Below are 57,671 nucleotides of genomic sequence, written 5' to 3' on the forward strand. Positions count from 1 at the left end.
CATTTTGCCTCGGGCTTCCTTCAGATTCGCAGTCACCCGCGACACCCTTGCCTCTGGCTAACACTTCCCCTTGCCGGGTGTGTAGAGGACTTTCACCTCCAAGTCACCAGCGTGGCCACCACAGCCAGACTGGTTGCGCTTACGCGCAACGCGCCATGCCTGGCGCACCCACAAAGAGGCCGCCAGGAAGGCGGCCTACGGGATCCACTGTATTTATTCACCACGACTCAATAGCTTGGTGACATGTCGTCTTTCTTCATCGTGTCCTTGCCCATGGAATCATTGGACATAGTGCCTTTTTTCATCGTGTCCTTCTTCATCGAGTCTTTAGACATAGTGCCTTTTTTCATTGTGTCCTTGCCCATGGAGTCATTGGACATGGTGCCTTTTTTCATCGTGTCCTTCTTCATGGCGTCTTTGGACATGGTGTCCTTGCTCATGCTGTCGTTGTACAGGGTATCGGCGGCATACACGCTGGCTGCGCCAAGTGCCAGACACATGGAGAGTACGGCAGTCGTTAACTTTTTCATGATGTGACTCCTTGAAGCACAGATTGCGAATGAACGCAGCCAGGGCTGCGCGGTTAGGTTTGTCAGGAATTATGTAGGCCTACACATCCCTAAATCCTCACGTAAAGTTAAATTAAACGTGATAACTCGTTTGCTCAGAGATACTGCAAATGACTCCCGGAATCTGTCCGATATACGATCAATGTACCAACGTGCAGCATTCACGCTGCTGCTGGATCGGCGGACACTTCACCGAGCCGAACGAACAGAACACACAGCAGTCGCCCGCGTTAGGGCGCAACAGCGTCTTGCAGTTGCTGCATTCATAGTAAAACTGACAAGCGTTCGTAGGCATGGTTTCCAGCTTCGCAAAACCGCATTGCGGGCAGGTCAGCACAGACTCAAGAACGACGGTTTTCATTAAAACCTCACTTATGGACGGTCGAGGGATAACCTGCGTTCGTGGTTGCCTCTGTCAGGGCTTCGGGCTGGGACTGGTCAGCGTCATACATGACGGTGGCTGTCTTCTTGTCGAAATCGACCTTGATCGCGCTCACTCCGGGGACTTTTTCCAGCGCCTTTTTTACCGTGATCGGGCACAGCTCACACGTCATGTTCTGTACGTCGAGCGTGACCGCCTGGGGAGTCGCAGCCAGCACTGTGAAGGGAATGGCGGTAAGCATGGCCATGAGTAATTTGCGCATGGGGGACTCCTACTAGTAGAACAGTGGGGCCACTGACGGTACGGCGAGTAGACCGAGCAACAGTGTGGCTATGATCCAGAACGTGAGCCGCTGCCGCTTGATGGTTCGAGCGTCGGCGCAGGGCGTACCCGGTGCGCAGACTTGTGGCGCCACATAGAGCTTGCGCAAGGCCAGGCCAAGGAACAGCAGCGTCAGCCCAATAAATAGGGGCCGGTAGGGTTCCATTGCTGTCAGGTTTCCTACCCACGCTCCGCCGATGCCGAGTGCTAGCAATATGAGGGGGCCAACACAGCACACCGACGCGCCGATAGCCGCTAGTACGCCCGCGATCAACGAGCCTTTCCCGGTGAGTTGCATCCTATTCACGCCTTAAATCTGATTGCCCATCTATCATTCTAGATCCTGTACTTAGGTACGGAGTCAAGGAGCGGTAAACGGCTTATAGACGGCGGGTGATAAATTTCGCCAACGTCAGCTTCGGCCAATAGTCTTTCCCGGTAATCCGTGAAGAACCAAAAAAAAGGCCGCTCCCTGCCAAAGGAACGGCCCAGAAAAACGCAGATATTTTATCGGTCGGTCAACGCGTCGCCGAAGCCCCCTGCCCTCCTGCCGGAAGTCCTCTTACTTCGCCGTAATCACCGACAACCTGGTAATCCCCGCCCGTTCGATCGAGGCCATAGCCCGGGCCACTTCGCCATAATTCACCCCGTTGTCGGCCTGCAGTTGCACGCGCACGTCGGGGGTTTTCGCCTTGGCGGCTTGCAGGTTGAATTCAAGCAGATCCGGCTGAATCTCGTTTTTATTGATGAACACTTTGCCTTGACCATCGATGCTCACCACCAGGGGATCTTTCTGTTCCACTGGCGCCACCGATTCGGTCTTCGGCAGGTTGATCGCAATCGCGTTAGTCAGCAGCGGCGCGGTGACGATGAACACCACCAGCAGCACCAACATGACGTCCACCAATGGCGTAACGTTGATCTCGCTGAGCACTTCATCGCTGTCTTGTGTGGAAAATGCCATCTCAGGACGCCTCCTTGACTTTCTGTCCGGCGACGGTGGCGCCGGACTTGCTCAGCACCGGGTGCAGAAGCACGCGGAACGAATGCTTCTGCGCCAGGCTGTAGAAGTCGTGGGCGAAGTCTTCCAGGTCGGCGGCGGTCAGTTTCAGTCTACGCAGGAAGTAGTTGTAAACCAGCACGGCAGGCACCGCGACGGCGATCCCGACACCGGTTGCGACCAGCGCGGCACCGATCGGCCCGGCCACGGTTTCCAGGCTCGCCGAGCCCGCCGCACTGATGCCTTTCAAGGCCGACATGATCCCCCAAACGGTCCCAAAAAGACCAATGAAGGGCGAGGTGCTGCCAATGCTCGCGAGGATGGCCAGGCCGGTTTCCAGCGAGCGACGTTCACGCACAATCTGCTGACGCAAGGCGCGCTCGAGACGGTCCTGATGGTTGATCGACTGGCTGAGGTCGGTGCTCTGATGGTCAGCGACCTGAATGGCCGCATAACCGGCGAGCGCGACGCGGGCTGCTGCGCCGGGTTGGCTGTTGGCGAATTCGGCGGCCGAGTCGAGGCTTGAGGCGGCCCAGAACTGTTTATGGAATGTGCGATCCTGGGTCTTGAGCCGGGTGAACTGCACACCCTTCAGCAACGCCAAGCCCCAGGTTGCAACGGAGAAAAGGATCAACAGCCAGATGACGGTGTGTTCGATGGATTCGAAGGGGGATGCGATCAGGTTCATGGTCAGGCTCTCCAACAAGGCATTAGATCGGTTGTAGCGATGCGCCTTTTGTCAGGTGGCCCGCGGTGTATATCGATAAGGTTGAGTTACTTGATTTTGAAGTCGATGGGCACGCTGACCCAACCGTCCTGGGCGACATCGCCCTGCTTGGCCGGCACGAAACTCCACCGTTTGACCGCGGCCAGTGCCGCGTCGTCGAGTTGATCGCGTCCACTGCTTTTCTGGATCTGGATGTCACTCGGTTTACCGCTGGCCAAGACATGCACCCGTAACAACACCGTGCCTTCCCAGCCGCGACGCATCGCCAACGATGGGTATTGCGGTGCCGGGTTATGCAAGTAGCCGGCGCTGGCAGAAGCAGGTGTCACCGGTTTCGGTGCGGGCGGTGCCGCAGGAGCTGGCGAGGCGACCGGTTGTGGTGGCGCGGGTGGCGCCGGTGCCTGCTCCACGGGCTTGGCGACGGGTTTTGGAACCGGTTTAGCCACGGGCTTTGGCTTGGGCAGAGGTTTGGGGGGTGGTGGCTTCACGGCCAGCTCATCTTCAACCGGCGGTGGCGGTTCGACCACTGGCTGTGGAATCGGCTCGGGCGGTGGGGGTTCCACTACGGGTGGCGCTGGTTGCGAGAACTCGATGGTCATCGGCGGGATCTCCGGTGGTACCACTGGCAGTGCCGGCGGCGGTGTCTGGTTGACCCAGACAATCACCGCTCCGTGCAGCACCAGCGCGAACACCCCCAGCAAGATCACTTCGCGACGACTCAAGACACGCTTGGGCGTGCGGTGCAGACGCGACAGTGCCAAGGGCTCACGAAAGGCCCGGCCAAGGTCGAGCAGCTCGCCGTGGGGTACCGGGTGCCGGAACACCTCTCGGGCACTTGCGGCGCTCTGGACATTGCCCATTGATTGACTCCTGTAACTGTTCAGATTTATGTCGAGGTTCAGGCCGAATTACTGCGCAGGCTTCGATTGAGTCAACGTCAACGGCGTCAGGGAAAACACTTGCGTATCAGTCAGTTTTTCGACATCGATTCGATGGGGAAAAATCTTCTTTTCCACGAACAAGTCATCGACTTGCTGCAACGCCTGGACATCCCGCGGCTCGACCGGCAGCAGCGACTCATCGCCCCAACTGCGCAGTCGCTCTGAGACTTCAAGCGGAATATCGTTGACCTTGGCAAAGACCCGAGCGTACTCGTCGGGATGTTGCCGGGCCCACTCGAACGCCTTGGCGAAGCGCTGCAACACGTCGTTGACCGCCTTGCGCTTGAGCGGATCGGTGAGGACTTCGTCAGAGGCGGTGATGAACGTCAGCCCGGTGTTGATGCCCTCGCCGCTGATCAGAACCCGCGCGCCCTTCTGCTCGGCGAATGCCTGATACACGCCGAACGTCGCCCAGGCTTCGATCTTGCCGGCGTTGAATGCCGGCAAGGCATCGGTGGGCAGCACAAAACCGACCTTGACCTCCTTCTCATCGACCCCGGCATTGGCCAGCGCGCGAATCAGCAGGTACTGCGAAATGCTGCCGCGGGCGGAAGACACCACCACATTGCGTCCTTTCAAATCAGCGACGCTCTGAATATCCGAATCCTTCGGCACCAGAATGGCGATGCCACGAGCGCCACTGCGCCGCACGGCGACGATCCGCAAAGGTGTGCCTCCGGTCGCCGCCGCGAGCACCGGAGTATCTCCGGCCGGCCCCAGATCGACCGCACCGGCGCGCAGCGCTTCAAACAACGGCGCAGCACCCTGAAAATTCGCCCACTCGACCTTATAGCCAATGCCCTCGAAGGCCTTCGCCGCCTCGACCACCGTGCGCAAACCCTTGGCTTGATCACCCAGCACCAGCGTGACGCTGGACACGTCCGCCTTGGCTCTGGGCAGAGCGTTCGACTCGACAGAATCACCGCAACCACTGAGCATCAGCGCGGTGCCAGACAACAGCAGGATCGTACGTTTCCAGGCGCGAATCGGCATATCGGAACATCCCTGTATCAGAAGAATCGGAACTGGCATCAGCCGTGGGCAAAACGCCGGACATTACTGTTTGAGGTGTCTCGTGCAGCCCCGACTACCCGGGCATCGGTTTCCACTTCAACACCCAACAGGCTCAGCAAGCGTGCACGGATGGCCTGAAAACCTTCCTGACCGGTGTCTCGAGCGCGTGGCAGGTCGATAGACAATTGTTCGGCGATTTTGCCGTTGGCCAGCACGATGACCCGATCGGCCAACAGGACGGCTTCATCGACGTCATGGGTGACCAAGAGCACAGCCGGATTGTGTTTGCGCCATAACTCGATGATCAGCCGATGCATACGAATCCGTGTCAACGCATCCAGAGCGGCAAACGGTTCGTCGAGCAGCAACAGCTTGGGCTCGCGCACCAGGCCGCGGGCCAGTGCCACCCGCTGCGCTTCGCCGCCGGAGAGCGTGGCCGGGTAGGCTTCAAGCCGATGGGCCAGCCCCACTTCGGTGAGGGCCTGGACCGCGCGCGCTTTGGCGTCGGGGATGTGCAAGCCGAGAATCACATTCTTCCAGGCACGCTTCCAGGGCATCAGCCGTGGCTCCTGAAACACCGCGGCCCGCGCCTTGGGCACCAGAAGCTGGCCACTGTCGATGCTGTCCAGTCCGGCCAGGCTGCGCAGTAACGTAGTCTTACCCGAACCACTGGCCCCGAGCAGCGCGACGAACTCACCCGGTGCGATGTCCAGATCCAGGCCGTCGATGACTCGCTGTTGACCGAACTGACGCACGACATTACGAAGTTGCACGGGCGCAGATGAGTGCAGGGTTTTCGGCGCTTCTAAAAGGTCGATGTTCGACATGTCAGTTCCTCACAAAAGATGGGCGCCAGGCCAGGGCATAACGCTCCAGCGTGCGGATCAGTCCGTCGATCAATAGGCCCAGGACGCTGTAAATCAGCAGGCAGATAACGATCACGTCGGTGCGCATGAAGTCCCGGGCATCACTGGCCAGATAGCCAATGCCCGCAGTGGTGTTGATTTGCTCGACGAACACCAGTGCCAGCCAGGAAATCCCCAGCGAGTAACGCAAGCCGACAAAGAACGAGGGCAAGGAGCCCGGCAAGATCACATGCCAGATCAACTCGCGACGATTCAGGCCCAGGGTGTTGGCGGCCTCGATCAATTTTGGGTCGATATTGCGAATCCCGGAAAACAGGTTCAGGTACACCGGGAAGGTCGTACCGGTCACGATCAGCGCGATCTTGGTGAACTCGCCGATGCCGAACCAAAGGATGAACAACGGCACCAGCGCCAATGAAGGAATGGTTCGCAGCATCTGCATCGGCGAATCGAGTATCACCTCGCCGCGCTTCGACAGGCCGGTGATCAGTGCTGCGACCACACCGACGCTGACGCCGATACTCAAGCCCAACAGTGCTCGCTGGAGTGACACCAGCAAATGCTTGCCCAGCTCCCCGGAAGCGATCATCGCCCACAGCGTGCCGCCAATCTGCGACGGTGCAGCGATGATCCGTTGCGGGATAAACCCTAGTTGGGAAGCCAATTCCCACAGCAGCAACAGTGCGATGGGACTGAGCAACCGCAGCAGCACCTCAGGCGTGCGCCAATTGCGCAACCCGTCGGGGATCAACCTCGACGCACCGTGCACATTACCTGTGAGGCGAGCGGCCTTATCGACGGAAAACGAGCTTGCGGCGCCCTGCGTATCGAAAGTCTTTTCGGTCATTAGGCATCCTTCCTCATAAAGAACATGGCCGGAGGTGCCATGCGTCAGCTTAGATTTCATGCTATTCGCATAAAAAACGTCAGTGAAATTCTTTTTTGGAATAACCTAATATGAATAAAAAATTACTACATTGATTGATAAAATAAATTATTTGCATAATAAACTTAGAACAAAACGGCATTTCACAGGCCCCGCCTATCCGCCTACTTTCGACACACCAGACCGACCCCATGCCAGGTGGAGGCTTGAATTGCGCCTACCTCAAACCTGAAAAGGAACTCGTCATGAGCATTGAATTCATCGGTTATATCGGCGGCCACCCTGCCTCGGAGATCCACCCTCGCAGCGGCCCGGTCTTGCAACCCGAGTACGTCGAAAAAGTCGCCCGGGCTCACGATGAGGCGGGTTTCGACCGAGCGTTGGTGGCCTTCCACTCCAACAGCCCGGACAGCACGTTGATTGCCTCACATGCCGCCAGCGTGACAAAAAATCTGAAATTCCTCATCGCCCACCGACCGGGCTTCGCCGCGCCGACGTTGGCCGCACGCCAGTTCGCCACCCTCGATGTGTTCAACGGTGGACGCACGGCGGTGCACATCATTACCGGCGGCGATGACCGGGAACTGCGCGCCGACGGCAGTTACATCGGCAAGGACGAGCGCTATGCCCGTACCGACGAATACCTCGATGTGCTGCGCCAGGAATGGACCAGCGAAAAACCCTTCGACTATCAGGGCAAGTATTACCAGGTCGAGGGTGCGCACTCGGCGGTGAAATCCCCGCAACAGCCGCAGATCCCGTTGTACTTTGGCGGCTCATCAAAGGCGGCCATCGAAGTGGCCGGCAAGCATGCGGATGTCTATGCGCTGTGGGGCGAAACCTACGAGCAAGTGCGCGAAGTGGTGAATCAGGTACGCGCCGAGGCGGCCAAGCATGGCCGCAGCATTCGCTTCAGCCTGTCGCTGCGGCCGATTCTGGGGGACACCGAAGAACACGCCTGGGCCCGTGCCGAGAGCATTCTGCAGCAGGCCACTGCCCTCGCCGAGCAGAACGGCTTCATCCGCCGCGAACCACCGAACGAAGGTTCTCGGCGTCTATTGGCGGCGGCAGCCCAAGGCTCACGTCTGGATAAACGACTGTGGACCGGCATCGCCGGTTTGCTGGGCGCGCAAGGCAACTCGACCTCGCTGGTCGGCACCCCGGAACAAGTGGCCGAAGCCCTCCTCGACTATTACGACCTGGGCATCACCACCTTCCTGATTCGCGGCTTCGACCCACTGGAAGACGCCATCGACTACGGCAAACGCCTGATCCCGTTGACGCGGGAATTGGTGGCCGAACGCGAACGGCAAGCGGCGGAAAAAGTGGCGTGACGGATAAGAGGGAATAGTTTTAATGATCGTTCCCACGCTCCCGCGTGGGAATGCAGCCCGTGACGCTCCGCGTCACTGCCGAAGCGGACGCGGAGCGTCCAGTGAGGCGTTCCCACGCAGAGCGTGGGAACGATCAATAAGGGGGGCGAACCTGTTTGGTACGCCCCCCTTATAAAATAGTTCTGGTAGGTGTTGGCCTGCTTCAATTATATGAATATATGGATCCATATATTTTTTTGCCTTGTCTCTCTAATCTTCCGCTCTGAATATGTTTAAACGAGGCAAACAACAGTGCCCGGAAGAACATCTCAATTCATCGGCAAACTAAAACCATAGATCAGCAGATCCTTGACAGCCGTCGAGAGCAGAATTACCGTCGGACACTTGAAACCTCAACAAACGCTGGGCTTTGAATGAGCTAACCGCCTGATATTGAAGGCCATATGCCCTCATCCATGGCAGACTTCAACTGGCTTACCGCAGCAGTTTCAATAGGTAAATAAGTAATAAACTACGCCCTGCTTATTATCTAACACCACTCAAAAGACAGGACAACATTCCTGCGCACCTGACAAAAACTTTCAAACCATCGCTGGGTCAGAGTCATTATCGCCCACCGAACGAACGGCGATTTCAACTTGAGTTCCACCTGCCTTTTGCCCTGTACCGTCATGGGTTCTATTACCTGACAACCGGGTCGGACCGGCCACGTGCCGAACTAAATCATTGCTCTTTCAAGGAGTGTTGAACGATGGCTGAGACTCGCATAAAGCGCTTTTCACTTTCCCTCCTGCCGCGACTGGTTGGATTCGGCGTCCTGGTATTCATTATCTGGCTGCTGTTTTCGACCCTGTTCATGCCCTTGATATCTTCATCCGCGACGCGGGCCGTGTTGAACGCGCCAGTGATTTTGTTGACGACGCCGATCGATGGTGTGGTCAGTTCGCTCACGGTCGAACCCGGAGCCAGCTTTGCCACAGGGCAAAAAATCGCCACCATCGAAAATCCGCGGGCCAACCAAGAGGCTTTGCTGACCTTGCAAACGCGCCGCTTGTCCCTGGAGCAGCAACTGTCTTCAGCGGCCAGCCAGGAGGAGCACGATCAGCAATTTCTCGACGCGCTGGAGAAAACCAGTCAGCAATATCAATCGGCATTCCATACCCGACAGCTCTATGCCCAGAAAGCCCTGAAAGCCGAAAACAGTGCCGCCAGTGTGCGCCTGGAAGACGCCCAGGAGACGGTCGATCGTAACCTCGAGCTGTTTCGCCAAGGCGCCATCAGCCAGGCCGCAGTGGCCTCCTCCAAGGCACAACTGGCATCACTGCAAGGCGCTGCCCAGTCAGTCAAGTCGCAACTGCAGATCAATGATGGTGACCTCAGCGCTGCCAGCAAAGAGGTGTATCTGGACCCTGAGCAGCTGCGCCTGTTCGAACTCAAGGCGCAAATAACCACCTTGCACTTGAGCCTGGCCAATCAGGCCAAGAATCGGGCGACACAACAACAGGAACTGGACAACCTCAATAACCTGATTGCCACCGAGCAAGACCGGATAAAGCTGATGACCGGGTACGACGTCATCGCCTATTCACCCGGCACCGTCCAGGAATTGGTGGCACCGCAAGGGACGCAGGTACGTGCGGGTGCGACATTGCTGCGCGCCACCAACTGCAATGAGAGTTCCGTGATTGCCGTGTTCCCGGAGCGACTGGCGAGCAAGATCGAACGCGATAGCGTTCTGCAGGTGAGTATCCGCGGCTTAAGCCACCCCCTGACCGCCAAGGTCGTGCAACTGCTGTCCAGCCCCTCGGACATTCAGGTCAGTAGCTATAGCGTTCCCTTTCCCTATGCCGAGCAGAACTCGGTCTACGTGGTCGGCGCCTTCGACAGCACTCTCACGAAAAGTCAGCGAGCAGCGGTCTGCAATCCTGGGCATTGGGTCACTGCCGAGGTCTCACGCTTATGATGACTTCCAGCTATGCCGGCAAGCGTTGGGTGCTGACACTCGGGTTCCTGGCAGCCGCTCATGGTGCGAGCCCGGCGCTGGCTGCGGACCCGATGCCACGCCTGGCCGAGACGACCTGCACAGTGCTCGACCAGGCGGTACAGGCACAAGCGGCAGGCCCGCTGTTATTGGCCAGCTATCCGCCACTGGCCGGTCAGCAGCCTGAAATCCTGGCCTTGCGCGGGGTCGCGTTCACTTACGATAACGCCTTGGCCAGCATCGCCCTGTTCGCCTGCGGCAAAGCGCAATCGGCACGCCGGATCGCGGATGCGCTGGCATACGCGACCGTGCACGACCCTGAATATCAGGACGGACGATTGCGCAACGCCTACGCTGCCGGCCCCCTCAAAAGCGGGCCAATCCCCCTGCCCGGCTACTGGAGCACACAACGCAACGCCTGGAATCAGGATGCGTACCAGATCAGTAGCGCCACCGGTAACCAAGCCTGGGGGGCACTGGCGTTATTGGAGGCCTATCGCCAAACCCGCGAGGCGCCTTATCTGGAGGCGGCCCGAAGGGTTCTGCGCTGGACCGAACAGAACACCTACGACAGTCAGCCTCCCGAAGGATTCATCGGCGGGTATTACGGCTATCCCCCGCAGCAAACCCGGCAGGGCTGGAAGTCCACCGAACACAATGCCGATCTGGCGGCTGCCTGGACGGCGCTTGATCAGCTGGTGCCGGATGAACATTCGGCGCGCCAGGCGAAGATTGCCCGCCAGTTCGTCTTCAGTCAGTGGGATGCCCGCGAAGGCCGCTTTCTGATCGGCACCCTGGACGACGGGAGAACACCCGAACGCGTGCGCTCAGGGCTGGACGCGCAGATCTGGCCGTTGATTGCCCTGCAGGATCCTCCCGCTGATTGGCAGCGGGTATTCAGCTTCATCGATCAGGCCCATCGTGCCGGGAGCGGCTACGGCTTCAAGCGCAATCCGGACGGTCTGTGGACCGAGGGAACGGCGCAGACCGCTGCGGTTGCTCGCCTCAGAGGATCCCCGGAAAAAGCGCAGCCGCTGTGGCCGGTTCTGGCCGCGCAGCAAGCCGCTGACGGCTGGCTGTTTGCGACACCCGAGGCACGCATCAGTACCGGACTGGCCATAGGTCCGGACTCCGTCATCGATGATTTTTTCTACTACCACCTGCCTCATTTGGGCGCCACTGCCTGGGCGGCGATCGCCGCAATCGGCATCAACCCTTTCACAGGTTCTCAAGAGGCGAACTGACATGCCTGCATTGGACTCGCTGCAACTGCTGCACATCAACGTCTGGACGCTGGCCATGGTCATCCTGTTCGGTTGCCTGACCCATCGCGACCAATGGGCGGCGCGGACCGCGTTTGGCGCGATGACCGGATTGCTGCTGATCAACTATGCCATCTGGCGGATCCACGACACCCTGCCTGACCCCCATGCCGGTTTTGCCGCGGTCTGGTCATACAGTTTTCTGTTCTTTGAATTGCTGGCGATCATTTACACGTTGTTTTCAATCATCGTGATGCTATGCCGCTCCGATCACCACGCCAGCGCCGATGCCGGGGAGCGCCGCCTGCGAGCGGCGGGTCAGCATGTGCCGGCGGTGGATGTGTTCATCGTGACCTATAACGAGGGACTCACTATCCTGGAAAAAACCATCGCCGCCGCACAAGCCATCGACTACCCCAATTTCGCTATCTGGGTGCTGGACGATACCCGGCGTGACTGGTTGCGCGACTATTGCACCGAAGTCGGTGTGCATTACGCACGTCGCGGGGACAATTCCCACGCCAAGGCAGGGAATCTCAATAATGGTTTACGGCAATCGGCGGCCAGGACCAATGCACCCTACATTCTGGTGCTGGACGCTGACTTCGCACCGCAGCAATCCATTCTGTTACGCACCTTGGGTCTGTTCGACGACCCTCGAGTCGGGTTGGTGCAGACACCGCAGTTTTACTACAACCCCGATCCAATCCAGCACAACCTCGGTTCCGCGACCTGCTGGGTGGACGAGCAGCGGGTATTCTTCGACGTCTACCAACCGGCGAAGGACAGCTGGGATTCCGCGTTCTGCGTCGGTACGTCGTTCGTCATCCGCCGTGACCTCATCACCGCGTTCGGCGGGTTTCCCACCGAGTCGATTTGCGAAGACATCAACACCACTTACCGATTGCTGCAACACGGCTATGTCACCCGCTGGTTGAACGAACGCTTGTCCATCGGTCTGTCGGCCGAGGGCTTGACCGAGTACATCAATCAGCGCGGGCGATGGTGCCTGGGTACGATTCAGGTCGCACTGCTCAAGGACGGTCCGTTGCGTGGCGAGGGCTATACGCTCAACGATCGTCTGCACTTTATGCACGGCCTGATGCACTGGGCCTCCAAGCCATTCATTTTGATGCTGCTGATTTCGCCGGTGCTGTATTGGTACTTCGGTATCGCCGGGTTTTATGCCACCCCTGTCGACTTTCTCGCCTATGGGATGCCCGCGCTGATTGCCTTCTGGGGTTACAGCACCTGGGTCACCGACCGGCGAACACTTCCGATTTTTACCGAAGTCACCCAGATCGTGGCATCGCTGGCGGTGACTGCGACCCTCATCAGCGCCATGATCCGCCCCTTCGGCCGGCCGTTCAAAGTGACGGCTAAAGGACTCGATCGCTCCAAGACTGTCGTTCACTGGAAGTTGTTCGGGTTCTTCTGTGCGCTGACAGTGCTTTCACAGATCGGCGCCTATACCGCCATCGCGACCGCAGCCTCGTTCGACGGCAACATGCTGTTCAATCTGTGCTGGACCGTGGTCGCATTGGTCTACAACCTCGCGACCCTGGTGGCCTGCGTCGACCGTCCCCGCCTGCACGGCGAAGAGCGATTCCCCTTCGACCACCCCGCCGGTTTGCGTATCGCCGGGGTGACCTTGCCGGGCCGATTGGTCAATCTTTCCATTAGCGGGGCCGCTTTCTCCTGCACGTTATCGAAGTCGATAAAACAGGGATTGCGCGGTGAGCTATGGGTCAACAAGGTGGGCTGGCTCGGGGTGGAAGTCATGCGCCACCCGCGCATTGACCAGTTGGGACTGCAATTCATCGACCTGAGCGATGCACGTCGTCATCGACTCATCACACGGCTGTTCAGCGATGCAACACCCAATATCGCCGGCAAGGCCAGGCCGTTGATGGCGTTCAATAGCCTGTTGCGCCGCTCGTTGCTGGGTGAAAAGGCAGCCAGACCGGTAGTGCCACAACGCGCCAGACAACCTTCCAGGCAGTCCATGCCTCGATTCAAACCCGCTAATGGCAGTTCGATAAAAAAGCCTGTGCCGCAAGTGTCCGGCCCTAACGGATCCGGCAGCAGGGGCAGCTTATTGTCACTCCTTTTATCCCAGCTGCGAGCATTGCTCAGCCAACGCCTGTAGGAGAGCCATCATGAACAAGTCCTTATCCACGACCTGCCTGGCATCCCTGCTCATGCTGAGCGGCTGCTCCATGGAGCCGACTTATGAACGGCCGGACGCCCCCATCGACCAACAATGGCCGCAATCCGCGTCAGCCGATTGTTGCAGCGCCAAGCAGGCATTCGAACAGGATTGGCGGGGCTTCATTCTTGACAACCGGCTCCGGCAATTGATCGAACTGGCCTTGAATAACAACCGCGGTTTGCGTCAGTTCGCGGCCAGCATGGAAGAAGCCAGAGCCGGTTATGCGGGAGCCCAAGCCAAGCTGTTTCCCGCTATTGGCATCGACACCTATGCCGGACGCAGCAAGATGCCATCAACGGTCAGGACGCCCACCGGAGGCGACAGCTCAGGCAGCGTGGCCAACACCTTTCAGGCCACCGCCGGTTTCACTTCATACGAGCTGGATCTGTTCGGCCGTATCCGCAGCGAAAAAAATTCGGCGAAGGCCCGTTTCGAAGCCTCCGAGGCGGACTACCAGACGGCCAGACTGGCGTTGATCGGTGAAGTCGCCAGTACCTGGCTGAGCCTGAAAGCCAACCAGAATCTGTTGGCGTTGGCACAAAGTACCTATGACTCGCAAAATCACTACGGACAGTTGTTGCGCACCAGTTACAACTATGGCTCTACCGCACGGATCGATGTCCACCAGGCCGATGCCCAAACCAACACCGCTGCGGTGCAGATCAACACCTATCGCATGCAGGTGGCGCAGGATATGAATGCGTTACGCGTGTTGGTGGGTCAACCCGTGCCCGCCCAACTGCTGCCGGAAGGCGAACTGGGCAAAAACCTTGCGACCGCCGATGTACCTGCAGGGCTACCCTCCTCGCTGATCGAGCGCAGGCCCGACATCATCGCGGCCGAAGCCCTGTTGCGAGCCGCCAACGCCGATATAGGCGCCGCGCGTAGCGCCTATTTCCCCAGACTGTCACTCACCTCTGCGCTGGGGAGTTTGTCTGGAGAGTTTGCCAATCTGATGAGCGGCCCGGCCGGATTATGGTCAGTCGCGGTAGCCGGCTCTTTGACGGTGTTCGATGGCGGAGCTCGACGCGCACAGGTGGATGCCAGCCATGCCCGTTACGATGGACAAACCGCCGCTTACGAAGGGACCGTGCAGAATGCCTTTCGCGAAGCGGCCAACGCCCTTAATGCGCGTCAGGAGATGCTGTCCCAGGTCGACAGTCAGAAACGCCTGGTCGTTGACTATCAAGAAGCCTGGCGCCAGTCTCGCCTTCGCTTCGAAGCGGGTCTGGACAGCTACTTCTCCACCATGGACGCCCAACGCTCGTTATTCACCGCGCAACAACAGTTGCTGGAAATGGAACTGGCGAGAGAAGTCAATCAGGTGAACCTGTACAAGGCCCTGGGTGGCGGTTGGAAGCCACCGTTGAAAGTCGCCATGTAAACAATCACTCTTTATAAGCCGTATCGCTGCGCTCCAGCTGTCGGATGAGTGCGTCCCAATGCCGTACAACGCCCGGCCCGTCGCCACTTTTGAAGACTTCTGCCTGTTTCTCGACCTTGGCCACGACGTCTGCCGGCGGGAAAATCAGCTCAGCGTTACCGCCGGCTTGTGCCGCAATCTGGATGTTGCAGGCGCGTTCCAGTCCATGCAGTTGCTGGAACGCGTGCTCGACACTGATACCCGCCGTCAGCAGTCCATGATTGCGCAGGATCAACACACTCTTGTCACCCAGGTCGGCGACCAGACGTTCACGCTCGTCCAGATCCAGGGCGACCCCTTCGTAGCCGTGGTACGCCACTCGACCCGAGAAGCCGATGGAGTGCTGGGAAATTGGCAAGAGTCCATCACGCTGGGCTGACACGGCAATGCCATCGCGGGTATGGGTATGCAATACCGCCTGCAGGTCGGGACGTGCGCCGTGGATCGCGCTGTGAATCACATAACCGGCGTAGTTGATACCGAGGCCCGTGGGGTCGTCGACAATGGTCCCGTCGATGTCCACTTTGACCAGATTGGAGGCGGTGATTTCATCGAACAGCAGGCCAAAGGCATTAATCAGAAAGTGTTCATGGGGCCCAGGCACTCGCGCGGAAAAATGCGTGTAGATGTGATCGGTCCATTTGAACAGAGCCGCCAGCCGATAGGCCGCGGCCAGTTTCACGCGTACTTCCCACTCTTCGGGGCTGACACGCTGGCGAACGTTTTTGGAGGGGCTGGATAACGGACTGACAGTGCTCACGGCAAAACTCCCTGGATGGCCTTAAAGATCTCCAGCAAGCCTATGCGAAGCAAAAAATTATTAAAAAGCACATTTTAATATAAGCTAATTATTAATTTTTTTTATCATGAGCAGCACCCGTCATCCGTTGATTTCTGCCCTGCATCCCTCAATCAAGCAGCGTTCTTGATCTTCTTCAACGAGCCCGCCACCAGTTTGCCAAAGGCGTCGACCGGGCCTTGCAGATTGCCGAGGAAATGCGGATAGATCAGCCACAGGTCCATCACCGGTTTGAAATCCTTGAGTGGCATGACGGCCAATTGATCGCGGTGAGCGCTACGCTCCAACAAGGGACGCGGCACCAGTCCAAGGCCCAGCCCGTCGGCTACCAGGCCCAACTGCAACTCGGTGCCGAAGGTTTCCAGATTGACTCGCAAGGCCAGCCCCTGGTCCGACAAGGTTCGCTGCAGCCCGGCACGGAAGCCACAGCCGTCAGGGTTTAGAATCCAGCCACTCTGGTAGCAGTCGGCGAGTTTGCAAGGGCGCTTGGGCAATTGGTCCTTGGCGCAGACCACGACCAACTCCATCTTGCCGATGGACTCACCGACGATGTTATCCGGGAAAATCTTGCCCGCCGGAAACAGCGCTGCCGCCGCATCCAGCTCACCTCGTTCGATTTTGCCGACCAATTGGCTGCCCCAGCCTGTCGCAACTTGTGCACGCAGTTCAGGGTATTCATTGCGCAGATGCTTGAGCGCATCGAGCAGCACCACATCGCCGATGGTTTGCGGGACGCCCAGGCGCAGCACGCCGGTGGGCGCAGCGTCTGTGGCCACCAATTCACGCAACGCATCCATTTCACGCAGGATCAAACGGCACTGTTCGTACACTCGCGTACCGATCACCGTCGGTTTGAGCGGCTTGGTATTGCGGTCGAACAGCTCGACTCCCAATGCCTGTTCAAAGTTTTGTACGCGCCGCGTAATCGCCGGCTGGGTCAACTGCAACGACTCGGCGGCATGGCTGATCGACTGGCAACGAATCACCTCTACAAAGGCATCGATATCATCAATTTTCATTTGGCCCTCACATAGAGAACAGTAATTAATATGTCTGAAAAGCATAGTTCCATTAAAGAGCGCTGGATAGTCCTGCACCACGAGGCGCGCTCTGCGCTGCACGCTAATAGCTTCTTTACTTGGCAGATCCGCCTATAAATTCCTTTCAGCTATATGCTAATAATTAAAAAATAGCATATTACAAAAAAACATTATGCTTAAATCAGGACATCACTTCCCAAAACGAACAACGGAAACGCCATGACCCAGGTCCGACACCCGGAGAGACTCAGAGCATTCATAGGCGCCCTGGCGGAACTGATCGACAGTAACCCGCGCGAGGGCGATCTGCTGCATCGTGGCGGCAAGCTGCTTGCACAGTTGGTCAGCCACGACGACTGGCTACCCGATGATTTTGCCCAACCCGACCCGCAACGCTATCAACAGTACCTGCTGCATGCCGATTCACGGCAACGCTTCAGCGTCGTCAGTTTTGTCTGGGGCCCGGGCCAAAGCACGCCGATCCATGACCATCGAATCTGGGGGTTGATTGGCATGCTGCGCGGGGCGGAGTACTCCCAGGGATTCGAGCGCAGCGCGGACGGCCAGTTAGTCCCGAACAGTCAAAAGGTGCGGTTGGAGCCGGGCCGGGTTGAAGCGGTTTCACCGCGCATCGGCGACATTCATCAGGTCAGTAACGCTTTTGATGATCAGGTCTCCATCAGCATCCATGTGTATGGCGCCAACATCGGTGCCGTGCGCCGCGCGGTGTACCAGACCGATGGCAGCGAGAAACTGTTTATTTCCGGTTATTCCAACGCCTTTCTCCCGAACATCTGGGATTTGTCCAAAGAGAGCCAAGACCTATGAGCACCCTACCGACGCGTTCCTTCGCTGACATTCGCCGGGCGCTGCTGGCCCATGAAGAACTGGCGCTGATCGATGTACGCGAAGAAGCGCCCTTCGCCGAAGCGCATCCGCTGTTCGCCGCCAACATCCCGCTGTCCAGGCTTGAGCTGGAGGTGTATTCACGTATCCCTCGGCGCGATACCGCCGTGACCATCTATGACAATGGCGAAGGCCTGGCGAGCATCGCCGCACACCGTTTGCAGACGCTGGGCTACGTCAATGTCAGCGTGCTGGAAGACGGTCTGAACGGTTGGCGCAAGGCCGGGGGTGAACTGTTCATCGACGTTAACGTACCGAGCAAAGCCTTCGGCGAGCTGGTGGAAAGCCAGCGCCATACCCCGTCGCTGGCTGCCGAGGAGGTCCAGGCGTTGCTCGATAGCGAAGCCGATGTGGTGGTGCTCGACGCACGACGTTTCGACGAATACCAGACCATGAGCATCCCCACCAGCATCAGCGTGCCGGGAGCAGAACTGGTGCTGCGTGCCCGTGAACTGGCACCGGACGCTAATACCCGAATCATCGTCAATTGCGCCGGGCGTACCCGCAGCATCATCGGCACCCAGTCGCTGATCAATGCCGGTATCGCCAATCCCGTTTCGGCCCTGCGCAACGGCACGATCGGCTGGACCCTGGCCGGTCAAACCCTGCAGCACGGTCAGGCACGTCGTTTCGCGCCGACCAGCGAACAGCATCGCGAGATCGCTGCCCGCGACGCTCGCCGGGTGGCCGACAAAGCTTTAGTGGGGCGCGCGACGCTGGCTGATCTGTTGCGCTGGCAGCAAGAGCCTGCGCGCAGTACTTACCTGTTCGACGTACGGACTCCGGAAGAATTCGAAGCCGGCCACCTGCCCACTGCACGTTCGACGCCGGGCGGACAACTGGTGCAGGAAACCGACCATTTCGCCAGCGTGCGCGGTGCCCGTCTGGTACTGGTCGACGACGATGGCGTACGCGCCAACATGTCGGCCTCCTGGCTCGCGCAACTGGGTTGGGAGGTGCACGTACTCGACGATCTGCAACCGGCGAACTTCAGCGAAAAAGGTACCTGGCAGGCTCCAGTCCCCGCGCCGCAGCAGGCCGAGGAAATCAGCCCCGAGACCCTGGCCGAATGGCTGACCCATGGCGACAGCGCGGTACTGGATTTCACCAGCAGCGCCAACTACGTCAAACGCCATATCCCCGGCGCATGGTGGGCGCTGCGTGGGCAACTGCGTGAGGCCTTGGCCAACGTACCCACTGCGCAACGCTATGTGCTGACGTGTGGCAGCAGTCAGTTGGCCCGGTTGGCCGTTGCCGACGTCGAAGCCCTGACCGGCAAACCGGTGTTCCTGCTCAAGGGCGGCACGGCCAGCTGGATTGCCGCGCACCTGCCGCTGGAAGAAGGCGAAAGCCATCTGGCCTCACCGCGTATCGACCGCTATCGCCGACCTTATGAAGGCACCGATAACCCGCGCGAAGCGATGCAAGCCTATCTGGATTGGGAGTTCGGGCTGGTGGACCAGCTTGCCCGCGACGGCACCCATGGCTTTTTCGTGATTTGAGCAACAAATAACTTCAAACACAGACCGACCCCTTCTCCAGGCGGAGGTACCACGAAGCACAAGAACCCGCCTGGAGTTTCCCATGTCACGAAAACGCCTGCTGTTGAGCCTCTTTTGCACCCTGGGCCTCGCTGCATCCAGCCAGGCTGCCGACCTGCAACCGCTACTGGTGGCTAATCAAAAGTCCACGATCAAAGTGCTGCTCCAGGTCTCTGGCGAGCTTGCGAACGTGCCCTACGAGATTCAGTTCTCCGAGTTTCCCGCTGCCGCGCCGTTGGGCGAAGCACTGAATGCCGGTGCAGTGGATATCGGCGCCTTGGGCGATGCGCCCTACGTGTTCGCCCTCGGGGCCGGCGCGCCGATCAAAGTCGTCAGCATCGTGCATGCCCAAGGCCGCTACACCACGGCCATCCTCGCGCCCAAGGATTCGGCACTGAACAGCGCCAGCGACCTGAAGGGCAAGCGGATCGTCACCACTCGCGGCTCCATCGGACACTTTCTGGCGATCAAGGCCTTGCGCAGCGTCGGCCTGAGCACCCACGACGTGCAGTTCATCTACCTGCTGCCCAGCGAGTCGCGAATTCTGCTGGATAACGGCAGCGCCGACGCCTGGTCGACCTGGGATCCCTATACCACCATTTCCACCACCCAGAGTCAGGCCAAGGTGCTGATCAGCGGTGACACCTTGCTGACCAACCATTTGTACCTGGCCGCCACAAGCCAGGCCATCGCCGGCAAACGCCAACAACTCGAAGATTTCATCGCCCGGGTCGACCGCGCCTACCGCTGGACCAACAGCCATCCCGAGGAGTATGCCGCCGCCCAGGCGCAAGTCACGGGCTTGCCGCTGGCCGTGCACGTCGCGGTGGCCAAAGGCACGCAAATGCAGCCCGTGGAGATTGACGACAAGGTGATCAGCGGCCTGCAAACCACCGCCGACATCTATCAAGAGGAAGGCATTCTCAGCAAACACATCGACGTATCCCAAGGCTTCGACAAGAGTTTCAACGCCAAGCGCGCCCAACTTAACCAAGCATCCCGATAACGATGGGACTGATTCAGGAGTAGCACCATGAGCAAACAACGCCAACTGAAACTCGGGGCGATGGTCCATGGCGTCGGCCATGGCTGGGGCGAATGGCGCCACCCGCAGGCGCTGGCCAATGCCAGCGTGAACTTCGACTTTTATCAGCAGCAGGCACACTTGGCCGAGGCCGCGAAGTTCGACTTTGTGTTTATCGCCGACAGCCTGCATATCCATGAGAAATCCAGCCCGCACTACCTCAACCGCTTCGAACCACTGACCATCCTCTCGGCCCTGGCCGCGACCACCCGACACATTGGTCTGGTGGCGACCGTCACCGTCAGCTACACCGAACCCTTCCAGGTCGCCCGCCAGTTCGCTTCGCTGGACCATATCAGCGGTGGTCGCGCCGGGTGGAACGTGGTGACTTCCTGGCTCAGCGGCACAGCCGACAACTTCGGCAAGAGCGAACACCCACCCCACGCCGTGCGTTACCGCATCGCCAAGGAGCATGTGAAGGTGGTCAAGGGCTTGTGGGATTCCTGGGAAGACGACGCCTTTGCCTATGACAAGCAACGCGGGGAGTTTTTCACCCCCGGTAAATTGCACGCCCTGGAGCACAAGGGTGAATTCTTCTCGGTGAAAGGTCCGCTCAATATCGCCCGTTCGCAGCAGGGTCAACCGGTGATCTTTCAAGCGGGCACCTCGGAGGACGGGCGTAACTTTGCCGCCGAAAACTCTGATGCCATTTTCGTCAGCCCCGAGACCTTCGACGAAGCGCGCGCCTACTATCAGGACCTGAAAAACCGCGCCAGCGGGTTTGGTCGGGATGCGCAAAACCTGTCGATCCTGCCGGGCATCCGGCCGATCGTCGGGCGCGATGAGGCCGAGGTTGAAAGCCGGTATCAGCAAGCCGTCGAGTTGGTGACCATCGAGGATGCGATTGTCGCCCTGGGTCGTCCGTTCAATGACCACGACTTCAGTCAGCACCCACTGGATGCACCGTTCCCCGAGCTGGGCGATCTGGGTTCCAATAGTCAGAAAGGCGGGTCGGACCGGATCAAGCAACTGGCCAAAGACGAAGCTTTGACCTTGCGTGAAGTCGCCCTGCGTTTCTCCCGGCCACGGCGCGATTTCGTCGGCACACCCGAGCAGGTCGCCGATGCCATTCAGACGTGGTTCGAGGAAGGCGCCGCTGACGGTTTCATCATCAATTCATTGTTGCCGGACGGCCTGCAGTATTTCACCGAGCTCGTGGTGCCAGTCCTGCAACAGCGCGGCCTGTTTCGCAACGAGTACAGCGGCACTACCTTGCGCGACAACCTCGGCCTGGAAGTACCGGCCAATCGCTACGCGCACACGGCTAACAACACTCAAGAAAAAAGCGAGGCACTGGCATGAGCGAATCCCTCAACCGCTTGCTGGCGGACTTGCATGCAGAACGCCTGGCGACCTGGGAGCCTGTGGCCTTGCAGGTCAACATCGATCAGCGCCAACGTCTGGTGAATGAAGCCAAGGTCGACGACTTCGTCAAAGCCGGTGACACCCTTGAGCCCTTTACCCTGCTCAAGGTCGAAGGAGGCAGCCTGAGCCGCGACGCGCTGCTCGCTGACGGCCCGGCGGTGCTGATTTTCTTCCGCTTCGCCGGTTGCCCGGCCTGCAACATCGCCCTGCCCTATTACCAGCGCCGGCTCTATGCGCAGCTGCATGCCCTGGGTGTGCCGCTGGTGGCGGTGAGCCCGCAGGTGCCGGAACGTCTGGTGGAGATCAAGACTCGCCACAACCTTGAACTGCAAGTGGCCAGCGACCCGGACAATCGCCTCGGTCGGCGACTGGGCATTCTCTACAGCTTCGATGAAGCCTCACGCAAGGCCGCGCTGGCCAAGGGCAATGGCATCGGTGAAACCACCGGCACCGGTACCTGGGAGTTGCCGCAACCGACCGTGGTGGTGATTGCCAAAGACGGCACGGTGGCCTTCGCCGACGTCAGCCCTGACTGGCTGGTGCGCACCGAAGCCGAGCCGGTATTGCGTGTTGTCGAACAGCTGCTGGGGCAAACACCCTTGCAAGTCGCCATCTGACAAGAGCCTGACCATGATGAAAAAAAACCTGCCGGGATCGTTCAATCGTCGCGACTTCCTGACGGCCAGTTCGGTCGCGCTCGGGGTGTTGGGTTTGTCCTCTCTGGGCTTGAGCTCTCGGGCCTTTGCCCTGGAAAAAAACCTGTCCGACCTGACCCTTGGCGTCGCCACCTACAAGGGCCAGGACTCGTATTTCACCGACGAAGCCGGCACCTCCAGTCGCCCTTACAAAGTCGACTATGCGGAATTCGCCGGTGGCAATCTGATCGTCGAAGCACTGGCCTCGGGGAGCCTGGACATTGGTTCAATGAGCGAGATTCCACCGATTTTCTCGATCCAGAGTCATCGCCAGCCACGGCTCATCGCGGTGTTGCAAGGTGACGTGAACAATCAGGTGTTCCTGATTCCCAAGGACTCGAAAGTCGAGTCGGTCGAGCAATTGCGCGGCAAACGGGTCGGTTATGTGCGCTCCACCACCTCGCATTACTTTCTGATCAAGGCGCTGAAGGAACAGGGCCTGACCATGAACGACATTACGGCGGTGGCGCTCACACCCCAGGACGGCTTCAGTGCCTTCCAGAGCGGTCAGCTCGATGCGTGGGTGATTTATGGCGTGTTTATCCAGCTGGCGAAATTCCGCAGTGGCGCCCGCGTGCTGAAAACCGCGCAGGGGTACTTGTCCGGCAACTACCTGATGGCCGCGCGACCTGCCGCACTGGAGGATCCGCTGCGCAAGCAGGCGATCCAGGACTACCTGCAACGGCAAACCCGCACGCTGCAATGGATCAACGACAACCCCGAGCCCTGGGCAACCAAATCGGCGCAGTTGCTGGGCGTCGACAAAGCGGTGTTTCTCGACGTGTACAACAGCCGCAGCCAACCCTACAAGGTCATCGAAGTCAACGATCAGGCCATCGCCTCTCAGCAGGAAGTCGCTGATGTGTTCTTCGATGCCGGGGTGTTGAGCGAGCGGCTCGATGTCAGCCCATTGTGGGACAAAAGCTTTCGGCTGCTGCCGGTGTGAGGCAGACGCATATCGATATGGACCAGGTTTTCCCTAATTCCGGTCGAGCGCAAAACCTGTGGGAGCGGGCTTGCCCGCGAAGCGACCACCGCGGTTTTTCAGGCACTGCGCGTAATCGTTCTTCGCGGGCAAGCCCGCTCCCACGGAGTCTGCACCTTAACTGGCAGGTATTAAGGCAAGCCCCCCTTGCCACAATTGATCGTCAAAACATCGACTCTCACCTTTTTTATCGAGTGAATTCCCCATGAGTCTTTCTTCTCAACATCCCCCCCTGCTGCGATCGGTCGAGGCGGCCCATTTCGAGGCATTGCTCGAACGCATCAGCGAACAACTGGCCGCCAATGCACACGTGTATGACGAGAACGGCGCGTTCCCGTGGGACAATTTCACGTTGCTGCAGGAGCACGGTCTGGTCGCACTGACAGTGCCCAAGGCGCTTGGCGGTGGCGGCGCGAACCTGGTGCAAGCGCGCAAGGCCATCAGTGCAATAGCCAAAGGTGAACCTTCAACGGCATTGATTCTGGTCATGCAGTACATCCAGCATGCACGCCTGCAAGACAGTCGCAGCTGGCCCGAGGCGTTGCGTTTGCAGATTGCTCAAGACGCCGTCCAACACGGTGCATTGATCAACGCCTTGCGGGTCGAGCCCGATCTTGGCACGCCAGCTCGCGGCGGCCTGCCGGGAACCGTGGCACAGCGCACCGCCGAGGGTTGGCGGATCAGCGGCAGAAAAATCTACTCCACCGGTAGCCACGGCCTGAGCTGGTTCAGTGTCTGGGCGCGCAGCGACGACGAAGACCCGTTGGTCGGTGCCTGGCTGGTGCACAAGGACACCCCCGGCATCAGCATCATCGAGGATTGGGACCATCTCGGCATGCGCGCCACCTGCAGCCATGAGGTGGTTTTCCACGACGTACTGGTGCCGCTGGAACATGCGGTCAGCGTCAGCCCCTGGAGCGCTCCGCAACCCGAACTCGATGGTGATGGCTATCTGTGGATGTCGGTGTTGCTGTCTTCGGTCTACGACGGGGTTGCTCAAGCTGCTCGTGACTGGCTGGTGGGCTGGCTGGAACAGCGCAAGCCGTCCAACCTCGGTGCGTCGCTATCAACCCTGCCGCGCTTTCAGGAAGCCGTCGGGCACATCGACACCCTGCTGTTCGCCAACCGCAGCCTGCTCGACGCCGCCGCTGAGGGGCACACGCCAGCGAGTAACGCGGCGCAACTGAAATTCCTGGTGACCGGCAACGCCATCCGCGCCGTCGAGCTGGCCATCGAGGCTAGCGGCAATCCCGGCCTGTCACGCAAAAATCCACTGCAACGGCACTACCGCGATGTGCTCTGCAGTCGCGTTCACACGCCCCAGAACGATGCCGTTCTGCAAGGTGTCGGCAAAGCCGTCTTCGCCCAACGTCAGCAAGGAGCACGCCATTGAGCCAGCCAAGAAATCAGCCACTGCGTCAGATAATAATCGCCAGTCAGCTGGATGAAGACTTCAATGAGGTTATCCGCCAGCGCCTTGCGCAAACGCACCCTGAGGCCCGGGTGCTCAGCGTACCGGCTGGCGTCCCCAGCGACTTACCGGCTGAAGTCGGCATTCTGTTGGCGCGGCCGATCAACGTCCGTGGCTATCAGGCCCCGGACACGCCACCGCCGGGCTGGCCCTATGGTTTGAAGTGGATTCAAGTGGTGTCCTCGGGCATCGACTTCTACCCACAGTGGCTGTTCGACGGCCCGCCGGTGAGCACCTCTCGCGGCAGCGCCGCCGAAAACATCGCCGAGTTCGCCCTGGCGGCCATCTTCGCCGCCGCCAAGCGGCTACCGGACATTTGGGTGCATGACGCGCAATGGAACTTCAGCGCGCTGACGCCGCTCAAGGGCACCACCCTGGGGATTCTTGGCTTTGGTGCCATTGGCCGCAGTCTGGCGACCAAAGCCCACGCCCTGGGTATCAATGTGCTGGCGCTGCGTCAGAGTCAGACGCCGTTCGAGGTTGAAGGCGTTGAAGCGGCACGGGATATTCACCAACTGTTCGCTCAGTCCGATCACCTGGTGCTGGCCGCGCCATTGACCCGCGACACCCGGCATATCGTCGACAGTGCCGTGCTCGCCAGCGCCAAACCCGGTCTGCACCTGATCAACATCGCCCGTGGTGGTCTGCTCGACCATGGGGCCTTGCTTGAGGCGCTGGAGACCGGAAGTATCGGCCTGGCCTCGCTGGACGTCACCGAGCCCGAACCACTGCCGGACGGACACCCCCTCTATTCCCATCCACGGGTACGCCTGTCGCCGCATACCTCGGCGATCTCCAGCAACAGCCGCCATGAGATTGCCGACAGTTTCCTGGCCAATCTCGAGCGCTTTCTCAACGGCCTGACACCCGAGAATCTGGCGGACGTACAGCGCGGGTATTAGGACAACCCAACGCCCCCACCCCCGAGTGATCGTTCCCACGCTCCGCGTGGTAACGCCTCCCTGGACGCTCTGCGTCCGCTCTGAATGTGACGCAGAGCGTCACGGGCTGCATTCCCACGCAGAGCGTGGGAACGATCAACAGACAAACCCCTCCCCCGCGTAGCGCCCTTCCTCAGAGCCACAAACAAAATCAGCTTTACGCATTTAATTTTAAAACTAAATGCCATTTTTTAATAATTACCTTATAACTATTCAGACTTTTACAGCGCCCGCTTATACAAATATTGTTACAACCATCACCGACCCCTGACCAGGTGGAGGCCCACGGAACTGCACGTTTTTCCGGCCGACACCACTCCACGGTCAACAGCAACACCCAAACCCAAAACAGGCTCAAGCCGCCACTGCCATGGCTTTAAAACCATGGCCCCGGCAACGCTTTGCCCAAAAAAATAACGACGCCAATGCAGCACTTACACACCTGGGGTTCACCATGCACAACACCTTCCATCACTCCCCGTTAAACCGTCTGACGCTGGCCGTGGTGCTGGCGGTTTCCGGGTTGTCGGCCCACGCCGAAGAAAACACCAAGGATGGTGCCCTGCCTGTTGTTACCGTCACCGCCGAACACCATTCCGAAGACCTGCAGAAGACGCCACTGGCGATTTCCGCATTCGACGAAAAGGCCCTTGAAGACAAGCAGATCAAAAGCATTCGCGACCTCTCCGGGCAGGTGCCAAACCTGACCCTGAGCCGCCAGTCGATCTCCTACAGCGCCCAGACCTATGGGATTCGCGGTATCGGTGAGACCGATCCGATCCAGGAGTCGGCGGTCGCGGTCTACGCCGACGATCTGTACATCCCGCGGGCCATTTCTTCGATGCTCGACTTCAACGACGTCGAGCGCGTCGAGGTCCTGCGCGGCCCGCAAGGCACCCTCTACGGACGCAACAGCAGCGCCGGCGCGATCCGCGTGATCACCCGCGATCCCACCCAGGAAACCCGTGGTTTCTTCGAGCTGGGCGCCGGTAACTACAACGCCCAGAACGGGCGGCTGCTGATCAGCGGCCCGCTGGTGGACAACGCACTGTTCGGCAGTTTCTCGGCGATTCGCCTGACCCGTGACGGCACCGTCTCCGACCCCACCCGCGACACCGATGTGAACAACATTGATATCCAGTCCTATCGCGGCAAGCTGCGCTACAAGCCCGACGATTCGCCGTGGGATGTACAACTGACGGTCGCGGGCACCTTCGACCGTGGCGACACCACCAGCTACACGCCCTTCGACGCCGACGGCCACTTCGACAAGTTCAAGAGTTACAGCAGCCTCAACCCGAAGAACCGCCTCGATCAGGGCAGCTCGGTGTTGCGCGCGATTTATGCCATCGACGATCACCTGAACTTCAAATCGGTGACCGCCTATTCGGCGTTCCATCAGCCCGTGGACTATGACAACTCAGGTCAGGCGGCGCTGATCCAGAACAACCTGATCCTCTACAAACAAAACTACGCCACCCAAGAGTTCCAGCTCAACGGCGACTACGACGACTTCAGTTTCAGCACCGGCCTGTACCTGTACCGCGAGAAGTTCGACGCCGACCGCGACAACCTCACCTTTTCCATCGCCCGCAACCGGGTCATCGGCCAGGGCCAGGACAGCACCACCACTACTGAAAGCTACGCGCTCTATGGTCAGGGCAGTTACAAGCTCACGCAGCAGTTGTCGCTGATCGCCGGGCTGCGCTTTACCCGCGAGCACAAGAACTTCGACTACACCAACTTTGCGATCAACACCAACCGGCAGATCACCGGCGTCAACTTCACCGCCGAATCGAGCAAATCCTGGCAGTCCACCAGCCCGAAAATCGGCTTCGAATACGCCTGGACACCGCATCTAAATCAGTACGCCTACGTGGCCAAGGGGTTCAAGGCCGGGGGCTACGACAACCGTGCTCCGACCCGCGCCGCCGCCGAGCAGGCGTTCTCTCCGGAAGACGTGACCACCTGGGAAACCGGCTTCAAAGGTGACTTCTTCGACCGCCGTCTGCGCGCCAACCTCGCGCTGTTCTACAACGACTACAAGGACCTGCAGACCAACGCCTACGACCCGGCGCTGGGTGTCAGCCTGCGGACCAACGTCGGCCGGGCGCACACCTACGGTGCCGAGCTGGAAACCCTCACGGCACTGACCAACGACCTGCAACTGACCGCCAACCTAGGCTACCTGCAAAGCCAGTACGACGACTTCCAAAACGCCGGTGGTGCAGGTGTCGACGCCAATGGCAAGCAGTTGGTGTTTTCACCGCGCTGGAACGCCAGCCTGGGCCTGAATTACACCATCCCTGCCGGATTGCCCGGCACCTGGCTGGCCGGCACCGATGCCCAGTTCCAGACCAAGTCCTTCGCCAACGCGCTGAACGACGACATCCAGGAAATCCCCCAGCAGACCTTCTGGAACGCCAACACCCGCTACATCTCCGGCGACGGTCACTGGACCACCACGCTCGCGGTGAAAAACCTGCTCGATCGTGCGTATCCGCAATCGGTCGGCTTCGTGCCCTCCAGTGGTGCCCGCTTCTACGCCATCAACGATCCGCGAACCCTTTTGTTGTCCGTGCGCTACGACCTCTAACCCCTCACAGACAAGCACTCCAAGGAGCAACACTATGGCTTTCACCCGTAGGGAACTGATATCCCGCATTGCCGCCGTCGGTGGCTATTCCGCTGCCGTCGGTGCACTCAGCGCTCTGGGGCTCACACCTCAGGCCGTGGCTGCAAGCTTCACCCCGCTGCAACTGGGCAGCAGTGGCAAAGGCAAGCATGTGGTGGTGGTCGGCGCCGGCATCTCAGGACTGGTCAGTGCCTATGAGCTGCGCAAAGCCGGCTTTAGCGTGACCATTCTTGAAGCCCGCGAGCGGGTTGGCGGGCGTAACTGGACGCTGCGTCGAGGCACCAAGGTCGACTTCGACGATGGCGTCAGCCAGACCGTCGACTTCGATGACGGGCACTTTTTCAATGCAGGTCCCGCACGCATTCCCAGCCACCACCAGACGATCCTCGGCTACTGCCGCGAATTGGGCGTAGAGCTGCAGGTACTGGTCAACAGCAGTCGCAATGCGTTGGCCTTGCCGGACGTCAAGCAACCGGCCTTCCAATTGCGCCAGGCGGTCAACGACACTCGCGGGCAGCTTTCTGAATTGCTGGCGCGCACCGTCAGCCGCAAAGCCCTGGATCAGGATCTGAGCGTCGACGACCGTCAGGCGTTGCTGAATTTCCTCAAGGTCTATGGCGACCTCAATGCCGACTTCCAATACAAGGGTTCGGTGCGCTCGGGTTACACACGCTTGCCCGGCGCCGGTGATCAAACCGGCATCACCCGGGCGCCGCTGGAACTGCAGACCCTGCTCAATCCCAAGCTCTGGGGTGCGTTGGTGTTCGATGAAATCCCGGAGTTTTCCTCGACCATGTTCCAGCCAGTCGGTGGCATGGACCGGATTCCCTATGCGTTCTACGAAAAGCTCAAGGACGCTGTGCAGTTCAACGCCGAAGTCAGCGACATCCAGACCTCGGAACAAGGCAGTCGCATCACTTACCGTGATCGCAAGAGCGGCAGGACTCAAACCCTGAATGCCGATTACGCCGTGGTGACGGTTCCTCTACCACTGCTGGCCAAACTGCCGAGCAACTTCAGTTTGCCCTTCAAGCAAGCGATTCTCAGCGCTCAAAGCGATCAGGCGAACAAAGTGGCCTGGCAGTCGCCGCGGTTCTGGGAGACCGACTTCAACATCTACGGCGGGTTGTCTTACCTGGACCATGAAGTCAAAGGCCTGTGGTACCCCAGTGATCGCCTGAACAGTGCCCAGGGCATTCTGGTGGCGGCTTACAACACCAGCGAATCAGCCCAGGCCTTCAGCAAAAAATCCCTCGCCGAGCAGTTTGCCTCCTCCCGTCAAGCGGTCGAGCTGCTGCACGCTGGGCACAGCGCCAAGCTGCAAAAACCGGTGGCCATCAACTGGTCCAAGGTGCCCTTCAGCCAAGGTCCGTGGATCGTCAACGACGAGGTTGGCGAAAGCGCCTACCAGCTGCTCAACGAACCCCAGGGCCGCACGTATCTGGCCAGCGACGCCCTTGCCCATGGCGGCGTCGGCATTTGGCAGAACAGCGCCGCCGACTCGGCCCGACGCATCGTTTCACTGATCGGCCGGCATGCCGAACGCAATCCACAGGGCGTTGCCGCCTGACACTTTCAATAAAGGACTGAACGATGAAAACCATGACTTTGCTCACAGGAATCCTCATGACCGCGACCGCCCTCAGCAGCCAGGCCGACGAGATCAAACGCATCGCCCTGCCCAACTCCAATTTCCCGATCTCCCTCGCGGTGTCGGTGCCCGCGCAAACTGACCTGTTGTTCGTCAGCGGCCTGCTCGCCGACCTGCACGACCCGAACGCGCCGAAGGACTCCTTTGCCGCTTACGGCGATACCGCGACCCAGACCACTTCAATCCTCAACAAGCTCAAAGGCGTATTGCAGAGTCAGGGCCTGGACCTGGGTGATGTGGTGCAACTGCGGGTGTTCCTGGTGGGTGATCCCGCCAAGGGCGGCAAGCTGGATTTCGCCGGGCTGCAGGAAGGCTATACGCCGTTTTTCGGCAGTGCCACGCAACCGCACAAACCGGCACGCACCGCTGTTCAGGTGGTGGCCCTGCCGCTGCCCGGCGGCCTGGTTGAAATCGAAGCCATCGCCGCTCGCAAGAAGTGACACGGATTTCATTGGGTTCTTTCACCCGGTACGTCAGGAGCTCCACCCCCATGTTCAAACACCAAGAGCGCCGTACAGCGCCTGCCTATCGTCCTTTATTACTGCCACTGTCGATTGCCTGCGGTCTCGCCTCGTTCAACGTCGAGGCCGCCGAAAGCGGCTCTCCGACCCTCGATACGGTCGTCGTCACGGGCAACCGTGGCACGGTGCAACGAACCGTGACCACCAGCCCGACACCGATCGACGTGGTGACCGGCGAACAACTGCGTTCGGTGGGTAAACCGAGCCTGCTGGAGGCGCTGAGCAAATTTATCCCCTCCTTCAACCTGCCCGACCGCGCGGGCTGGGATGCCAGCGGCGTGGTTCGCTCGGCCACCCTGCGGGGGCTGACAGCATCCCATGTGCTGGTGCTGGTCAACGGCAAACGTCGGCATACCAGCGCCACATTGAACATCAACGGGATCAACAGCGGCGCGGCCCCCAGCGACCTCGACCTGATCCCGGTGGCGTCCATCGATCATATCGAGGTGCTGCGTGACGGCGCGGCCGCCCAATACGGCTCGGATGCGATTTCCGGGGTGATTAACATCATCCTCAAGCAGACCACCGGCGGCAGTTCCGACACGACCCTCGGCCAGGGCTACGACGGTAAACGCGGTACCGGGCAGGAGGCGCTCAACTACGGTTTTCAGGTCGGCGAAGCCGGCGTGCTCAATGTCTCGCTCGACACCCGTTACCAGGAGCGTGACAACAAGGCCGGCAGCAACGGCTACACCTCCCATTACTATCCGCAGGCCGATGGTTCGCCCGACCCGCGTGAGGCCGACGCCAGCCACCACACCTACAAAGGCTACGGCCTGCCCCGCAGCCAATTGGCAGATGCCGCCTACAACCTCGACCTGCCGCTGAACGATGCCGTCACGCTCTACTCTTTCTCGACGGTGGCGACACGAGAGAACAATGACGGTCAGAACTTCCGCCTGCCCAACGGCCGCAACACCATCACCACTGGCCCCAACGGTTTCCCCGACGGCTACAGCCCTTACTGGCTGGTCAACGAAACCGACTTCCAGTCCGCCTTCGGTGCCAAGGGCGACGATATCGGCGGCTGGGCCTGGGACCTGAGCAGCACCTATGGGCGCAACTACGCCAAGCAGCGCACCTACAACAACCAAAACCCGTCATTGGGCGAAAACACCCCGAACAAGTTCACCTCCGGCATCTTTATCGCTGACCAGTTGACCAGCAACCTGGATCTGAAAAACAGCTACGAGATCGGTCTGGCCAAGCCAATGGACGTCGCCTTCGGTTTCGAGCATCGGCGTGAAAGCTACGAGACTCGCGCCGGTTCCGAGGCCTCCTGGATCGACGGCGGTTACGTGTTCCCGGCCGGCCATCCGCGCGCCGGGCAACGTCCCGATCCGGGCGCTCAGGTCACCAACGGCATTACCCCGCAAGATGCGCAGAAGGTCAGTCGCAACAGCGTCGCCAGCTACGTTGACCTGGGTTTCTACCCCGTGGAGCAGTGGTACCTGGGCGTTGCCGGGCGCTACGAGCACTATAACGAAGGCGTCGGCGGCACCCGCAGCGGCAAGCTCAGCACCCGCTACGAATTCAACCCGGTGTTTTCGGTGCGCGGCACCCTCAGCAATGGCTTTCGCGCGCCGTCGCTGGCCAATGAGATCTTCACCGCACGCTCGACCGGGTTCGACACCATCAATGGCGTTTACCAGTCCTACAACTACGTAATCCTCCCGGTGGACTCGGCAGGCGCCCAGGCCCTCGGGGCCAAGGCCTTGAAACCCGAGCGCTCGACCAACTTCAGCCTCGGTTTCGCCTTGACCCCAAGCGACGACCTGAGCCTGACCGTGGACGGCTATGTGATTAACCTGCGTGACCGCCTGGTGCTCAGCGAGCGTTTCCAGGGTCCGGGAGTCGCTGCCCTGCTCGACAGCATCGGCGTGCCCGCCACGGCCGGTGCGCAGTTCTTCACCAATGGTGCCAACACCCGCACCTCCGGGGTCGACGTGGTGGGCAACTATCGGCAGGACCTGAACCGCTTCGGCTCGGTGAAATGGACTGCAGCGCTGAACTACAACCACACGCAAATCCTCAGCGTGAACGATACGCCGGAGCAACTCGCCGCCCTGGGCAGCAACTTTCAATTGCTCGGACGCCAGTCGCGAGCGCTGATCACCAAAACCTCCCCCAGCAGCAAGATGATCTTCGCTGCCGACTGGGCGATCAGCGACTTCGACGTCAACCTGCGACTGATCCGTTATGGCAAGTACACCGAGGTCAACAGTTCGAGCGATCCGAGCCTGGACCGCACCTACTCGGCCAAGTGGATCACCGACCTCGACGTGGCCTACGCGATCAACAAGCAGCTGACAGTCGCCGTCGGCGCACAGAACCTGTTCGACAAATACCCCGACCACATCGGCGTAAAAAACTCCTCGTTCGGCGACAACTGGGGCAGCTTTTCACCTTTTGGCTTCACCGGCGGCTATTACTACACCCGCGTGCAATACGCGTTCTGATACCTCAGAAGCCAGATCAAGATCAAAAGATCGCAGCCTGCGGCAGCTCCTACGGGATGTGTGTACAGCCGTTGATTCTCGGGTGTACACGGTTGGTGTAGCTGCCGCAGGCTGCGATCCTGGCGATCTCGCCCGTGCCGCCTCAGGCATCCAATGTCACCCTATCGATAGTCGCAAATACGTAAATACTCGCCGGTAATGCAAGGGTTTTTTTGGTCTATACAGCACATGATGTCACTGTGCCTCTACTGCGCCATGCAGCAACAGACTCTGACCTCTCGATCGCCCTCCTGTATAAGCTGAATTAGGAATTACGGACTATGGAAAGCTGGAAAATAAGGACTCATCTGCTTCTGCTGACCAGTGCTTTACTGCTGGGATTGTTGTGTGTCGGCGGGCTTGGACTCTATGGAATGAAATCCGCTGTAGGCGGTCTGGAGACTGTGTACCTCGATCGAGTCGTGCCACTGCGGGACTTGAAAAAAATCGCCGACCTGTATGCGGTGAACATCGTCGATGCCACCCACAAGGCACGCAATGGCAACTTCACCAAAGCTCAATCGCTGACCCAGATCGAGCAAGCCCAGAGGGAAATCGATCAGACGTGGCAAGCCTATAAATCGACGCAACTGATCCCGGCAGAAACGCGTCTTATCGCGCAAATCAACCCGCTGATGGAAGCCACCCACGGGCCATTACAACTATTGCAGGGCATGCTGCGCCAGAACGACGACGCCGGTATCGCACGCTTCGCGACTGATCAGTTGTATCCACTGATTGATCCCTTGTCAGCCAGGTTTTCCGAGCTGATCGAGGTCCAACTCGTCGAAGCCAAAAGCCAGTTCGAACACAACCAGATCGCCTACACGTCCAATCTCAAATTCAGCCTGCTGATTTTGGCATTGGCGCTGGCCTCGGGCGCGGCCTATTCGTTCTTTTTCTCAAGACTGCTGAGCCGCCAACTCGGTGCTGAACCTGCGGAACTGGCCGCCATCAGTTCAAATATCGCCCAAGGAAAACTGGCCGGTACGCAGCTGGATCAGCAACAGCAGTCGACGGGTGTTCTGCACTCCGTCCAGGCGATGCGCCACAGCCTGCGCGACATGATTGGCAAGATCAGCCAGGCCTCCGAGCAGATCGAGGGTGCCACGCTGCAATTGTCTGCGTCTTCCGAACAGGGACTGAGCAGCGCCGCCCTGCAAAGCGAGACAGCCTCGTCCATGGCCGCGACGGTAGAACAGCTTTCCGTGAGCATCACCCACATCGCCGACAATGCTCGACAGGCCCAGAGCACTGCACAGAAAGCCGGCGAAATCACCGGCGACGGCATGGCGGTGATGCACGAGTCCATCCAGGAAATGGGGCAGATTGCCGATCTGGTTGCGCAAAGCTCATCCGATATCGATCAATTGGCGATCCAGTCGAACGACATCAGCCTGATTGTCGGCGTGATTCGGGGCATCGCCGAACAGACCAACCTCCTTGCGCTCAATGCCGCCATCGAAGCGGCACGAGCGGGCGAACAAGGCCGTGGCTTTGCCGTGGTAGCCGATGAAGTTCGCGGACTGGCCGCCCGCACAGCCCAATCCACCACAGAAATCGTCACTTTGGTCAATGCCATACAAAACGGCATGCTCAAAGCCAAAGGCAGCATGGCCGCCGGCTGCGAGCGCGTGGCCAAGGGCCAGAAACTGGTAGAAAGCGCAGGCGAATCCATGAGCAGGATCAAGAGCGCACTGGACGAATCGCTTGCGGCCGTCAGTTTCATTTCCTTATCCCTGCAGGAGCAGCGCGCAGCCAGTGAACAGGTCGCTTGCAACGTGGAAAGAGTGGCGCAAAGTGTCGAGGAGAACGCAGCCGCCCAAGGCGCGATCGTGCGAACGACTCAGGAGCTCAAGGCTATGTCCAACGAACTGGACGTTATTCTGCAGCGGTTCAGCATCTAAAGATGCCTTGCCGGCGCCTCTTGGAAAATTTGAGCGCAAGAGACGGGGTGCGGCACCGCAGGCTGAAGTTTAGTCTGTCCCCGTGATCGACACCCCCGTCTCAGGAATCCCTATGCCCGACACCTACCACCACGCCAGCGCGTTTTTGGCCTCGATCGACGAAGACTGGGCGCGGCATATCGCAGCCGTCGGCCCCTGCCTGCATCAGCCAAAACCTGCTCGCGATCCCTACGAGGCGTTAGTGCGGGCGATTGCCTATCAACAACTGCATGCGCGCGCTGGCGATGCGATTCTGGGTCGATTACTGGCGTTGTTTCCTGAACAGGATTTCCCGAGTGCCCAGCAGATTCTGGCGACGGACTTCGATGTGTTGCGAGCGTGTGGTTTCTCCGCGAGCAAAATCGCGACGATTCAGGGCATCGCCCAGGCCTCACTGAATGGCGTGGTACCAGACTATCCGACGGCGCTGGAGATGAACGACGAAGCGCTGATCGAAAGGTTGACCAGCCTGCGTGGCGTCGGTCGCTGGACCGTGGAAATGCTGCTGATCTACACCCTGGAACGCGCCGACATCCTGCCCGCCGATGACTTTGGCGTGCGTGACGGTTATCGCCGCCTCAAAGGCCTGGAACAACAGCTGACCCGCAAACAAATGATCGACCTTGGCCAGGCCTGGAGCCCCTACCGGACCGTGGCAGCCTGGTATTTATGGCGAGTGCCAAGCCGTTGAACCAGATCGGGTTGCAGCGTCACTTGGTCTTGTGCGGTGTGCATGGCGCCGGTTTAAGATCAAAAGATCGTCCGAACGCGGCCCGAACCTCCGGCAGCTCCTACGCTGTCATGGAAACGCCAATTGGTCTGTTGGAGGTTTCCCATGCAGCTCGAAGGTTCCTGTCATTGCGGTGCGGTCACGTTCAGCCTGAGCAGCGCACATCCCTACCCTTACCAGCGCTGCTATTGCTCGATCTGTCGCAAGACTCAGGGCGGTGGCGGCTATGCGATCAACCTGGCGGGTGACGCCAACAGCCTGAAAGTCCGCGGCCGCAAGCAGATCGCGATCTATCACGCCCGGCTCAAGGATGAAGGTGATCGTCGCGCTCACAGCAGCACGGCCGAGCGTCACTTCTGCACGCTCTGCGGCAGTGCGCTCTGGCTGTTCAGCCCTGAGTGGCCGGAGTTGATCCACCCGTTCGCTTCGGCCATCGACACGCCTCTGCCGGTGCCGCCGGAACACACGCACCTGATGCTCGGTTCGAAAGCGTCATGGGTGGAGGTTCAGGCACAAACCAACGATCAGCAGTTCGAAGTGTATCCCGAAGAATCGATTGCCCAGTGGCACGAGCGGCTTGGGCTGGAGCGATGAAAATGCTTTAGGCTCTGGCGACAATCCAATCTGCAGGGACCGCCATGATTCAGATCGCAACCTTCATCGAAGCCCTTCCTGGCTCTATACTTTCTCGCTGGGCAGACCAGCCACCCTGGGAGTTGGTAACCCATTCCAGCGAACGAGTACGCGAGTTGCTCACGACCCTGGACCCCAACGATTATCGGATCGAGGGTGATATCGCGGTGCACCGCAGCGCTATCGTCGAACCCGGCGCCGTGCTCAAAGGGCCATTGATTATCGACGCCCACTGCTTTGTCGCCACCGGCGCTTACCTGCGCGGCGGCTGCTGGGTTGATAAACATTGCATTATCGGACCTGGAGCGGAATTAAAGTCTTCATTCATGTTCAGCGGCAGCAAACTCGCACATTTCAATTTCGTTGGCGATTCGGTGCTCGGAACCGGCGTTAATCTTGAAGCCGGCAGTATAGTCTGCAACTACCGTAATGAGCGTGCCGACAAAGAGATCAAGATACGTATCGACGCACAACTCCTGCCGACTGGCTGCGACAAGTTCGGTGCCCTGATCGGCGACGGTTCACGTCTGGGTGCAAATGCAGTGCTCGCCCCAGGTGCGCTGCTGCTGCCGGGATCGATCATTCGACGTGGCTCCTTATTCGACGCAGAAATCGACGAATAACCCACAGCCAAATGGCAAAAAAACCGGCAGCTCCTTGGTACTGCGTACACCTGATAATTTTCGGGTACACGAAATCCGGTGAGCTGCCGGAGGTTCGGGCCGCGTTCGGACGATCTTTTGGGGCACGCCACTGGCACTGGGCCAATCCTCTTCACCACAACAGTCGTAAACCTCTAACTCCTGACCAGCGACCGCTCAACCTCGCTGCGACGCCTGAAACGATCGAACCAGAGGTAAACCACCGGGGTGGTGTACAGCGTCAGCAGCTGTGACACCGCCAACCCGCCGACGATGGCAATCCCCAACGGTTGTCGCAATTCGGAGCCGGCACCGTGACCGAACGCCAGCGGCACCGCGCCCAGCAAGGCCGCCAGAGACGTCATCAAAATCGGCCGCAGCCGCAACAGGCAGCCTTCGCGCACGGCGTCGCGGGGCGACATTCCTTGCTGCTCGGCCGCCAGGCTGAAATCGACGATCATGATTGCGTTCTTCTTGACGATCCCGATCAACAAAATGATCCCGATCATGCCCAGGACCGAGAGGTCCTGACCGCAGATGATCAGCGCCAGCAAGGCGCCAAAGCCCGCCGAGGGCAACGTGGAGATGATCGTCAATGGATGGATAGCGCTTTCGTACAACACGCCGAGAACAATGTAGACCGTCAGAATCGCGGCCAAAACCAGCCAGGGCTGAGATTTTAGGGAATCCTGAAAGGCCTGGGCGGTGCCCTGAAAACTTCCGCTGACGCTGTCCGGCAACCCTGTTGCCAGTGAGGCCTGCTGGATGGCTGTGACAGCGCTGCTCAGGGCTTGACCGGGCGCCAGGTCAAACGACAACGTGATGGCCGGAAACACCCCCTGATGGTTGATCACGATCGGCGCCAGCTCATTCTTGACGCTGGCCAGCAGGCTCAACGGCACCATACCGCCAGCCGCTGAACGTACGTACAAATGCGCAAGGCTATCGAGCGACAACTGCCAGCGCGGATCGAGCTCGAGAATCACATGATTCTGATCGAGCTGAGTGAACATGGTCGCGATCTGTCGCTGTCCAAACGCATCGTAGAGCACGTCATCGATGGCCTGGACGGTGACACCCAACCGCGCCGCCGTGGGACGGTCGATCACCAGTGTCGCCTGGGGCGCAGCATGTTGCTGGTCGGAAGTGACGTGCTGTAACTGGGGCAGCGTCTTGAGCTTCGCCAACAGGATGGCGCTCCAGTGGTCCAGCTCAACGCTGTTCGGGTCCTGGAGCGTGTATTGATACTGGGTCTTGCTCGCCCGCCCACCGATCTGAATGTCCTGGGTTGCCTGCATGAACAACTTGATGCCGGGCACTGCATCAAGCTGCGGTTGCAGCCGGGCGATTACTTGCTGGGCACTGGCGGTGCGTTCACTGAAGGGTTTGAGGTTGATCATCACCTTGCCCTGGCTGAGCGTCGGGTTGGGCCCGATCCAGAAATAGACCTTGGCCACGGCCGGGTCCTGACCGACGATATCGGTCAGGCGCGCGACCTGCTCGCGCATCGCCCGCGAGGAAATATCTGGCGCCGCTTCGGCAACCCCCTGAATCAGCCCAGTGTCCTGCTGCGGGAAAAACCCCTTGGGGATGTAGACATACAGCGCAGCCGTCGCCACCAGTGTCGCCAGTGCTACCGCGAGGGTCAGGCGCTGATGCTCCAGTACCCAATCCAGACTGCGTCGGTACCCCTCGTGCAAGCGTGTGAACCCCGCTTCACAGACCTGCGCGAATCGCCCCGGGCGATCCTCGGTGTGTGGTTTCAGGAGCCATGCGCAGAGCATTGGCGTTACCGTCAGCGAAACGATGCAGGACATGACAATCGCCACGCTGACCGTGACCGCGAACTCGCGCATCAGGCGTCCGACGATCCCGCCCATCAACAATATCGGCAGGAATACCGCGATCAGCGAAACCGTCATCGAGACGATGGTGAAACCGACTTCGCGCAAGCCGTCGACGGCCGATTGCAGACGTGACTTGCCCATTTCCAGATGGCGCACGATGTTTTCCATCACCACGATGGCGTCGTCGACCACGAACCCCACCGCGATCGCCAGCCCCATGATCGACAGGTTATCCAGGCTGTAACCCAGCAGGTACATCACGGCAAAGGTCGCCACCAGCGACAGCGGAATGGTCAGGCTCGGGATCAGGGTCGCGGTGGCCTTGCGCAGGAATACAAAGATCACCACCACGACCAGCGCGATGGACAGCAACAAGGTGAATTGCACGTCATGCACCGACGCTTCAATGGTCTGCGTACGGTCGCCCACCACCTGAACCTGCACGTCACGAGGCAGCGATGTCGTCAGCGACGGCAAACGCGCCTTGATCGTCGCAATGGTCGCCAGCACGTTGAAACCCGGTTGTTTATGGATGTCGACAATGATGGTCGGCTCCCCGCCAATGGCGGCAGCCTGCTGAGTGTCTTCGGCACCATCGATCACTCGACCGAGGTCGCCCAGCCTGATCGGCATCCCGCTCTTGTAAGCGACCACCTGATCACGATAACCCTGCGGGTCGAGCAACTGGTCGGTGCTATTGAGGGTTACGTTACGGCTTGCGCCATCCAGGCTCCCTTTGGGCTGGTCGAGCGTACTCAGGCCGATGACGCTGCGCACATCTTCCAGCGTCAAACCGCGAGCCGCCAAGGCATCCGGGTCAATCTGAATGCGCACGGCGGGCTTCTGCTCGCCATGAAAATCCACCAGGCCGACACCGGGTATCTGCGATAGCTGCTGAGCCAGGTAATTGTCGGCGTACCGATCCAGTTCGTGCAGCGTGCGGGTTGGCGACATCAGCGCCAGTGACAGCACGGTGAACTCGGCCGGGTTGACCTTGTTGAAGGTCGGCGCACTGGTCATGCTTTTAGGCAGGCTGGCGCTGGCCGTATTGATCGCCGACTGGACATCCTGGGCGGCGCCGTCGATGTTGCGGGACAAATCGAACTGCAACACGATCTGGGTTTTACCCGAGGCACTGGACGAGGTCATCGACGTGACCTGAGGCACCGCCGAGAACGCACGTTCCAAGGGGGTTGCCACTGAGGTCGCCATGGTCTCGGCACTCGCGCCGGAGAGTTTTGCCGTGACCTGGATCGTCGGAAAGTCCACCGTTGGCAGCGGCGCTACGGGCAACTGAAAATAGGCGAAGCTTCCCAGCAGCATCACCCCTAACGCGAGTAGCCCCAGGCCGACGCGGCGCTGGATCAAACCGGACAAGGCCTTCATCGCGGTCTCTCCACGCTATCGCTTGCGGCTATCGATGCGGACGTATCGACTTGCGCAGGGTCGGTCGCGACCGCAGAAACCTTGATCCCCGGAGCGATACGCGACTGCCCCTGCACCACCACCGTCTCACCCGGCTGCAGCCCGGCGCGAATCCATTGCTGGCCGTCGACCACTGCCGCCGCCTGGACTTGTCGCGGTGCCACGCGCTGATCAGCGTTGACCACGTACACGTAAGCGCCCTTCTGTCCTAACTGAACCGCGTTGACCGGGACCACCGTCGCCTTGCGCTGGGTGTTGAGCAGCAGACGAGCACTGACCAGCTGCCCGGGCCAAAGTTTGTTATCGGCATTGTCGAACTGGGCTTTGAGCTGAATCTGACCGCTGGCGGCAGCGACCTGGCTATCAATGAAGCTCAGGTGCCCGCTGGCAATCTGTTGCCGACCATCACGACTCATCGCGACCACCTGCAAGGGCTGCCGCGCATTCTCTTCTAGGATTTCGGACAGCTCATCCTGGGACACGGCAAAGGCTACCGAGATCGGGTCCATCTGCGTGATGGTCACCAGCCCCGTCGCCTCCGAGCCATGGACAATCGAGCCGACGTCCAGCAAGCGCTGACCGGTGCGGCCGGTCAGTGGCGCCACTATCCGGGTGAATTCCAATTGCAGACGCGCATTCTCCAGCGCAGCCTGATCGGCCTGCACACTGGCTTGCTGCGCCGCCAGCTGCGCGCGGTACGTATCGACATCCTGGGTCGGTCCGGCCTTGGCCGCCGCCAGCTTACTGGCCCGATCCAGGCTGACGCGCAGGTTCGCCAGTTGTGCCTGATCTTTGGCGACGACGGCCTGAGCCTGCGCCAGCTGAGCCTGGTAAACCCGCGGATCGATCTGCGCCAATTGGCTACCGGCAGTCACCCTTTGGCCCTCACTGAAGAGCACCTTCTGCAACTCGCCATCGACCCTGACCCGCACATTGACACTGTTGAGTGGCTGGACATTACCGATCGCCTCTAACCAGATGGGCAGATCTTGTTGACGGGCCTGCTGCATGACCACCGGCACCGCACTGTCCACCGGTTTGGCGGGCTCGGCGGATGCACGCCATTGATAGCTGATCACCCACCCGGTGCCCAGCAGGACGATGAGCAATCCAGCATGGCGCCAGCGGCGAAAAGGAGGCGAAATGTTCATGGGCGTGTGGCCTGAAGAGCTGAAGAAGACGGAGTGGGTATCGTGTTGGCCGAGATGGCGGCTGGCGTGAAATCACCGCCCAGTGCGCGAAACAGGCCGACTGCGGCCTGCAAATGTTGCAGCCGCACTTGCAGCAACGTGTCTTCGGCCTGGTACTGGGTGCGCTCCACGACCAAGAGCGTCTGGAAGTCGGTCGAGCCGAGACGGTAACGAACCTGCGCCAGCCTCGCTGCCTCACGGGCCGAGGTCACTGCTGCGCGGTTCAGCTCATAGGCTTGATCCAGTTCATGGGCAGCGCTCAACTGCGTCTCGACATCCTGCAAGGCTTCGATCACCGACTCCCGATAGTTGGCCGTCAACTCTTGGACATGGGCCTGATCGAAGTGCAATTGGCCGTTCAGTTGGCCGCCCATGAACACCGGTTGGGCCAATGTGCCGACCACACTCCAGATGTTCCCCCCCGCCAAGGTGTCGAGGCCGCCCATCAGATCCAGCGACAGATTGGGCAGAAACGCCGCTCGTGCCACACCGACATCAAAATTGGCCGATTTCAGGCGTGCCTCGGCCGCCTGAATATCCGGCCGCTGACGCAAGAGGCCGATCGGCAATCCAAGCGCAGGCTTTGGCACGTCGAGCCGGTCCAGTCCGCTCTGAGCCAAGGTGAACCCTTGAGGTGGAGCACCGACCAGTACCGCCAATTGATACAGCGCCTGATCACGTTGCTGGCGCAGGGTCGGAACCGCAGCCTGAAAGGTCTGACGAGCGTTGCGCTGCTGCTCGACCTCAAGGTTGGACACCGCCCCCTGACTGGCTTGCACTTGGACCAACTCCAGCACTTGTTGCGCGTCGTCGGCGATCGACTGTGCCAGACGCAGCCGCTCTTCGAGCGAGAGCACCTGGAAATAGCTGTCGGCAATCGCCGCCCCCAGGGTCATGCGCAAGGTCTGCGCGTCGAAAGCGCTTGCCTGCGCCAGCGTCTGGGCCGAGTCAGCCGTCGCACGCTGCTTGCCCCAGAAATCCACTTCATAGGACGCCTGGGCAAACACGCTGCGGGTCTGGTTCGTCGAACTGCCGTTTTTCCGCTGATAACTGCCGCCCAAAGCCACTGCCGGGTATTGCGCAGCGCCGGCCACCTGGGCCGAAGCGCGAGCTTCATCGATTCGGCTAACAGCCGCTTGCAGGGTGTAGTTTTGAGTCAGACCACGGGTGATCAGCGCGTCGAGCTCCGGACTGTGAAACTCCGTCCACCACTGCCCGCCTACTGCCGCAGCACTGAGCGTCGGGTCGGTCCAGGTCGGCGCAAGCGGCACTTCCGGTTGATGATAGGCCGGCACTAGCGAGCAGCCACTGAGCATCAACATCCCCAGGAGCATCAATCGCCTGGACATTCGAAGCGCAGCCAAGGGCGGTCTGGAGGTTCCAGATAACGTAACGAGGGGCATCTACTGATCATCTCCGGCAAAGCCTGTGTGGCTTGGCCACCACGAATGGCACGAAGATATCAACGGGCACCTAGCAGAGCGTTCCCCTGAACCTGAAAATTAGTTTAGGTAAGGCCCGATGCCTGGAAGTTAACGAACAGATCCTGTGGGAGCGGGCTTGCCCGCGAAGCGAACACCGCGGTTTTTCAGGCATTACTCGTCATCGTTCTTCGCGGGCAAGCCCGCTCCCACAGGATTTTCGTCGCTCAAACCTCTTGCATTAAGGTCAGGGCTGTTCGGCGTCGGCCTCGCAAGCTCCCTCGTCGGTCGCCTCCAGGCGATACCCGGCACCCGGCACGGTATGAATCAACGAATGATCAAAGCCTTCATCAAGCTTGCGGCGCAAGCGATAGATATGTTTATCGATCACGTTGTCGTTCGGGTCAAACTCATAATCCCAGGCACTCTCCAGCAACATGCTGCGAGTGACGACTTCACCGCTGTGGCGCATCAGCTTTTCCAGAATCAGTGTTTCACGGTAAGCCAGTGCGATCGTTCTACCCTGACGTGTCACCCGGCGTGCCGCACAGTCCAGATACAACTCCCCGACTCTGAACGTTCGCGAAGGACCGGGTGCCTGATCCCGGGTACGCAGCAACGCATCCAGTCGAGCCAGGACTTCGATGAAGGCGTAGGGTTTGGCCAGGTAGTCATCGCATCCAGCCTGCAAGCCTTCGACCCGTTGCGACGTCGAGGCCAGCGCGCTGAGCATCAACACGGGCGTGTACACCTGTCGACGACGCAATTCGCGAACCAGCGCCAAACCATCCAGCCCCGGCAATTGGCGGTCGACAATCAGCGCGTCATAGAGCCCCTCGAGCGCCATCGCCAAGCCATCCGGGCCGTCTTCGGCGGCATCGACAATGTGCCCGCTCTCGCCCAGACCGCGCAGCAGATAAGCCGATGTGCGTGCATCGTCTTCGATCACCAGGATGCGCACGAAAAGCCCCCCGACACCGAACCTAAACTTTCTTTCATGTTCACGCGACCTTTGCGTTTACTTCGGTTTGGCACACTATGCCACTGAAGGGGTCGAGAGCCAGCACCGCGCCCCTCACAGCACCCCTATGCGTCCGATCCACTGAGGCCTGTGCAACGCTTATGACCCATGTACTGGTCGTCGAAGATGACCCCTCCACCGCCCGTGAAATCGAAGCTGCGCTGCAAGACCATGGTTTCGATGTGACCTGTGTCGACAACGGTCGCGACGGCTTGCTGCGTGCCATCAGCGATACGTTCGACATTATCGTCCTCGACCGTATGCTCCCCGGCGCCCTGGATGGACTGGGCATGCTGACCGCCTTGCGTGCGTCCGGCATCGCGACGCCGGTGCTGATCCTCAGCGCACTCAGCGCACTCGACGAGCGGGTTCGCGGCCTGCGTGCCGGCGGTGACGACTACCTGACCAAGCCCTTCGAATTCATCGAACTGACCGCCCGCCTGGATGCGCTGAGCCGTCGACGTGTCGCACTGCCGGGTCAGGAACGGGAAAATCGTCTGCGCGTCGCCAATCTTGACCTCGATCTGCTGCGCCGCACCGTGCGTCGGGGTGAGCGACAGATCGATCTGTTGCCCCGCGAATACGCCCTGCTCGAATACCTGGTGCAACATGCCGGCCAGGTCGTGACCCGTACGATGCTGTTCGAAGCCGTCTGGAATTACAGTTACGACGAGCGTACCAACGTCATCGAGGTCCATATCGGACGCCTGCGCCGCAAGATCGACGCAGAGGGCGAAGAACAAATGATTCATACCATTCGCGGAGCCGGCTATGTTCTCCGTTCACCTGAGTGAAATCCCGCGCACCATCAGCTTTCGCACGGCGTTGATGTTTCTGGCGCTCTTCGGTTGTTCGTTTCTCGGGCTATTTGGCTACATCTATTGGCAGACCGCAGGCTATTTGAAATCTGAAGTCGATACAGCGCTGTACCGTCAGATCGACACCCGTAGCCGTCAAGCCCCGGTCTTGCGCCAGCAGGAGATTCGCCAACATGCCGAACAGGACATAGAAGGTCATGCTCCGCACGCATTATTCGATGCCAATGACCAACCGCTTGCCGGGGCGATCCAGACACTGCCCGCTTTCAAAAAATACGATAAACCCTATGAGTTCGACTGGCGCGCGCCCCATGACCGCAACCGCCCGGTGCGCTTCATGGTTCATCGGCTGGAAAACGGACAAACGCTGTTGGTCGCCCAGGACATCCACGATATTCGCGAGTTCGACGAGTTACTGGTCCAGGCGTTGATCTCCGGCGGTGCACTGCTGCTGGTGGTCGGCCTGCTCGGTGCAATCGCACTCGGTTATTCCGCCCGCCGGCGGCTGGAAGCCCTTGGCCGCTCGATCGAACGCATTATCGAGGGTGACCTCAGTGGACGCTTGCCGACCCGCGGCAACCGCGATGACATCGACCGTATCGCCAGTGTCGTCAATGGCATGCTCGACGAACTCGAACGCCTGATGAGTGAAGTCAAAGGCGTCTGCGACGACATCGCCCATGACCTTCGCACCCCGCTGACCCGACTGATTGCCGGGTTAGAGCGCGCCCAGCGACGCAACCTGAGCAAAGAAGAATATGCCGCAGCCATCGATGCCGCCATTGAGGAAGCCATGGGTCTTTTGCAGACTTTCCGGGCGTTGCTGCGTATTTCCGAAATCGAAGTCAGCGCCCGACGCAGTAACTTTGCCCAGGTTGACCTGAACCAGATCGCGGCAGATGCCACGGAACTCTTCGAACCGTTGGCTGAAGAACGCGGCATGACCCTGGAACTTGTTCCCAGTGCTAAACCGGCGAATCTCTCCGGTGACCCTCAATTGCTGTTCGATGCAGCCTGTAACCTGCTCGACAACGCCATCAAGTTTTCACCCGACGACAGCCACATCCAGGTCACGGTCATTGCTGACGCGACCCACAGCGGGATCAGGGTAAAAGACCAGGGGCCAGGCATTCCGGAAGCCGAGCGTGAAGCCGTTTTTCGCCGACTGTACCGCTCCGAGTCCAGTCGCCATACGGCAGGCAATGGACTCGGTTTAAGCATGGTTTCCGCGGTTGCCCGTCTGCATGACATGACCTTACAGGTACAGGACGCGCAACCCGGCTGCCAGATCGACTTGATGGGTAAATCAGGCAACCGCTGGGAGGGTCGGGATCCCGCTGTGGAAGCGGAACTCGGTATCCGGTGACTCGATCAGCGCCTGCTCGGTTGTCCTGACCTTCTCGATCACCTGGGCAATGTCTTTGGCGTCGCCATACTGGTAAGCCAGCTTCAGATAGCCCTGAAAATGCCGGGCTTCGCTTTTCAACAAGCCGAAGTAGAACTTGCCCAGTTCTTCATCCAGATGCGGCACCAGCGCTTCGAAGCGTTCGCAGCTTCGCGCTTCAATAAACGCACCAACCACTAGGGTATCCACCAGTTTGACTGGCTCGTGGTTGCGCACGACTTTACGCAGCCCCGAGGCATAACGGCTGGCAGACAGCTGGCGCAGCTCGATCTTGCGCTTTTTCATCAGGCGCATGACCTGTTCATGGTGGACCAGCTCTTCGCGGGCCAGCCGCGACATCAGGTTGATCAGATCGACGTGAGAGTGATACTTGGCGATCAGGCTGAGCGCAGTGCTCGCCGCCTTGAACTCGCAGTTTTTGTGGTCAATCAGCAGGGTTTCCTGATCCGCCAGCGCGGCCTGGACCCAACCGTCAGGAGTACGGCACCCCAAAAACTCGTGAATTTCTGGAAGAATCATCGGGACACGTCCGCATGTTCAGGAGCGTGGCAAGGCAGGACGGCAGCGACTTCAAGGATCAGTAACATGAGGCTCACGAGAGAAAGGTTCACAGCGAAGGGCGACGATTATACCGGCCGGGCGGCAGACCACCAGTCGGCCGACTTGATGTGCGTCAACATCACGGTTGGCCCACAGCAACTATAGTTGTGCAACGCAGCGTCTTTCACTCTATGGAGATCCCGATCATGCAAGCCATTCGCAGCCTCCTGGTGGTCATTGAGCCCGAGCATTCGGAAAGCCTCGCACTCAAACGCGCCAAGTTGATCGCCGGGGTAACCCAGGCGCATTTGCATTTGCTGGTGTGTGACAAGAAGCATGATCACTCGGCGCTCCTCAGCGTGCTCAAGAGCAGCTTGCTCGAGGAAGGCTACAGCGTCACCACCGAGCAGGCCTGGAATGAAAGCCTGCACGAAACCATCATCGACGTGCAGCAGGCCGAAGGTTGCGGACTGGTGGTCAAACAGCATTTCCCCGACAACCCGCTGAAAAAGGCGTTGCTCACACCTGCCGACTGGAAACTGCTGCGTAAATGCCCGGCGCCGGTGTTGCTGGTCAAGACGTCCAAGCCCTGGACCGGCGGCGTGATTCTGGCGGCCATCGACGTCGGCAACACCGATGGCGAACACCGTACCCTGCACGCCAGCATCGTCGATCACGGTTTCGACATTGCCAGTCTGGCCAAGGCGCAGTTGCACGTGATCAGCGCTCACCCGTCACCGATGCTGTCGGCGGCCGATCCGGTGTTCCAGCTCAAGGAAACCATCGAAGCCCGCTACCGCGAGCAGTGCAAGGCGTTTCAGGCCGAGTTCGATATCGACGACACACATTTACATATCGAGGAAGGCCCGGCAGATGTGTTGATTCCTTACACCGCCCACAAACTGCAGGCATCGGTCACTGTCATCGGCACGGTGGCGCGCACGGGTTTGTCAGGCGCGTTGATTGGCAATACGGCTGAAGTGGTGCTCGATTCGCTGGAAAGCGACGTGCTGGTGCTCAAGCCAGACGTGATCATGGATCATCTGGAGGAGATTGTTACCAAGCATTGAGGGTGGGTTAGCCGTTGATTGCTTTGTCGCCTGACAGACCGCATTCGCGGGCAAGCCCGCTCCCACAGGGATTATGCTGCCCTTGTGGGAGCGGGCTTGCCCGCGAAGTTTTCAAGAATCAGGTGCCGAAGGAATCCCTGAGAAATCCCGGCGCGATGTAACGCTGATAATGCGCTTCAGACAGCAGGAAAAATTCCCGATCAATGGCATCACGCAGCTCTGGCAAGCTCCAGTCGCGAAACTCCGGCAACAGCACCATGCCGTAGGCATCCAGATTGTTGATGACCCGCGCGCCACGGGCAATCAACTGGTAAGCCCAGCAATATTCGGACTGATGGGGTACGAAGCGGATTTTTCGCTGCTCCAGCTGCAGACGCAGTCGTTTGGGGTCGAAAATCTCCAGTTTTCCAGCCATCACCTGCACCAACAGCTGCTCCAGGCGCAGCCAGACCGCACGTTTTTCTTCCTCGTTGTAGCCGTTCCAGCGAATCACTTCGTGGTGAAAACGCTTGCAGCCACGGCACACCAAATCACCGTAAACAGTGGAGCAGAGGCCGATGCAGGGGGTCTTGATAGTCTGATTGGGCATAGGTAGGCAGAACGCGGGAAAGCAAAACAGGTCCGCATGTTAGCCCTTTGTCTAACATTCATCACCCCTCAAAGTTCAAGGCCCAACTTACCTTTAAATTTTTTTTACCGTAGAATCAGCCAGCCTTTTAAGGCGCCAATGTCCGTTAGAAGCTGTTTTCAAAGCGTCACGAGCACAGTCGTTCCTTCAGAGCGGTGTTGGCGAAGGGTTTTTCCAGCGGGGAAAAGCCCAACGCCAACCCTCATCAGCTCCCGTTCTGCAGGCGTAAAACTTTGAAAGCAGCTTCTGTGAGGAATTCCGGCAACGCAGGCTAAGTGGCTCAAAAAGCCCCGGAGCGCTGAGTGCCGTGAGTTTCTGGATGAGCGTCCCGGACACCCATTTGGGACCACTGATGAGGGTAATACTGTGCTTGAAGCCTACCGCAAACATATCGAAGAGCGTGCAGCACTGGGTATCGTTCCCCAGCCGCTAAACGCCGAACAAACTGCAGGCCTGGTCGAGCTGCTGAAGAATCCCCCGGCTGGCGAAGAAGCTTTCCTCGTTGACCTGATCACCAATCGCGTGCCGCCTGGCGTCGATGAAGCTGCCTATGTAAAGGCCGGTTTCCTCTCCGCACTGGCCAAAGGCGAAGCCAACTCCCCTCTGATCGACAAGAAACGCGCTGTTGAACTGCTCGGCACCATGCAGGGCGGCTACAACATCGTGACTCTGGTTGACCTGCTGGACAGCGCCGAACTGGCGCCAGTCGCGGCCAAAGAACTCAAGCACACCCTGCTGATGTTCGACGCTTTCCACGACGTCGCAGAAAAAGCCAAGAACGGCAACGTTCACGCTCAAGGCGTACTGCAATCCTGGGCCGACGGCGAGTGGTTCCAGAAGCGCCCGGTCCTGGCCGACAAAATCAGCCTGCGCGTGTTCAAGGTCACCGGCGAAACCAACACCGACGACCTGTCCCCTGCGCCTGATGCCTGGTCCCGTCCTGACATCCCGCTGCACGCCCTGGCCATGCTGAAAATGGCCCGTGACGGTATCGTTCCGGATGAGCAAGGCGTCACCGGCCCGATGAAGCAGATCGAAGAAATGCGCGGTCAAGGCTTCCCTATCGCCTACGTCGGTGACGTGGTCGGTACCGGTTCTTCGCGTAAATCGGCGACCAACTCGGTGCTGTGGTTCTTCGGCGACGACGTTCCTTATGTCCCGAACAAGCGTGCCGGTGGTTTCTGCTTCGGCAACAAGATCGCTCCGATCTTCTACAACACCATGGAAGATGCCGGCGCACTGCCAATCGAATTCGACGTTACCAACATGAACATGGGCGACGTGATCGACCTGTACCCGCATGCTGGCAAAGTCACCAAGCACAACAGCGACGAAGTCCTGACCACCTTCGAAATGAAGACCCCGGTTCTGCTCGACGAAGTCCGTGCCGGCGGCCGTATCCCGCTGATCATCGGCCGTGGCCTGACCGAGAAGGCTCGCGCCGAGCTGGGTCTGCCACCTTCGACGTTGTTCAAACTGCCTGAAGCACCGGCTGAAAGCACCAAGGGTTATACCCTGGCGCAGAAAATGGTCGGCAAGGCTTGCGGCGTAGCTGGCGTTCGTCCAGGTACCTACTGCGAACCGAAAATGACCACCGTCGGTTCCCAGGACACCACAGGTCCCATGACCCGTGACGAGCTGAAAGACCTGGCGTGCCTGGGCTTCTCGACCGATCTGGTGATGCAGTCTTTCTGCCACACCGCGGCCTATCCAAAGCCGATCGACGTGACCACCCACCACACCCTGCCTGACTTCATCATGACCCGCGGCGGCGTTTCCCTGCGTCCGGGCGACGGCATCATCCACAGCTGGCTGAACCGCATGCTGCTGCCGGACACTGTCGGCACCGGTGGTGACTCCCACACCCGTTTCCCGATGGGGATCTCCTTCCCGGCCGGTTCCGGTCTGGTGGCTTTCGCCGCAGCCACTGGCGTTATGCCGCTGGACATGCCGGAATCGATCCTGGTGCGCTTCAAAGGCAAAATGCAACCGGGCGTCACCCTGCGTGACCTGGTTCACGCCATTCCTTACTACGCGATCCAGGCTGGCCTGTTGACCGTAGAGAAGAAAGGCAAGAAGAACGCTTTCTCCGGTCGCATTCTGGAAATCGAAGGCCTCGACAACCTGAGCATCGAGCAGGCTTTCGAACTGTCCGACGCCTCCGCCGAACGTTCCGCTGCCGGCTGCACCATCAAGCTGTCGAAAGAGTCGATCACCGAGTACCTGAACTCCAACATCACCCTGCTGCGCTGGATGATTGGCGAAGGTTACGGCGATGCACGGACTCTGGAACGTCGCGCACAAGCGATGGAAGCCTGGGTTGCCAACCCTGAGCTGATGGTTGCCGATGCTGACGCCGAATACGCTGAAACCATCGAAATCAATCTGGACGACATCAAAGAGCCTGTGCTCTGTGCGCCAAACGATCCGGACGACGCCCGTCTGCTCTCCAGCGTTGCTGGCGAGAAGATCGACGAAGTGTTCATCGGTTCGTGCATGACCAACATCGGTCACTTCCGCGCTGCCGGTAAACTGCTGGAAAAAGTCGAAGGTTCGCTGCCAACTCGTCTGTGGCTGTCGCCTCCGACCAAGATGGACGCTCACCAACTGACCGAAGAAGGCTACTACGGCATCTACGGCAAGGCTGGCGCGCGCATGGAAATGCCGGGCTGCTCGCTGTGCATGGGTAACCAGGCTCGCGTTGAACCGAACTCCACCGTGGTGTCGACTTCAACCCGTAACTTCCCGAACCGTCTGGGCGATGGCGCGAACGTTTACCTGGCTTCGGCTGAGTTGGCGTCGGTTGCTTCGATCCTGGGTCGCCTGCCGACCGTCGAGGAGTACATGGCCTACGCGAAAGAAATCGACACTATGGCCAGCGATGTTTATCGCTACCTGAGTTTCGACCAGATCGCCGAGTTCCGTGAAGCTGCTGCGAACGCCAACATTCCGGTCGTTCAAGCCTAACGTTACAACGCCATAGAAAACGCCGCATATCTTGCGATATGCGGCGTTTTTTTATGCTTATCGTTATCCATCTTGAGCTGGCGGTTTTCCTGCTCCAGCTGCATTACAACTTTGTAATTATTCTGTTCGTCGGCTGTTGGAGTTGCCTTGTTACTGTGAATTCACTGCCAAACAACAGGCAGCCCACCGTAAATAAGGAGATACTGCCATGAAACTGTTCATACTCGGATTTGCCGCCCTCCTCGCCACAGGTTCAGTCTTCGCCGATACCACCGACACCTCGGCGGTGATCCACGACAAGACCGGTTTCTTCGTTCACCTGGACGTTGCGAAAGTCAAATCCATGACTGACATCTCGGACCAATGCGGCGTCATTCCGGCCCGTCTCGATTACCTGGATCATCAGGGTCGGGAACATGAGCTGGACTATTCGGTTCAAGGGCGCTGCCCGAACGAAAACTGATGGAGTGCTTTATGCACATGGCTGTCCGCGAGCAGGCAAAACGCAACAGCACCTGATGGCAGGGCTATACTTGCGCTACCTGCTCACGGCTTTCAGGTCCGCTTTTTGTGGATCGAATACCGAAACCGAACCAAGGTCATTCTCATGAACATCCTTGTCGTGGAAGACGAACCCAAGGCGGGCAACTACTTACTCAATGGTCTGCAGGAACAGGGATACTCCGTCAGCCTGGCCCGCGATGGCGTTGATGGTTTACACCAAGCCCTGGAAACGCCTTTCGACGTCATCGTGCTGGATGTGATGATGCCGAAGATGGACGGCTGGGAAGTACTGCGCCGCCTGCGCAAGGAAGCCGACACACCGGTACTGTTCCTGACCGCGCGGGATGACATCGCCGACCGAATCAAAGGCCTGGAGTTGGGGGCCGACGACTACCTGATCAAACCCTTTTCTTTCGCCGAGCTGGTCGCACGCCTGCGCACCCTGACCCGCCGAGGTCCGACCCGGGAAGAAGAGCAACTGCAGATCGCTGACCTGCATATTGATGTAATCAAACGCCGCGTCACCCGCGCCGGCGTGCGAGTGACGCTGACAAACAAAGAGTTTGCATTGTTGCACCTGCTCGCCACGCATCAGGATCAGGTGCTGTCTCGTTCACTGATCGCCTCCCGGGTCTGGGACATGAACTTTGACAGCGACACCAACGTGGTGGACGTGGCTGTGCGACGCCTGCGCCTGAAAATCGACGACCCTTTCCATCCGAAGCTGATCCACAGTGTGCGGGGCATTGGCTACCGCTTTGACACGCAACCATGAGCCATCGCCATTACTCCATGACGCTGCGCCTGGCGGTGGTGTTTGCCTTGCTGGCCTTCACTCTGCTGGCAACCACCGGCGTCGCACTGTACCGCGAGCTTGAGCGCGAACTGATACGACGCGACGAGTCCACCCTGGTCTATCGCATAGATCAGCTGCGTAATTTTCTCAACGGCAGCAATACGCTGGAACTGATCAGGACCAGACCTGTGCTGTTTCAGAACATGCTGGGCAATCGCGAGTACGTACTCGCTATTGGCGTTTCAGGGGAAGCCCCTTTACTACAGGTCAATCCCCGCAATATTGACATTCCCGACCTCACTCCCGTGGCAATGGACCATTCCCTGGCACTGACAGATGTGCAGCATCTACCCGCCGTGAACGGTACCCCCTTCGCGGCCATCTCCGCGAGTATCGACTCGGGCAAGCTGAAAGTGACCATTGGCTGCCTGATGACCGAACGAACCGCAGTGCTCGCCAGCTATCGTCTCAGCGTATACCTCCTCGCCAGTCTCGCGGCCATTGTCCTGGCGCTGGCTGGATATGCAGTGGTTCATCGCGGTTTGTTGCCCCTCAGACGCCTGGCGCTTCAAGCCCACGGTATCGGCATTGGCAATCTGACAGAGCGACTCGACGGCCGAGGCGCGCCGAAGGAGTTGCGCCCGATGATCGACTCTTTCAACACCATGCTTGAGCGACTCGCCAAGGGTTTTGCGCAACTGAGCCAGGTCTCGACTGACATGGCCCACGAACTACGCACGCCCATCAACAACTTGCTGGGTGAAACCCAGGTCGCGATGCAGCAGAACCGCAGTGTGGAACATTACCAGCAGTTGCTCGCCTCCAACGTCGAAGAACTCGAGCGCCTGACACGCATGCTCGACAACATGCTGTTCCTCGCTCGTACTGACCCCGGTAGCGCTCGTGATCAGCGCCAGGAGCTGGGCGCCGCCGACGAACTGGAACGCGTAGCCGATTACTTTGAAGGTCTGGCCGCGGACGCCGATGTCACCATCCGCACGGAGGGCGACGGCCTTATCTGGGCCGAGCCAATGCTGCTACGCCGCGCCTTGGCTAACCTGTGTGCCAATGCGATAAAATATGCTGCACCTCATTCCGAACTGTTGATCCAGGCCACACCGTCCGAGGGTGGCATCAATCTACGCGTGCGCAACTACGGAACAACCATCCCGGCGGAACACCTTCCAAGATTATTCGAGCGTTTCTACCGCGTTGATCAATCACGCGAGCGCTCGGCCCAGTCCAATGGCCTGGGGCTTTCGATCGTAGCGACTATCATGCAGCTGCACAGTGGCCGCTACAGCGTCACCAGCGAGAATGGCGTGACCTGTTTCGAGCTGTTTTTCCCCATACGGGATCAGCAAGAGCGTCAGGCCAGCTTTCAAACCGGCCCAGACGCCCCTCGCCCCAGCATCGTCGTGAAGCGCCCCTCCCCCGGTTGACCTTCATCGAACTTCCACAGCAAGCTCCGTGTAGTCCCATCCCCCACCGAGCGCTTTGACGAGGCCGACATTGGCACTCAATTGTTGTGTCAGCAGGTCAAGGCCGCAGGCGTAGGCGTAGAGAGGACGGTTGCAGAGATGTGGACACAGTCGCGGCCTTGCTCAGGCGCGTGAACAGGTCCTTGGGCGCGTCGTTACGGTTGGATTCGATTTCCCTTGAAGGCCTCACGCCGTGCTTTTCGTTCTGCGGTGTAGGCTGCACCCGGCTCGCTGATCAGCTCTTCACGGCGCAAGAGCTCGCCGCAATGTTCGCAAAGCGGCCCTAGCCCGGCGAGCTCGCCACAGGCTTTGTGGGTATAAACGACCGCCAACTCCTCCTTGTCCGACTTGCACCAGGTTTCTCCCCACGCGCGCAACGCAAGGACCACAGAATAGAAGGCTTCCCCTTTCGGGGTGAGGTGGTATTCGTAACGTAGCGGCCGCTCGCTGTAAGGGCGGCGTGCGACGAGCCCATCAGCCTCCATATTTTTCAAGCGTGCGGCGACCATTTGCGGAGTTCCTGCGGTCTGCGCCTGGATCTCGTCGAATCGGTGGCTCCCCATGAACAACTCACGCAGGACCAGCACGGTCCAGCGGTCGCCCACGACTGCCTCGGCCCGTGCAATCGGGCACAGGGTTTCAGGGGCACTTGTGTTTATCGACATAAGGACTTGCCTCTTTCACTGTTACTATGATTATCATATCTACAACGTACCAAGGCAAGCCTACGGCACCGGTCACCCAAAATCTGTGGAGAAAATCGCATGTCGAAAGCAATCTATCCTCTCGACAGGACGGCCTACCTGCTGGTCGATCCTTACAATGACTTCCTCTCGGAAGGCGGAAAAATCTATTCCTTGATCGAACCGATCGCCGAGCAAGTGGGCCTGCTCGACAATCTGCGCGCCCTCGACCGCACCGTCCGTGCCCTCGATATTCCGGTGGTCATCGTACCGCACCGCCGTTGGGAACAAGGTGACTACGAAGGCTGGGATCATCCGAGTCCCACCCAGTGCAAGGTCATGCACATGCATCACTTCGCACGCGGGGAATGGGGCGGCGAATGGCACCCCGATTTCGCGCCAAAAGACGGCGACATTGTCGTCCAGGAACATTGGGGCTCGAGCGGTTTTGCCAATACCGACCTTGATTTTCGCCTCAAGCAGAAAGGCATCACGCACGTGATTATTGTTGGCCTGCTGGCCAATACCTGCATCGAGGCCACAGCCCGTTACGCGGTAGAGCTCGGCTACCACGTCACGCTGGTGCGTGACGCGACCGCTGCCTTCAAGCCGGAAATGATGCAGGCCGCACATGAACTGAACGGCCCCACCTTCGCCCACGCCATTGTGGCGACGGACGCACTCATCGCCTCCCTGACTCAGCAGGGGTGACAAGATGAAACTGACAGGACATCTGATAATCGGCGCAAACGATGCCGCAGCCACTGAAGGGACGATGAAGGCGCTAAACCCCGCGACCAACCAGTTGATCGAGCCGGATTTCGCCTTGGGTGGCGTGGCGGATGTCGACCGGGCCGCGACACTCGCCGACGAGGCGTTTGACTGTTACAGCCATACCTCGCTGGCCCGGCGCGCGGCGTTCCTCGACAGCATTGCCGACAATCTCGACGCAGTCCGCACCGAGCTTGCCGCGCGGGCCGCGCTCGAAACAGGTCTGCCCGAGGCCCAGCTTGAGGGCGAGACCGCAAAAGCCGCCACCCAGTTTCGCCAATTCGCTGATGTCGTGCGCAAAGGGCGCTTCCTCCAGCTGGCCGTCGATCCGGCACAGCCTGATCGCCAGCCACGCCCACGCATGGACCATCGCCTTCAGAAGATAGCGATCGGCCCGGTGGCTATATTCGGTGCGAGCAACTTTCCCATTTCATACTCGGTCGCCGGCGGCGATACCGCTTCGGCATTGGCGGCCGGCGCGACCGTCATCCTGAAGGCACATAACGCTCATCCCGGCGCCTCGGAAATTCAGGCGCGGGCCATTCGTAAGGCGGTGCAAGAGCACGGACTGCCCGAAGGCGTCTTCTCGATGGTGCGCGGCAGCGGTAACGCGATCGGCGAAGCGCTGGTCGATCATCCGTTGGTCAAGGCCGTGACGTTCACCGGCTCGGAGCATGGCGGCATGGCGCTGTATCGCCGTGCGCAGCAACGCCCCGATCCCATCCCCGTCTTCACCGAGATGACCAGCGTCAACCCTACGTTCATCCTGCCCCATGCGCTGGCCACACGCGGAGCGCAGATCGGCGATGGCTTTATCGAGCGCATGCTGGTCAATGTGGGGCAAGCCTGCCTTAGACCCGCCATCCTTGTCGCGATCAAAGGGGCTGGCCTTGAAGCGATGCGTGCCGCCATGGTGAAGCGCGTGACCGATGCATCGGCGCGCACCATGCTGACGCCGGCTATTCATGCGTCCTACTCGAACGGTCTCGCCGCCATGGCGAACGCCGGTGCACGTCTCGCTGCCGAAGGCTCGGCATCCAATGCGGATTTTGATGGCCGGGCGGCGTTGCTTGAGGTCGACGGCCAACGCTTCCTGGCCGAGACGGTGCTTGCAGAGGAAGTATTCGGTCCGTCAGCGCTGCTGGTGAGCGTCAAGGATGAGGATGAACTGCTCGCTGTCGCTCGCTCGCTTAAGGGTCAGCTCAGCGCCGCCATGCATCTTGAAGAAAGTGATATGCAGCTGGCTCATCGCTTGCTACCGGTCCTGGAGCGGCGCACCGGGCGTATCGTCGTCAATGCCTTCGCGCACCCACAGGAGGTGACTTTCGCCACCGTTCACGGCGGACCGTTTCCGGCCACGTCGGACAGCCGCTTCACCTCGGTCGGCATGACGTCGATTGAGCGCTTCTTACGCCCAGTGGCCTACCAGGGTTTTCCTGATGCGCTACTGCCCGAGGCCCTGCGTGATACCAACCCATTGGGGCTGCCTCGCATCGTGGACGGTCAATAGACGCTATCCCGTTCGGCAAGGCGTCGTATTGCCGGCAGAGGGTGGGATGAGCTGCAAGTGGGGCTCCCTGCCCAGGCAATGTTCGACCTACACCAGCACAGTCAACCAGGCCGACACCAGCAACAAAAAAGCCAGTACATGGTTCATGCGTTTGAACGCCTGTGGCGAACCAAAAGCCCGAGCACTACCCACGCCGAGCAACGCCCACAGGGTCATGCACGGCAAGGAGACCAACAGAAATACCAGCGACAACACCACCAGCCGCATGCTCTTGTCGCCGCCGCCGGCAAACACGCTCACCACCGCCAGCGCCATCATCCAGACCTTGGGGTTGACCAATTGCAATGTTGCAACGCCGAACGCGCTGAGGCCCTCGTCGCGCGGGGTGGCCGGGTCCAGGGACGGCGGTGCGCTTTGAAAGATCTGCCAGGCCAGCCAACTCAACCAGAGCACCCCGGCCCAGGCCATCGCCTGCTGCACACGCGGAAACCGCAGCAGCGTCTCGCCCACGCCGAGCCCGACCGCAAACACAATCAGCGCCGCCGCCACACATGCGCCAAAAATGATGGGCAGCGTGGCACCCAACCCACACCG

50 protein-coding genes (1 of these 50 running past the window's edge) are annotated in these 57,671 nt (G+C 59.6%); 30 read left to right on the forward strand and 20 right to left on the reverse strand.

Annotation, left to right across the window (positions count from 1 at the left end):
- Positions 1–227: 227 nt before the first annotated feature.
- The 10 genes from ACN1C3_RS02590 to ACN1C3_RS02635 form a co-directional block, all read right to left on the reverse strand.
- Positions 228–530 (reverse strand): pentapeptide MXKDX repeat protein, encoded by a 303-nt coding sequence (locus ACN1C3_RS02590; protein WP_419114228.1) that lies wholly within the window; start codon positions 528–530, stop codon positions 228–230.
- Between the two features lie 178 nt (positions 531–708).
- Entirely contained in the window at positions 709–930 is a 222-nt protein-coding gene (locus ACN1C3_RS02595) for a GDCCVxC domain-containing (seleno)protein (RefSeq protein WP_419114229.1), read from the reverse strand.
- Between the two features lie 7 nt (positions 931–937).
- Positions 938–1,213, reverse strand: coding sequence for a mercury resistance system periplasmic binding protein MerP (gene merP, locus ACN1C3_RS02600; RefSeq protein WP_419114230.1), 276 nt, complete (start codon positions 1,211–1,213; stop codon positions 938–940).
- A gap of 12 nt (positions 1,214–1,225) precedes the next feature.
- Entirely contained in the window at positions 1,226–1,570 is a 345-nt protein-coding gene (locus ACN1C3_RS02605) for a mercuric transporter MerT family protein (protein WP_419114570.1), read from the reverse strand.
- Between the two features lie 264 nt (positions 1,571–1,834).
- Positions 1,835–2,236, reverse strand: a complete 402-nt coding sequence (locus ACN1C3_RS02610) for an ExbD/TolR family protein (protein ID WP_419114231.1) — start codon at positions 2,234–2,236, stop codon at positions 1,835–1,837.
- Between the two features lies 1 nt (position 2,237).
- Positions 2,238–2,960: a MotA/TolQ/ExbB proton channel family protein gene (locus tag ACN1C3_RS02615; protein WP_419114232.1), complete on the reverse strand. Its 723-nt coding sequence runs from the start codon at positions 2,958–2,960 to the stop codon at positions 2,238–2,240.
- 86 nt (positions 2,961–3,046) lie between these two features.
- Positions 3,047–3,859, reverse strand: coding sequence for an energy transducer TonB (locus tag ACN1C3_RS02620; RefSeq protein ID WP_419114233.1), 813 nt, complete (start codon positions 3,857–3,859; stop codon positions 3,047–3,049).
- Between the two features lie 48 nt (positions 3,860–3,907).
- Positions 3,908–4,933: an ABC transporter substrate-binding protein gene (locus ACN1C3_RS02625; protein WP_419114234.1), complete on the reverse strand. Its 1,026-nt coding sequence runs from the start codon at positions 4,931–4,933 to the stop codon at positions 3,908–3,910.
- Positions 4,934–4,971: 38 nt separating this feature from the next.
- Positions 4,972–5,781, reverse strand: a complete 810-nt coding sequence (locus tag ACN1C3_RS02630) for an ABC transporter ATP-binding protein (RefSeq protein WP_419114235.1) — start codon at positions 5,779–5,781, stop codon at positions 4,972–4,974.
- A gap of 1 nt (position 5,782) precedes the next feature.
- Positions 5,783–6,667, reverse strand: a complete 885-nt coding sequence (locus ACN1C3_RS02635) for an ABC transporter permease (RefSeq protein WP_419114236.1) — start codon at positions 6,665–6,667, stop codon at positions 5,783–5,785.
- A 284-nt stretch (positions 6,668–6,951) separates the two neighbouring features.
- Between ACN1C3_RS02635 and ACN1C3_RS02640 the strand changes: the two genes are divergently transcribed.
- The 5 genes from ACN1C3_RS02640 (at position 6,952) to ACN1C3_RS02660 (ending at position 14,879) form a co-directional block, all read left to right on the forward strand.
- A complete protein-coding gene (locus ACN1C3_RS02640; protein ID WP_419114237.1) occupies positions 6,952–8,040 on the forward strand; it encodes an LLM class flavin-dependent oxidoreductase in 1,089 nt (362 codons plus the stop codon).
- A 751-nt stretch (positions 8,041–8,791) separates the two neighbouring features.
- Positions 8,792–10,003 carry an HlyD family secretion protein gene (locus ACN1C3_RS02645; RefSeq protein ID WP_419114238.1) on the forward strand — a complete coding sequence of 404 codons (1,212 nt, stop codon included), beginning with the start codon at positions 8,792–8,794 and terminating at the stop codon, positions 10,001–10,003.
- On the forward strand, positions 10,000–11,265 hold the full coding sequence (locus ACN1C3_RS02650) for a hypothetical protein (protein ID WP_419114239.1): 1,266 nt from the start codon (positions 10,000–10,002) through the stop codon (positions 11,263–11,265). Before ACN1C3_RS02645 ends, ACN1C3_RS02650 begins: the two co-directional genes overlap by 4 nt.
- A gap of 1 nt (position 11,266) precedes the next feature.
- On the forward strand, positions 11,267–13,432 hold the full coding sequence (locus ACN1C3_RS02655) for a glycosyltransferase (RefSeq protein WP_419114240.1): 2,166 nt from the start codon (positions 11,267–11,269) through the stop codon (positions 13,430–13,432).
- Between the two features lie 10 nt (positions 13,433–13,442).
- Positions 13,443–14,879, forward strand: coding sequence for an efflux transporter outer membrane subunit (locus tag ACN1C3_RS02660; RefSeq protein ID WP_419114241.1), 1,437 nt, complete (start codon positions 13,443–13,445; stop codon positions 14,877–14,879).
- Between the two features lie 4 nt (positions 14,880–14,883).
- Here the strand turns inward: ACN1C3_RS02660 and ACN1C3_RS02665 are convergent, their stop codons facing one another.
- On the reverse strand, positions 14,884–15,678 hold the full coding sequence (locus ACN1C3_RS02665; protein WP_419114242.1) for a class II aldolase/adducin family protein: 795 nt from the start codon (positions 15,676–15,678) through the stop codon (positions 14,884–14,886).
- Positions 15,679–15,830: 152 nt separating this feature from the next.
- The gene (locus ACN1C3_RS02670; RefSeq protein ID WP_419114243.1) at positions 15,831–16,736 is read right to left on the reverse strand and encodes a LysR family transcriptional regulator; all 906 of its coding nucleotides are present in this window, start codon (positions 16,734–16,736) and stop codon (positions 15,831–15,833) included.
- Positions 16,737–16,976: 240 nt separating this feature from the next.
- Between ACN1C3_RS02670 and ACN1C3_RS02675 the strand changes: the two genes are divergently transcribed.
- The 16 genes from ACN1C3_RS02675 to ACN1C3_RS02750 all read left to right on the forward strand — a co-directional run bounded on the left by ACN1C3_RS02675 (position 16,977) and on the right by ACN1C3_RS02750 (position 36,982).
- A complete protein-coding gene (locus ACN1C3_RS02675; RefSeq protein WP_419114244.1) occupies positions 16,977–17,585 on the forward strand; it encodes a cysteine dioxygenase in 609 nt (202 codons plus the stop codon).
- Positions 17,582–19,165 carry a rhodanese homology domain-containing protein gene (locus ACN1C3_RS02680; protein ID WP_419114245.1) on the forward strand — a complete coding sequence of 528 codons (1,584 nt, stop codon included), beginning with the start codon at positions 17,582–17,584 and terminating at the stop codon, positions 19,163–19,165. Before ACN1C3_RS02675 ends, ACN1C3_RS02680 begins: the two co-directional genes overlap by 4 nt.
- A gap of 82 nt (positions 19,166–19,247) precedes the next feature.
- Entirely contained in the window at positions 19,248–20,210 is a 963-nt protein-coding gene (locus ACN1C3_RS02685; RefSeq protein ID WP_419114246.1) for an ABC transporter substrate-binding protein, read from the forward strand.
- Between the two features lie 27 nt (positions 20,211–20,237).
- The gene (locus tag ACN1C3_RS02690) at positions 20,238–21,590 is read left to right on the forward strand and encodes an LLM class flavin-dependent oxidoreductase (RefSeq protein ID WP_419114247.1); all 1,353 of its coding nucleotides are present in this window, start codon (positions 20,238–20,240) and stop codon (positions 21,588–21,590) included.
- The gene (locus ACN1C3_RS02695; protein WP_419114248.1) at positions 21,587–22,270 is read left to right on the forward strand and encodes a peroxiredoxin-like family protein; all 684 of its coding nucleotides are present in this window, start codon (positions 21,587–21,589) and stop codon (positions 22,268–22,270) included. Before ACN1C3_RS02690 ends, ACN1C3_RS02695 begins: the two co-directional genes overlap by 4 nt.
- 13 nt (positions 22,271–22,283) lie before the next feature.
- A complete protein-coding gene (locus ACN1C3_RS02700; protein WP_419114249.1) occupies positions 22,284–23,294 on the forward strand; it encodes an ABC transporter substrate-binding protein in 1,011 nt (336 codons plus the stop codon).
- A gap of 244 nt (positions 23,295–23,538) precedes the next feature.
- Positions 23,539–24,726 (forward strand): acyl-CoA dehydrogenase family protein, encoded by a 1,188-nt coding sequence (locus ACN1C3_RS02705; protein ID WP_419114250.1) that lies wholly within the window; start codon positions 23,539–23,541, stop codon positions 24,724–24,726.
- Between the two features lie 20 nt (positions 24,727–24,746).
- On the forward strand, positions 24,747–25,706 hold the full coding sequence (locus ACN1C3_RS02710) for a D-isomer specific 2-hydroxyacid dehydrogenase family protein (RefSeq protein ID WP_419114571.1): 960 nt from the start codon (positions 24,747–24,749) through the stop codon (positions 25,704–25,706).
- A gap of 493 nt (positions 25,707–26,199) precedes the next feature.
- On the forward strand, positions 26,200–28,341 hold the full coding sequence (locus tag ACN1C3_RS02715) for a TonB-dependent receptor (RefSeq protein WP_419114251.1): 2,142 nt from the start codon (positions 26,200–26,202) through the stop codon (positions 28,339–28,341).
- 34 nt (positions 28,342–28,375) lie between these two features.
- Positions 28,376–29,950, forward strand: a complete 1,575-nt coding sequence (locus tag ACN1C3_RS02720) for a flavin monoamine oxidase family protein (RefSeq protein WP_419114252.1) — start codon at positions 28,376–28,378, stop codon at positions 29,948–29,950.
- 23 nt (positions 29,951–29,973) lie between these two features.
- Positions 29,974–30,471, forward strand: a complete 498-nt coding sequence (locus tag ACN1C3_RS02725) for a RidA family protein (RefSeq protein WP_419114253.1) — start codon at positions 29,974–29,976, stop codon at positions 30,469–30,471.
- 50 nt (positions 30,472–30,521) lie between these two features.
- Positions 30,522–33,011 carry a TonB-dependent receptor plug domain-containing protein gene (locus tag ACN1C3_RS02730; protein WP_419114254.1) on the forward strand — a complete coding sequence of 830 codons (2,490 nt, stop codon included), beginning with the start codon at positions 30,522–30,524 and terminating at the stop codon, positions 33,009–33,011.
- 320 nt (positions 33,012–33,331) lie between these two features.
- Positions 33,332–34,957: a methyl-accepting chemotaxis protein gene (locus tag ACN1C3_RS02735; RefSeq protein ID WP_419114255.1), complete on the forward strand. Its 1,626-nt coding sequence runs from the start codon at positions 33,332–33,334 to the stop codon at positions 34,955–34,957.
- Between the two features lie 112 nt (positions 34,958–35,069).
- Positions 35,070–35,687: a DNA-3-methyladenine glycosylase family protein gene (locus ACN1C3_RS02740; protein WP_419114256.1), complete on the forward strand. Its 618-nt coding sequence runs from the start codon at positions 35,070–35,072 to the stop codon at positions 35,685–35,687.
- Positions 35,688–35,831: 144 nt separating this feature from the next.
- Positions 35,832–36,320, forward strand: a complete 489-nt coding sequence (locus ACN1C3_RS02745) for a GFA family protein (protein WP_419114257.1) — start codon at positions 35,832–35,834, stop codon at positions 36,318–36,320.
- Between the two features lie 44 nt (positions 36,321–36,364).
- Entirely contained in the window at positions 36,365–36,982 is a 618-nt protein-coding gene (locus tag ACN1C3_RS02750; protein WP_419114258.1) for an LpxA family transferase, read from the forward strand.
- Positions 36,983–37,155: 173 nt separating this feature from the next.
- Here the strand turns inward: ACN1C3_RS02750 and ACN1C3_RS02755 are convergent, their stop codons facing one another.
- The 4 genes from ACN1C3_RS02755 to ACN1C3_RS02770 form a co-directional block, all read right to left on the reverse strand.
- The gene (locus tag ACN1C3_RS02755; protein ID WP_419114259.1) at positions 37,156–40,233 is read right to left on the reverse strand and encodes an efflux RND transporter permease subunit; all 3,078 of its coding nucleotides are present in this window, start codon (positions 40,231–40,233) and stop codon (positions 37,156–37,158) included.
- Positions 40,230–41,423 (reverse strand): efflux RND transporter periplasmic adaptor subunit, encoded by a 1,194-nt coding sequence (locus ACN1C3_RS02760; protein WP_419114260.1) that lies wholly within the window; start codon positions 41,421–41,423, stop codon positions 40,230–40,232. Before ACN1C3_RS02760 ends, ACN1C3_RS02755 begins: the two co-directional genes overlap by 4 nt.
- Entirely contained in the window at positions 41,420–42,811 is a 1,392-nt protein-coding gene (locus ACN1C3_RS02765; protein WP_419114261.1) for an efflux transporter outer membrane subunit, read from the reverse strand. The genes ACN1C3_RS02760 and ACN1C3_RS02765 overlap by 4 nt, the downstream gene beginning before the upstream one ends.
- A gap of 319 nt (positions 42,812–43,130) precedes the next feature.
- On the reverse strand, positions 43,131–43,844 hold the full coding sequence (locus tag ACN1C3_RS02770) for a response regulator transcription factor (RefSeq protein ID WP_419114262.1): 714 nt from the start codon (positions 43,842–43,844) through the stop codon (positions 43,131–43,133).
- Between the two features lie 161 nt (positions 43,845–44,005).
- Between ACN1C3_RS02770 and ACN1C3_RS02775 the strand changes: the two genes are divergently transcribed.
- Positions 44,006–44,698 (forward strand): response regulator transcription factor, encoded by a 693-nt coding sequence (locus ACN1C3_RS02775; protein ID WP_419114263.1) that lies wholly within the window; start codon positions 44,006–44,008, stop codon positions 44,696–44,698.
- A complete protein-coding gene (locus ACN1C3_RS02780) occupies positions 44,676–46,088 on the forward strand; it encodes a sensor histidine kinase (protein WP_419114264.1) in 1,413 nt (470 codons plus the stop codon). The genes ACN1C3_RS02775 and ACN1C3_RS02780 overlap by 23 nt, the downstream gene beginning before the upstream one ends.
- Here the strand turns inward: ACN1C3_RS02780 and ACN1C3_RS02785 are convergent.
- On the reverse strand, positions 46,029–46,646 hold the full coding sequence (locus ACN1C3_RS02785) for a tRNA-(ms[2]io[6]A)-hydroxylase (protein WP_419114265.1): 618 nt from the start codon (positions 46,644–46,646) through the stop codon (positions 46,029–46,031). The two genes, ACN1C3_RS02780 and ACN1C3_RS02785, sit on opposite strands and share 60 nt — an antisense overlap.
- A 227-nt stretch (positions 46,647–46,873) precedes the next feature.
- Between ACN1C3_RS02785 and ACN1C3_RS02790 the strand changes: the two genes are divergently transcribed.
- Complete coding sequence (locus ACN1C3_RS02790; protein WP_419114266.1) at positions 46,874–47,737, forward strand: universal stress protein; 864 nt, start codon at positions 46,874–46,876, stop codon at positions 47,735–47,737.
- Positions 47,738–47,855: 118 nt separating this feature from the next.
- Here the strand turns inward: ACN1C3_RS02790 and ACN1C3_RS02795 are convergent, their stop codons facing one another.
- On the reverse strand, positions 47,856–48,326 hold the full coding sequence (locus tag ACN1C3_RS02795) for a DUF1289 domain-containing protein (protein WP_419114267.1): 471 nt from the start codon (positions 48,324–48,326) through the stop codon (positions 47,856–47,858).
- A gap of 405 nt (positions 48,327–48,731) precedes the next feature.
- Between ACN1C3_RS02795 and acnB the strand changes: the two genes are divergently transcribed.
- The 4 genes from acnB (at position 48,732) to ACN1C3_RS02815 (ending at position 54,074) form a co-directional block, all read left to right on the forward strand.
- Positions 48,732–51,332: a bifunctional aconitate hydratase 2/2-methylisocitrate dehydratase gene (acnB, locus tag ACN1C3_RS02800; protein ID WP_419114268.1), complete on the forward strand. Its 2,601-nt coding sequence runs from the start codon at positions 48,732–48,734 to the stop codon at positions 51,330–51,332.
- 208 nt (positions 51,333–51,540) lie between these two features.
- Positions 51,541–51,795, forward strand: coding sequence for a DUF2790 domain-containing protein (locus ACN1C3_RS02805; RefSeq protein ID WP_419114269.1), 255 nt, complete (start codon positions 51,541–51,543; stop codon positions 51,793–51,795).
- 144 nt (positions 51,796–51,939) lie between these two features.
- Complete coding sequence (locus ACN1C3_RS02810; protein WP_419114270.1) at positions 51,940–52,611, forward strand: heavy metal response regulator transcription factor; 672 nt, start codon at positions 51,940–51,942, stop codon at positions 52,609–52,611.
- Complete coding sequence (locus tag ACN1C3_RS02815; RefSeq protein WP_419114271.1) at positions 52,608–54,074, forward strand: heavy metal sensor histidine kinase; 1,467 nt, start codon at positions 52,608–52,610, stop codon at positions 54,072–54,074. Before ACN1C3_RS02810 ends, ACN1C3_RS02815 begins: the two co-directional genes overlap by 4 nt.
- Before the next feature lie 194 nt (positions 54,075–54,268).
- Here ACN1C3_RS02815 and ACN1C3_RS02820 read toward each other — a convergent pair whose 3' ends face one another.
- Positions 54,269–54,778, reverse strand: a complete 510-nt coding sequence (locus tag ACN1C3_RS02820; RefSeq protein ID WP_419114272.1) for a winged helix-turn-helix transcriptional regulator — start codon at positions 54,776–54,778, stop codon at positions 54,269–54,271.
- A gap of 99 nt (positions 54,779–54,877) precedes the next feature.
- On the opposite strand from ACN1C3_RS02820, the gene ACN1C3_RS02825 reads away from it, so the two are divergent.
- Both ACN1C3_RS02825 and ACN1C3_RS02830 read left to right on the forward strand, forming a co-directional pair.
- Positions 54,878–55,507, forward strand: coding sequence for an isochorismatase family cysteine hydrolase (locus tag ACN1C3_RS02825; RefSeq protein ID WP_419114273.1), 630 nt, complete (start codon positions 54,878–54,880; stop codon positions 55,505–55,507).
- 4 nt (positions 55,508–55,511) lie between these two features.
- Positions 55,512–57,077, forward strand: coding sequence for an aldehyde dehydrogenase (NADP(+)) (locus ACN1C3_RS02830; protein ID WP_419114274.1), 1,566 nt, complete (start codon positions 55,512–55,514; stop codon positions 57,075–57,077).
- An 87-nt stretch (positions 57,078–57,164) separates the two neighbouring features.
- Here the strand turns inward: ACN1C3_RS02830 and ACN1C3_RS02835 are convergent, their stop codons facing one another.
- Positions 57,165–57,671: the 3' portion of a LysE family translocator gene (locus ACN1C3_RS02835; protein ID WP_419114275.1), read on the reverse strand. The gene runs 90 nt beyond the window's last position; the window shows 507 of its 597 coding nt (coding positions 91–597); its start codon lies beyond the right edge, outside the window; the stop codon is at positions 57,165–57,167.

The sequence above is a fragment of the Pseudomonas sp. H11T01 genome (genome assembly GCF_048515765.1).
GTDB lineage: Bacteria > Pseudomonadota > Gammaproteobacteria > Pseudomonadales > Pseudomonadaceae > Aquipseudomonas.

Bases quoted from the DNA above. Each gene is read 5' to 3' on its own strand.
- ACN1C3_RS02785 (WP_419114265.1), bottom strand. From the start codon at position 46,646: ATGATTCTTCCAGAAATTCACGAGTTTTTGGGGTGCCGTACTCCTGAC.
- ACN1C3_RS02685 (WP_419114246.1), top strand. From the start codon at position 19,248: ATGTCACGAAAACGCCTGCTGTTGAGCCTCTTTTGCACCCTGGGCCTC.
- ACN1C3_RS02650 (WP_419114239.1), top strand. From the start codon at position 10,000: ATGATGACTTCCAGCTATGCCGGCAAGCGTTGGGTGCTGACACTCGGG.
- ACN1C3_RS02590 (WP_419114228.1), bottom strand. From the start codon at position 530: ATGAAAAAGTTAACGACTGCCGTACTCTCCATGTGTCTGGCACTTGGC.
- ACN1C3_RS02625 (WP_419114234.1), bottom strand. From the start codon at position 4,933: ATGCCGATTCGCGCCTGGAAACGTACGATCCTGCTGTTGTCTGGCACC.
- ACN1C3_RS02805 (WP_419114269.1), top strand. From the start codon at position 51,541: ATGAAACTGTTCATACTCGGATTTGCCGCCCTCCTCGCCACAGGTTCA.
- ACN1C3_RS02735 (WP_419114255.1), top strand. From the start codon at position 33,332: ATGGAAAGCTGGAAAATAAGGACTCATCTGCTTCTGCTGACCAGTGCT.
- ACN1C3_RS02605 (WP_419114570.1), bottom strand. From the start codon at position 1,570: ATGCAACTCACCGGGAAAGGCTCGTTGATCGCGGGCGTACTAGCGGCT.
- ACN1C3_RS02660 (WP_419114241.1), top strand. From the start codon at position 13,443: ATGAACAAGTCCTTATCCACGACCTGCCTGGCATCCCTGCTCATGCTG.
- ACN1C3_RS02760 (WP_419114260.1), bottom strand. From the start codon at position 41,423: ATGAACATTTCGCCTCCTTTTCGCCGCTGGCGCCATGCTGGATTGCTC.
- ACN1C3_RS02795 (WP_419114267.1), bottom strand. From the start codon at position 48,326: ATGCCCAATCAGACTATCAAGACCCCCTGCATCGGCCTCTGCTCCACT.
- ACN1C3_RS02690 (WP_419114247.1), top strand. From the start codon at position 20,238: ATGAGCAAACAACGCCAACTGAAACTCGGGGCGATGGTCCATGGCGTC.
- ACN1C3_RS02700 (WP_419114249.1), top strand. From the start codon at position 22,284: ATGATGAAAAAAAACCTGCCGGGATCGTTCAATCGTCGCGACTTCCTG.
- merP (WP_419114230.1), bottom strand. From the start codon at position 1,213: ATGCGCAAATTACTCATGGCCATGCTTACCGCCATTCCCTTCACAGTG.
- ACN1C3_RS02725 (WP_419114253.1), top strand. From the start codon at position 29,974: ATGAAAACCATGACTTTGCTCACAGGAATCCTCATGACCGCGACCGCC.
- ACN1C3_RS02815 (WP_419114271.1), top strand. From the start codon at position 52,608: ATGAGCCATCGCCATTACTCCATGACGCTGCGCCTGGCGGTGGTGTTT.
- ACN1C3_RS02595 (WP_419114229.1), bottom strand. From the start codon at position 930: ATGAAAACCGTCGTTCTTGAGTCTGTGCTGACCTGCCCGCAATGCGGT.
- ACN1C3_RS02620 (WP_419114233.1), bottom strand. From the start codon at position 3,859: ATGGGCAATGTCCAGAGCGCCGCAAGTGCCCGAGAGGTGTTCCGGCAC.
- ACN1C3_RS02775 (WP_419114263.1), top strand. From the start codon at position 44,006: ATGACCCATGTACTGGTCGTCGAAGATGACCCCTCCACCGCCCGTGAA.
- ACN1C3_RS02655 (WP_419114240.1), top strand. From the start codon at position 11,267: ATGCCTGCATTGGACTCGCTGCAACTGCTGCACATCAACGTCTGGACG.
- ACN1C3_RS02755 (WP_419114259.1), bottom strand. From the start codon at position 40,233: ATGAAGGCCTTGTCCGGTTTGATCCAGCGCCGCGTCGGCCTGGGGCTA.
- ACN1C3_RS02680 (WP_419114245.1), top strand. From the start codon at position 17,582: ATGAGCACCCTACCGACGCGTTCCTTCGCTGACATTCGCCGGGCGCTG.
- ACN1C3_RS02705 (WP_419114250.1), top strand. From the start codon at position 23,539: ATGAGTCTTTCTTCTCAACATCCCCCCCTGCTGCGATCGGTCGAGGCG.
- ACN1C3_RS02615 (WP_419114232.1), bottom strand. From the start codon at position 2,960: ATGAACCTGATCGCATCCCCCTTCGAATCCATCGAACACACCGTCATC.
- ACN1C3_RS02730 (WP_419114254.1), top strand. From the start codon at position 30,522: ATGTTCAAACACCAAGAGCGCCGTACAGCGCCTGCCTATCGTCCTTTA.
- ACN1C3_RS02630 (WP_419114235.1), bottom strand. From the start codon at position 5,781: ATGTCGAACATCGACCTTTTAGAAGCGCCGAAAACCCTGCACTCATCT.
- ACN1C3_RS02610 (WP_419114231.1), bottom strand. From the start codon at position 2,236: ATGGCATTTTCCACACAAGACAGCGATGAAGTGCTCAGCGAGATCAAC.
- ACN1C3_RS02715 (WP_419114251.1), top strand. From the start codon at position 26,200: ATGCACAACACCTTCCATCACTCCCCGTTAAACCGTCTGACGCTGGCC.
- ACN1C3_RS02830 (WP_419114274.1), top strand. From the start codon at position 55,512: ATGAAACTGACAGGACATCTGATAATCGGCGCAAACGATGCCGCAGCC.
- ACN1C3_RS02750 (WP_419114258.1), top strand. From the start codon at position 36,365: ATGATTCAGATCGCAACCTTCATCGAAGCCCTTCCTGGCTCTATACTT.
- ACN1C3_RS02670 (WP_419114243.1), bottom strand. From the start codon at position 16,736: ATGAAAATTGATGATATCGATGCCTTTGTAGAGGTGATTCGTTGCCAG.
- ACN1C3_RS02765 (WP_419114261.1), bottom strand. From the start codon at position 42,811: ATGTCCAGGCGATTGATGCTCCTGGGGATGTTGATGCTCAGTGGCTGC.
- ACN1C3_RS02810 (WP_419114270.1), top strand. From the start codon at position 51,940: ATGAACATCCTTGTCGTGGAAGACGAACCCAAGGCGGGCAACTACTTA.
- ACN1C3_RS02635 (WP_419114236.1), bottom strand. From the start codon at position 6,667: ATGACCGAAAAGACTTTCGATACGCAGGGCGCCGCAAGCTCGTTTTCC.
- ACN1C3_RS02825 (WP_419114273.1), top strand. From the start codon at position 54,878: ATGTCGAAAGCAATCTATCCTCTCGACAGGACGGCCTACCTGCTGGTC.
- ACN1C3_RS02720 (WP_419114252.1), top strand. From the start codon at position 28,376: ATGGCTTTCACCCGTAGGGAACTGATATCCCGCATTGCCGCCGTCGGT.
- ACN1C3_RS02695 (WP_419114248.1), top strand. From the start codon at position 21,587: ATGAGCGAATCCCTCAACCGCTTGCTGGCGGACTTGCATGCAGAACGC.
- ACN1C3_RS02820 (WP_419114272.1), bottom strand. From the start codon at position 54,778: ATGTCGATAAACACAAGTGCCCCTGAAACCCTGTGCCCGATTGCACGG.
- ACN1C3_RS02675 (WP_419114244.1), top strand. From the start codon at position 16,977: ATGACCCAGGTCCGACACCCGGAGAGACTCAGAGCATTCATAGGCGCC.
- ACN1C3_RS02640 (WP_419114237.1), top strand. From the start codon at position 6,952: ATGAGCATTGAATTCATCGGTTATATCGGCGGCCACCCTGCCTCGGAG.
- ACN1C3_RS02780 (WP_419114264.1), top strand. From the start codon at position 44,676: ATGTTCTCCGTTCACCTGAGTGAAATCCCGCGCACCATCAGCTTTCGC.
- ACN1C3_RS02790 (WP_419114266.1), top strand. From the start codon at position 46,874: ATGCAAGCCATTCGCAGCCTCCTGGTGGTCATTGAGCCCGAGCATTCG.
- ACN1C3_RS02645 (WP_419114238.1), top strand. From the start codon at position 8,792: ATGGCTGAGACTCGCATAAAGCGCTTTTCACTTTCCCTCCTGCCGCGA.
- ACN1C3_RS02740 (WP_419114256.1), top strand. From the start codon at position 35,070: ATGCCCGACACCTACCACCACGCCAGCGCGTTTTTGGCCTCGATCGAC.
- ACN1C3_RS02745 (WP_419114257.1), top strand. From the start codon at position 35,832: ATGCAGCTCGAAGGTTCCTGTCATTGCGGTGCGGTCACGTTCAGCCTG.